The sequence below is a fragment of the Microvirga zambiensis WSM3693 genome (assembly GCF_016735695.1).
Classification (GTDB): Bacteria; Pseudomonadota; Alphaproteobacteria; order Rhizobiales; family Beijerinckiaceae; genus Microvirga; species Microvirga zambiensis.
In genome coordinates this window covers 1-55,651 of the sequence record NZ_JAERQD010000003.1, presented here as the reverse complement: position 1 = coordinate 55,651, position 55,651 = coordinate 1, and the positions used below count along the sequence as shown (strand labels likewise).

The following is a 55,651-nucleotide window of genomic DNA, read 5'->3' as shown; positions in this document are numbered from 1 at the left end:
GCCAAACGCGGGCCATTCTGAATCCAAGGCTGAACAGATAGAATTAGAAACGCAATATCATATTCTTATTGCAATGTTATCGGCCTCGCGTAAATGTGTCGCCGCGCACACCTCGCCAGCCCAGAAAATGCCACGGTATGCCTTCCTATTGGCCGCCCGGAGGGAGACGGACCATGCGCGCTACCCTGGCTCTTCTTTGCCTTTTCTTCGGCTCGCCGGATGACGTGGCCGCCGACAGCCTTGATGCGGCGCAGGAGATGAAGGTCGAGCGCTACCGCACGTTCCTTTCCTCCCTCTCGGTCCCCGAACTAGATCGGGAGATCATGACGCCCTCGGACCTGCCCGAAGACCTGAAGGGCATTATCGAAGAGTGGACGCGCCGCAGATAGCCGAGAGCACTCGACCCGTCGGCATGGAGAGCGCAGCGAGTTAATCACGCCGGTTCCATGCCATGTTGGCGCTTTGAGATTTCCGTCTGAGGCGAGATCAGAAACGTCAGCAGCGCGCGCGAATTTTCAGGCTGAGAGGATGTGCTGGCGACACCACCAGTGAAGACCGTCACGGATTGAATGTCCGGCGGCAAGGGTCCGAGGATCTCGATGCCGGGCACATGCATGAGTTCGCTCATCTGTTGAAAGCCCAGATCCGCTTCTCCCTGAGCCAAAAGCACGCCAACCGGGACACCGGGAGGCGCTTGAAGAGCCCGTTGAGAAACTGCCTCCGCTACGCCCCAGCGCTCCCATAACTGCAGCAGATGATCGCCGCTTGGTCCGGTGGAATAGCAAATCCTGCGTGCACCCAGGATCGCCCGTTTGACCGCCTCCTCGTTACGGATATCGGGCTTCGGAGCGCCCGAGCGGATGGCCATCGCGATACCCGAGCGCGCAAGACCCATTCTCGTTGTAGGAACGATGTGCCCCTCCGCCTCCAGTTTCTCCATCACGTTGGAGGCGAGCACGACGATATCGGTGGGCTCACCCGCACGAACCAGCCGAGCCGCCTCCACCCCACCCATCGGCCTAATGGCAACTTCTATTCCGGTTTGCTGCTGATAAATTGCAGAAAGGTCCGCCAGAACCTGCCGCGTCGCCATGGACGAAATGCCCGTCAGCCGATTGGTCATCCATCACCCCAACGTTCTTCTCGGCATATCCTCCATATCAAGCCGCGCATCTCAAGAGCGAATGGAGGTCAGGATATCGACGAGTCGATCCTGAGCGCGCATTTGGGTGAGACGGCGGCTTGCCGGGGCTGCGATTTGCAAGTGCAGGGGACGGAAAAGCGGAGGACAAGGCTGTGAAACGGTCTTACCGTTCCAGCTGGTCGTCACCTAGGTCCTTGAGTTATTTGGTGGGTGTGCAAGGATTCGAACCTTGGACCCGCTGATTAAGAGTCAGCTGCTCTACCAACTGAGCTACACACCCGTCGCCGAAGCGAGTTCAGCGGCGCGATGTCCGCTGAAGAGGCCGTGCGTGTAACAAACGGGATGCACCCTGTCTAGCCCCATTCTGTGAGGTTTTGCGCCTCGGGGCTAAGGTTTTACGGCACAGGGCGGCGAAGGCGCCATTTTTCTCCAGGAATCATGGCTCACGCGGACGGTGACCGGCGGCAGACGCTTCCTGCCAAGCTTGCAGGTTCGATAGGCCAGCACCAGCCCAAGGAAAAGGCCCGCAGAGCGGGCCTTTCTTTGTTTATTCCGCTGCGTGCTGGGCGTGCAGGCGGGCGCCTCGGCTCATGAGCTTGTTCAAGGCGCCGAGATAGGCCTGGGCGGAGGCGACCAGAGTGTCCGGGTCGGCAGCGCGGGAGGTCACGCTGCGGTTGTCGGCGGAGAGGCGCACCGAGACCTCGGCCTGGGCATCCGTGCCCTCGGTCACGGCATGGACCTGGTAGAGCTCAAGAACCGCCTCGTGAGGCACGAGCGCCTTGATGGCGTTGAAGGTGGCATCGACCGGGCCGTTGCCCTCCTGCTCCTCGATAACGATCTTGTCGTCGACCTGGAGCCGCATGGTAGCGCGCTGCGGCCCGCGGGTGCCGGCCACGATATGGAGCGAGACCAGCTTGATGCGGTCATGGGCCATGGCGATGTTCTGGTCGACCAGCGCCTCGATATCCTCGTCATAGACGTGCTTCTTGCGGTCGGCGAGTTCCTTGAACCGCTCGAAAGCATCCTGGAACTGGTTGTCGGAGAGGCTGTAGCCCAATTCCTCCAGTTTGTTGCGGAAGGCGGCACGTCCCGAATGCTTGCCCATGACGAGCGACGTCTTGGACACGCCGACACTTTCCGGCGTCATGATCTCATAGGTCTGCGCGTTCTTCAGCATGCCGTCCTGGTGAATGCCGCTCTCGTGGGCGAAGGCATTCCGGCCGACGATGGCCTTGTTGTACTGCACCGGGAACGAGGTGGCGGCAGAAGCCAGCTTCGAGGCGCGGGTCAGCATGGTGGCCTCGATGCCGGTCTCGTAGGGCAGCACGTCGCCGCGCGTCTTGATCGCCATGACGATCTCTTCGAGCGCCGCGTTGCCCGCCCGCTCGCCGATGCCGTTGAGGGTGCATTCGATCTGCCGGGCGCCGCCTTCCAGCGCGGCCAGGGAGTTCGCAACCGCCAGGCCCAGATCGTTGTGGCAATGGGCGGAGAAGACCGCTTTGTCGGCATTCGGCACGCGTTCGCGCACGGCACGGAACATGGCGCGATACTCGTCCGGCGTCGCATAGCCCACCGTGTCGGGCAGGTTGATGGTGGTGGCGCCGGCCTTGATGGCGGCTTCCACGCAGCGGCACAGATAATCGATGGGCGTGCGGGTGGCGTCCATGGCGGACCACTCGATATCCTCGATCAGATTGCGCGCCTGGGTCACCGTGTTGGTAATGATCTCCAGCACATCCTCTTCCGACTTGCGCATCTGGTGCGCCAGATGGATCGGCGAGGTGGACACGAAGGTGTGGATGCGGGGCCGGGCCGCATGGCGCACGGCTTCTCCTGCACGGGAGATATCGGCCGAGATAGCACGGGCGAGGCCGGCGACGGTCGCCCGCTTCACTTGCTTGGCGATGAGGGACACGGCCTCGAAATCGCCGTTCGAGGCGATGGGGAAGCCCGCCTCGATGATGTCTACCCCCATGGTGTCGAGCAGTTCCGCGACCTCGAGCTTCTCCTCAAGGGTCATGGTGGCGCCCGGGCATTGCTCGCCGTCGCGCAGGGTGGTGTCGAAGATCAGAACGCGGTCCTTAACGGCACCGGATACGGAAGCGGTCATTATTCTAGTCCTTCTCGGAGGGGGCGCCTTCTGCGCTCAAGGTTGTTCCTGGTTGTCTAGAACCCCTGAGAGCCCAGGCGACGACGCCCAGCCGACCCTCAGGGGCAGCTAAGGAGAAGGAGGCCAAGAAGACGCGCGCGATCGGCCGCCGGAGCGGGGCCTTTCATCGATGCGCTGTGGGAGCCGATGATCATCGCTGCCCAAATCCTCCTCGGCCGCGGGCATGAAGCCGCGAACAACGGCCCGTTTGTAACGGCGCTCACGTGAGAAGGCAAGCGGTTGAAACAAATGAAAAGCCGGAGGTCGACTATCGTATGGGTTATGACTCGCTGCGTGGGGAGGACTGGACTGCTCGCAAACTGCCCTAGATCGGATGAAGCTTGGCCTTTGTTCCTCACTCGTCGATCAGGAGTACTTTATGAAGACCGCGTTCCACTCTGTGTTCGTGATGGGCCTGCTGGCGCTGCCCCTGGCCGCCTGCAACCAGACTGCCTCAGCCCCTGCCCCGGCGACCACCAGCATCACGCCATCCGGTTTCCGCATGCCGGAAGGGTCCGGCTGCAAGGGCGAGATCGACCGATACCGCGCCGTGATGAGCAATGATCTTTCCATGGGGCATGTAAACCAGTCGGTCTATAACCGCGTCGACAAGGAACTCGGACAGGCCGAGGCGGCCTGCGCCGCCGGACGCGATGCCGAGGCGGTGCGCATGGTGAATGCCACCAAGGCCCGTCACGGCTATCTCTGATCGAACACCCAGCCGAAAAACGATTGCAGGAAGAGCGGCATTCGCTCGGGATCGATATCCTCTTTCCCGCGGACGATGCGCACCCCCTGCAGTTCCGGCTCGTCCTCGGCAGCGATATGGGCGCGGATCCTCGCTGCGCCCTCCTCCGCGGTCATTGGTAAGGTAACCGTCCGCAGGAAGGCGAAGGTCGGCCAGCGCTGAACGACGATCCATTCGTCGTCCAGGTGATAATCGGCTTCAGCAAGCCCGGTCTCCTCGGCCAGTTCCCGGGTAAGACTCGTCGTCAGATCGACGGTGCCCTCCGGCGTAACATCGTTGAGATCCGGGGTGCCTGCAGCGAAATAGATTCTGCCCGCATTGGCCGTGCCTTCTGCCATGACACCGCAGATATAGGCGCCGTCCGTTCCGCGCAGGGCCCCCATGGCAAAACCGTTGGCGATGGTGGTATCGGGATAGCCCTTGTCGATCCAGGCGATGAAATCCGCGTAATCGACCTCGAAATACACGTTGCGGCACAGGTCCTGCTCGAAGCTCAGATCCTGGAGCAGAAGCACCCGCCCGTTGAACATCTTCGGCTTGTCCGCAACGCGCCGCTTCCAGTTCTCCTCGACGAAAGACCGGTTCTGCTTCGGCCACACCCAATCGAACGGCCGGAAGCGTGCCTCGACGCGTGAAACGCGTCGGATCGAGATGTCACGGTTCACGCGAGAATCTCGCCGCGGCTCACCATGACCGCCTGCCCGCCGATTTCGGCCGAGACCAGCGCGCCACCCTTGATCGTCATCTGCAGGGCGATCTCGCTCGGACGGCCCATCTCGACACCCTGCTCGATGACGATGTTGTGCTCGCCGTCGCCCAAGGGCTCGCACTGCATGAGGGCGCCTGCGAAGGCCGCCGCCGCCGAGCCGGTGGCCGGGTCCTCCTTGATGCCCATCCCCAAACCGAACATGCGGGCGCGGAAACGCAGGCCGTCTGCCTGGGGGATCCGGGCGTAGACATAAGGCGCCGGATGGTCGCTGTCGCCGAACGCCTTATCGAAGGCCTCGCCCTGCGGCTTGGACCTCGCCAGGGCGTCAAGTGAAGCAACCGGCACCAGATCGTAGGCGACGCCGGCGGAATGGCGGCTCGGGACATGGCGGTCGAAGCCGATCTCCGTGGGATCGAGGCCGAGAGCCCAGGCGCAGGTGGTGGAATCCTTGCCCTCGCCCCAGACGAAGGGCAGGCGCGGCAGGCGGAAGCGGGCCGAACCGCTCGTCTCATCGGTCACATCCACCGCGCAGGGAACGATACCGACCTGTTCCTTCAGGCCGAAGGCGGCGGCGCCCGGCTGCCCGCCCTGATCGAGAATCGCGAGAAGCACCGCCGTTCCGACCGTGGGATGGCCGGCGAAGGGCAACTCGCGCGCCGGGGTAAAGATGCGGATATCCGCGCGCTGGCGCGGCTCGGATGGTGGCAGGACGAAAACCGTCTCGGAGAGATTGAACTCCTTCGCGATCCTCTGCATCGCAGGCACATCGAGCCCTTCGGCATCGAGCACGACAGCGAGAGGATTTCCGGCGAAAAGCTCGCCCGTGAAAACGTCCAGGGTGACAAAGCGGCGGGACATGTGGATCGTTCCTCTACCGGAGCCTTTGGTGATATGGAACCACCGATTCTTCGACACCGGATGAGGTACCGTCGAGCGCCCTTCTGTCAACCGAATGCCTCGTCATTGCCCCTTCACGTCATCACCTCCCCGGACTTGATCCGGGGATCGGTGCCGGTGATCTCGATTTAATGAGGCGATGCGCTTCACCTTATCGAGATGGCCGGGACAAGCCCGACCATGACGGAAAGCACCGAGTCAACAGAAGCACCGATTCCACCCAGCCTACATCGAGGCCTGCCGCACGAAGCGGTCGGTGAAGGTCGCGGCGAGGTCGATCTTGGCGTCCTTCAGTTCCGGATCGAGCTGACGCAGCATGTCGAGCACGCTCTGCATGCCGGTCATCTGGATGATGCCATCGCGCGAGTAGCTCTCGAGCGAGTTCTGCACCGCCTTCAGATAAAGCGGCTTGTCGCCGAGGTAGTACTCTTCCGGCACCGTCGCGGCGATGTCCTCGGGCTTCGCGGTCTGAAGCCATTTCAGAGTCTTCACGAAGGCATTGACGAGGCGCTGAACGGTCTGCGGATTCTGGTCGATGAAATCCTTCTTGGTGTAGAGGGTCGCCGCCGGGTTCGAGCCGCCGAAGAGCGCACGGGTGCCAGCTTCCGTGCGGGTGTCGATGAGGATCTGGATGTCGCCGTCCGCCTCGAGCTTTGCGATCACCGGATCGAGATGCGAGATCACGTCGATCTCGCCCTTCTTCATGGCGGCCACCGCACTGGCGCCCGATCCAACGCCGATAATCGGGGCATCGGACGGTTTCAGACCGGCTTTCACCATGGCGTATTGGGCAGTGAGCGCGGTGGATGAGCCCGGCGCCGTCACGCCGATCTTGAGGCCCTTGAAATCGGCCGCCGACTTGATCTGTCCGGCCTTGTCCTTCTTGACTGCGATCACAATGGCCGGGAAGCGTCCGAGTTCCGTGACGGCCACGACATCCTGTCCCTTGGCCTGCATGCGGATCGTGTGCTCGTAGGCGCCGGTCACCACATCGACGGAGCCGCCGATGAGCGCCTGCAGCGATTTCGCGCCGCCGCCGAAATCGTTGATCTCGACCTCGAGGCCCTGCTCCTTGAAGAAGCCCTTCCGCTCGGCGATGGTGAGCGGGAGATAGTACAACAACGGCTTGCCGCCGACGCCGAGCGTCACCTTCGCCTTTTCCGGCGCTCCTTGCGCAAAGGCGCTCTGGCCCATCGCTGCGGCAAGGCCGAGGGCTCCTGCGCTTTTCAGAAATGTACGGCGTTCCATGGCGTTTCTCCCTGTTTGATTGGGTCGTTCTTCATCTCAAGTCTGCGCGGCCAGAGACGCTTGCGGCCGCCAGACCAGGAACCGGTTTTCGATCATCGTCACAAGCATGTCGATGAGGATCACGAAGACGGAGAGGATCAGCATGCCGGCGAAAACGCCCGTCACGTCGAAGACGCTTTCTGCCTCGTGAATCTTGTAGCCGAGCCCGGCGGACGAGCCGAGATATTCGCCGACGACGGCACCGACGAGCGCGAAGCCCACCGATGTGTGCAGCGACGAGAACACCCAGGTCAGCGCGGAAGGCCAGTAGACATGGCGCAGCAACTGGCGTTCGTTCATGCCGAGCATGCGCGCATTGGAGAGCACCACGGGCGAGACCTCGCGGACGCCCTGGTAGACGTTGAAGAACACGATGAAGAAGACGAGGGTGAAGCCGAGCGCCACCTTCGACCAGATGCCGAGGCCGAACCAGAGCGCGAAGATCGGTGCGAGCACCACGCGCGGCAGCGCGTTCGCTGCCTTGATGTAAGGGTCGAACACGGCGGCGAGCAGTTCCTTGCGCGCGAACAGGAATCCGAAAATGATGCCGCCGCCTGCACCGAACAGAAAGGCCAAAATGGTCTCGACAAGCGTGATCCAGAGATGGCGCCAGATCTCGCCGCTGGCGAAAAGCGTCCAGCACCGTTTGAGAACGTCGAGCGGCGTCGAGAAGAAGAACTGAACCTGCTTGGGCGTTCCCGAGATCGGATAGACGGTGAGCACGTGCCACAGCATAAGGAAGATCAAGCCGACGCCGATCTGAAGCACGGTCAGTTTCAGACGCGGCATCACGTTCCCTCCCCTTGGGCATAGGCTTTCTGGACCTCCACGCGCAGGCTCGTCCAGATCTCCTTGTGGATATGGTGGAATGTCGGCTCCATGCGCACCTCCGCGATGTCGCGCGGCCGCGGCAGCGGCACCGGAAAATCGCCGATGATCCGTGCCGCCGGGCCCGCCGACAGCAGCACGACGCGGTCGGCCAATGCGATCGCCTCCTCGAGATCGTGCGTGACGAACATCACCGCCTTACGGTCCGCCGCCCACAGGCTGAGGAGCAGATTGCCCATGATCTGACGCGTCTGCGCGTCGAGCGGCCCAAAGGGCTCGTCCATCAGAAGGATTTCCGGATCGCGGATCAGCACCTGAGCCAGCGCGACGCGCTTGCGCTGGCCGCCGGAGAGCATGTGCGGATAACGGTCGACGAAGGCTTTGAGTCCGACGCGGGTGAGCCAATCCCGCGCACGCTGCAATGCCTCGCTGCGCGAAACACCCTTCGGTTCGAGTGCGACGGCCACATTGTCGAGCGCCGTCTTCCACGGCATCAGCGCTTCCTGCTGGAAGAGATAGCCTGAGCGCAGATTGAGGCCCGCAAGATCGTTGCCGAAGATCCGCACTTTGCCTTGAGAGGGCTTCAGCAAGCCCGCCGCCGCATTCAGGATCGTGGACTTGCCCGAGCCGGTCGGGCCGACGATTGCGACGAATTCGCCCGGACGGACGGAGAGATCGATTCCGCTGACGGCCGTGTAACCGCCGACTTTCGGCCCGAAGGTGATGGCAACATCGTTGAGCGCCACCGCCGCAAGGGAGGTCGCCTGATCCATTCCGATCCTCATGGTCCCTCTTTCAGGCCGGCATTCTAACCGCCCGAAGATCGACCGCAAGCGAGGCCGCCTTCTCCCTTCGGCCTATCCGCCGGCCAGGATCGTCTTAAACCTCTACGGCGTCGAAGCGATGAGAGGGCGTCACGAACTCCTCCTGCGCTGCTATGGTCAGGATCTCGCGGGAGCCTGCTTCCTCCGTGCGCTTCAAAAGGCCGTAGACGGAGGATGCCGCTTCGGCGAGGGCCGTCGGCGCCGAGCGCGTGCGGGCGTAATGCACGAAGAACAGCGCCGCGATGGCATCGCCCGCGCCGTTCACGGACAGGGAGAGTTTCGGCGTGCGCACACGCCAGATCCGTCCTTCGGAGCCCGCGACGAGATCGACGCTGTCGGCAGGCGTTTCCTTCGTCTCGACGGAGGTGACGAGCATCACCTTCGGACCCAGCCCCTGCACGATCGCAATCGCTCGCTTCACATCGTCGAGACTCTGGGTGGTCAGGCCCGACAGGTAGTCGAGTTCGAACTGGTTCGGCGTGATGATGTCGGCGGCAGGCACGGCCTGCTCGCGCATGAATTCAGGAATGCCCGGACGCACGAAGACTCCGCGCCCCACGTCGCCGATCACCGGATCGCAGCAATAGAGCGCATCCGGATTGAGCGAGCGCACCCGCGCCACGGCCGAGAGGATCGCATTGCCGATATCGGCGGAGCCCATATAGCCGGAGAGGACGCCGTCGCACCGTTCGAGCACGCCGCGCTCGGCAATGCCCTCGACCAGATCCTCGATGGCCGGACCGTCGAAGACGCGCCCCTTCCAGGAACCGTAGCCAGTGTGATTCGAGAACTGCACCGTATGGATCGGCCAGACCTCGACACCGAGTCGCTGCATCGGAAACACGGCCGAGGCATTGCCCACATGGCCGTAGGCGACATGGGACTGGATCGAGAGAACGTTCATGGTTCAGGCCCCCCTTCATCTTCCGGTTAGCGCAACAAGCGCTCCGCTTCAAATCGCGTGATGTGATCCGATCCATCACAAAGGCAGTTGGTTCTTGACGCAGAGGGCCTTATTGCCTTGGCACGCAACCGCAACAGGACAATCACGGCCCGATGGATATCGAGTTTCTGAAGACCAGCATCGTGCAATTCGTACAGACCCATCAGGCCTATGCTCCCTTGGTGGTCGGCCTCATGACCTTTGCCGAGTCGCTCGCCTTCATCTCCCTGCTCCTGCCGACCACGGCAATCCTGATCACCGTCGGTTTCGTGCTGGCTGCGGCGGAAGTTCCCTTCTGGCAGATCTGGGCGGGAGCAGCCGTCGGCGCCTTTCTCGGAAACTGGGTCTCCTACGCCATCGGCCGACGTTACAAGGAGGCCGCCTATGAAACCTGGCCCTTGTCGCGCAGCCCAAGGCTCGTCGCCCGGGGTGAGAGCTTTTTTCAGCGCTTCGGCCCCTGGGCGGTGTTCTTCGGGCGCTTCGTCGGCCCGATCCGCGCCGTCATCGCCCTCATTGCCGGCATTTTCCTGATGCCGCCGGTGCTGTTTCAGGCGGCCAATATGGCATCAGCCTCGGCCTGGGCGTTTCTCGTCCTAGGGCCGGGAGCAAGCCTCGTCCCCCACCTGCCCTGGTAGGCGCTTCGCCGCAGGAACCCGGACTCCCGGGGCTCATTAACCTCGATCCATAAAGGAGGTTACCCATGGGTAAAGGCAAGATGAGCGGCGACAATTCCGGCGAGAGCAAAAAGCATCCCGGCGATCATGTCCGTGGCTCCGGCGGCACGGTGAAAAACCGCATCGACCCCGGCAAGCAGAGCAACAACAAGGCTCAGAACACCAAGGACAATCAACAGTAAAACTTAGCGGCTCGCTGCCCCGCGAGCCGCCGTCCCCCTCCATTTCCAGAGGTGGCAAGGGCCTTCCGCAATGTTATATTTTATTATAATATTGCGGATAACTTGTTGTGACCTCTCCCTCTCCGGACTCCTACGACGAGCTCACCCCTGTCGCCTCTTCCCCGGAAGCCGCGAATCCCCTGGAAACCGGCCTCCCGGCATTCTGGTGGCCGTCGGTCGGCGCTCTCGTCTCGTTCGTCTTTTCGGTCTTCTGGATGACGGAGAGTTGGAGAGCCACTGCGCATCTGCAGGGCCCCACGAAGGTGAACCATCTGACACAGGATCTCGCGGGCCTCCTGGCGACGCTCCTCTGCTCCTATGCCACGTACCGGTTCTGGAAATACCGCTCGGAAACGCTCGGCATCGTCCTGGGCGTTCTTGTCGCCGCGGCAGCGATGATGTGGCATCGGACCTAGAGCATCGGACGGAAAAGTGGATCCGGTTCGCCGTCAAAAAATGCGTCGAAGCATAGAAGAGAGCTGATTCCGCGCCAGTGGAAAAAGCTCTAAAGCATCGGACGATCTCAGCCGATATTGAACCCTTCGAGCGCCCCCGCCTCGATACGCTCGCGCGTGTGACGGTAGCCGATCTCCACGATCGTCTCGAACTGGTCCCAGCCGCGCAGCGGCACATCGGCAAGGGGCGGATGGATGATATGCGCCGCGTGAGCCCGTGCCTTCAGCGTCTGAGCTTCACTCGAGATGGTCGCCGAGCGGTAGAGCAGGCTGACGATATCCGGCGCATCGGCCGGCACGCCGAGAAGGCGGCGAAGCAGCGTTGCCCTCCGGGCCTCGTCAGGACCCGTGAAAGCCGCATCCCGCGCCACGTCGATCCCGAGAACCGGCCCTCTCTGGAGGTCGGCCATGACATCCGCCGGCAGGTTGTTCATCATGGCGCCGTCGACGAGCACGCCTTCCGGATCGATCACGGGCGGCAGAAGACCCGGAATCGCAAGGCTCGCGCGAAGCGCGCGCCACAATGTCCCCTTCCGATGAACATGAGTCGTTCCCTTCGTCAGATTTGAAGAGACGCAGAAGAAGGGCAGCCAGAGATCCTCGATGGTCCGCTCGCCGAAATGCTCGATCAGGCGCGCATCCACCTTGAGGCCCCGCACCAGCGCAACGAGCGGCAGCGTGTAATCGTTCAGAGGCGGCCTCGTCACGAAGGCTTCCCGCATGATGGCCTTCGCTTCGTCGAGGCCGATCTGGATGGCGCAGGTCGCCGCCATGAGGGCACCGATGCTGGTGCCGCCGACCAGATCGATGGGGATGCCGTATTCCCGCAGCGCCTGGATGGCACCGAGATGGGCAAAGCCCCGGGCGCCGCCGCCGGCCAGGACCAGGCCGATCGCCTGCCCGCTCGAGGTGCGGACGAGCCGCTGCAGGTCCGGCACGCTCTTTTCCCTGACCTGGAGGCGCTGATCCACGGGAAGCCGGTCGAGGGACGGGTGCGCCGGTGCGGGACGGGCGGCATCCGCCTTCTGAAGCAGGACAAGGTCGTGCCTGCGCCAGGATGCAGCGGAAGGCGCCAGCGTCTCGGCATCGCAGGCGAGAGGTTCGCCGGGACGAGCCACGAATATGACGTGGTCCGCATGGCGGATGCACCGCCCCGTCCAGTCACCGGACGGTTCGGACGCGACGTAGACCACGCGCTCACGGCCGGCCTCGAAGCGATAGAGCCAATTCTCATCTGTCTGGGCCGGCATCGCATCGAGCAGATCGATCCCGGCTCCATGGCTGCGTCGCATCTCCCGGAGAAGAGCCTGCGCGAAATCCTTGATATCCACGTCCTTCGTCACCGGAACGACGGCAAAGGCCGTGGGCATGAAGGTGGTGGGCGCGCTATGGGTCGCCTCCCGAAGCCTGTCGGCCAGCAGTCTCGAGAGATAGAGCGTGACCGAGGGCCACCGTTCGATCAGGTGCTCGAAATCCTCCCGCGCCAGCTTGAGCAGAACGGTATCTCTGAGCGCGGTCACGGTCGCGGAGCGGGGTGCATGGGAGATGAGAGCCATCTCGCCGACCGTCTCCGGCGGCTCGATGCGGGCAATGCGCCTTTGTTCGCCATGGCCGCCCTGGACCGCCACCCCGAGCGCTCCCGACATGACCATGTAGAGAGAATCCGCCGGGTCGCCCTCCTGGAACAGGACCGCGCCGCCCGGCAGCTGGATGCGCTGGAGCTGGGACTGGAGTTCCAGGCGCGCGGCGGGGTCCAGTCCGGCCCAGATCGGAGCGGTGAAATCCGGCGGTTCGTCGATCAGGCTCTTAGCGATCATCGCAGCAAAAAAGCATCGGAGAGTTCCTCCGATGCTCTAGCCGGATTATGCCGCCGTGACAAACTTACATTCGTCTTAGAGCACCAGCATCGGAATCATCCCAAAAATGCAAGTCCACTTTTGGGTCCGATGCTTTAGCGGCTCATGTCGAAGCGGCACGGGCGGGCCGTGCCTGAAGCACATTAGTTCCGGGACTTGTCGACCAGGGCCTTTTCCTTGATCCACGGCATCATATCGCGCAGGCGGGAGCCGACGTCCTCGATGGGATGAGCGGCATTGCGGGCGCGGGTCGCCTTGAAGGAGGTCTGGTTGACCCGGTTCTCGAGCATCCAGTCGCGGGTGAACTTGCCGCTCTGGATGTCTTCCAGCACACGCTTCATCTCGGCCTTGGTCTCGGCCGTGATGATGCGCGGGCCGGTGACGTATTCGCCGTATTCGGCGGTGTTCGAGATCGAGTAGTTCATGTTGGCGATGCCGCCCTCGTAGATGAGGTCGACGATCAGCTTCACCTCGTGGAGGCACTCGAAATAGGCCATCTCGGGGGCGTAGCCCGCCTCGGTCAGGGTCTCGTAGCCGGCCTTGATCAGCTCGACGAGGCCGCCGCAGAGCACCACCTGCTCGCCGAAGAGGTCGGTCTCGCACTCTTCCTTGAAGGTGGTCTCGATGATGCCGGCGCGGCCGCCGCCGTTGGCGGAAGCGTACGAGAGCGCGATGTCATGGGCATTGCCGGTGGCGTCCTGGTGGATCGCGATCAGGGTCGGCACACCGCCGCCGCGCTGGTACTCGGAGCGCACCGTGTGGCCGGGCCCCTTCGGGGCGACCATGAGCACGTCGAGGTCCTTGCGGGGCTCGATGAGGTTGAAATGGACATTGAGGCCGTGGGCGAAGAGCAGCGCCGCGCCCTGCTTCAGGTTGTCGTGCAGGTCGGTGCGGTAGATGTCGGACTGCAGCTCGTCGGGAGTCAGCATCATGACCACGTCGGCCCATTTGGCGGCCTCGGCCACTTCCATGACCTTAAGGCCCGCCTTCTCGGCCTTGGCCACGGAGGGCGAGCCCTTGCGCAGGGCCACGACGATGTCCTTCACGCCGGAATCGCGCAGGTTCAGGGTGTGGGCATGGCCCTGGCTGCCGTAGCCGACGATGGCAACCTTCTTGCCCTTGATCAGATTGATGTCGGCGTCGCGATCGTAATAGACACGCATGGTCCTCAAGTCCCTTATCTCGAAGGGGGCTTTCCCCCGGTCAGTGTTAGCGCTACGCCGGCCTGGACCCGCGCAACATTTATTTTGTCAGGCGCCGCTTTTAGCGAATAAAACTGCGCTGACAAGCTGTTGTTTGTAGCAAAACTGCGACCCCTGACTGCGCTGGGCGCAAGGGTCGGCTCATTCCGCCGACAAACGATCTCAAGCCGGAGAGTTCAAACCTCTCTCCAATGCTCTAGATTGACGTCTCGAATCTTACACCGCGAAGGATGACGCCGCATGCAGCGCCTTACCACTCCCGACGAAGTCGTCTCTTTCTGGCGCGAGGCCGGGCCCGAGAAGTGGTTCTCGAAGGACGAAGCCTTCGACCAGATCTGCCGCGACCGTTTCCTGCCCACCTACGAGGCCGCCGCGCGGGGCGATCTCAACGAGTGGGAGCTCACCCCGGAAGGCGTGCTCGCCGTCATCCTCCTCCTCGATCAGTTCCCCCGGAACATGTTCCGGGGCAAGCGCGAAACCTACAAGACCGATCCGGTCGCCCTGATGGCCGCCGACCGCGCCATCGAACGCGGCTTCGACAAAAAGGTGGAACCCGACTTCCGCCGGTTCTTCTACCTGCCCTTCATGCACTCCGAATCCTTGGCGGATCAGGAGCGCTCGGTGACCTTGAACGAAGCCCTCGGCGAGGATTCTTCGAAGTGGGCGCGCCACCATCGCGACATCGTCGCCCGCTTCGGCCGCTTCCCCCACCGCAACGCCATCCTTGGCCGCGAGACCACGCCGGAGGAGGAAGCGTTCCTGCGCGAGAGCGAGTTCAGGGGCTAGACACTACACAATTCCTTCCGCGCCGCGCGCCATCGCGGCGACGCCGGTGCGGGAGACCTCCACCAGCCCGACTGCCGTCATCAGCTTGATGAAGCGCTCGACCTCTTCCGTCGTGCCGGTGAGCTCGTAGACGAAGGATGTGAGCGTCGCGTCCATCGTGCGGGCACCGAAGGCCGACGCGAGGCGCATTGCCTCGACGCGGTAGTCGCCCTTGCCGACCACCTTCACGAGGCAGAGTTCGCGCTCCACCGCTTCGCCGGTCAGCGTCAGATCGATCACGCGATGCACGGGCACGAGGCGCTCGAGCTGGCTCTTGATCTGCTGGATGATGCTGTTCGTGCCCGTGGTGACGATGGTGATGCGCGAGATATGCGCCTCGTGCTCCGTCTCCGTGACGGTCAGGCTTTCGATGTTGTAGCCGCGACCGGAGAACAGGCCTGCGATGCGCGCGAGCACGCCGGGCTCGTTGTCGACGATGACGGCGAGCGTATGCCGGTTGACCGGCTCGACGCGGGTCGCGTCGGGATAATGGGTTTTCATCTGAAGCATGGTCTCGTTCCCGAATTCTTCCTCAAAATTCTCAAGCCGCCTTGCGGTAGTTCGCAATGGCTTCCTCGTCCACCTCGTCGGCATCGACGATCCATTCTTCCGTCAATGCGGCCGAACGCCATTCCTGGAAGGCCGGCAGCGCGAGGATTGCATCCATGTAGGCACGGGTCGTGGCATCGACCGTGATCGAATAGGTATCGAGGCGCGTCACGAGCGGCGCATACATGGCATCCGCGGCAGAGAACGTGCCGAAGAGAAACTCTCCGCCGGCACCGAAACGTTCGCGCGCCTGGCGCACGATCTCACTGAAGCGGGCGACATCGCGAGCCACCGCCTCGCCGCGATCTCTCTGTGAAAATTTCTTGCCGAGGTTCATCGGGCATGCGGAGCGCAAGGCCGGAAAGCCGGCATGCATTTCCGCCGCAACCGAGCGTGCCATGGCACGGGCGCCACGATCCGACGGCCATACCGGAGCATAGACGTCGCCCACATATTCCATGATGCTGATGCTCTCCCACACGGTCACATCGCCGTCGATCAGGATCGGCACCTTGCCCGCCGGCGAATGCTTGAGCACCTTCGCCTTGGTGTCAGGCAGATCGAGGGGAATGGTGATCTCGTCGAAGGCGACCCCGAGCTGCTTCAGCAGCAGCCAGGGCCGCAGCGACCAGGACGAATAGCACTTGTTGGCGATGACGAGGGTTGGCATTCTTTTCGCCTTCCGCGTTAAACCAGCATCTTGCCCTTCTCGTCGATCACCGAGCCGATATCGGCTCCGGTCTCGCCGAGATAATCGTTGAGAAGCATCTCGTTATGCGCTTTTCCCGAGGGGATCATCGGGAAGCAGTTCTCGGTCTTGTCGACGATGCAGTCGAAGATGACCGGGCGGTTCACGCTGATCATCTCCATGATCTTCGCATCGAGCTCGCCCGGCTTGTCGCAGCGAATGCCGACGCCGCCATAGGCTTCTGCGAGCTTCGTGAAGTCGGGCAGCGATTCCGAATAGCTGTGCGAATAGCGCCCGCCGTGAAGCAGCTCCTGCCACTGGCGCACCATGCCCATATATTCGTTGTTGAGGATGAAGACCTTGAGCGGCAGGTTGTACTGCAGCGCCGTCGACATTTCCTGCAGCATCATCTGAATCGAGGCTTCGCCGGCGATGTCGATCACCAGCGCGTCGGGATGCGCGAGCTGCACGCCGACGGCGGCGGGCAGGCCGTAGCCCATGGTGCCGTGGCCGCCGGAGGTCATCCAGCGGTTCGGCTCCTCGAACTTGAAATACTGCGCCGCCCACATCTGGTGCTGGCCCACCTCCGTAGTGATGTAGACGTCGCGGTCCTTGGTGAGCTCGTAGAGCCGCTGCAGCGCGTATTGCGGCTTGATGGTCTCGTCGGATTTTCTGTAGGCGAGGCAGTTGCGAGCGCGCCAGCCTTCGATCTTGCCCCACCAATCCTTGAGCGCCAACTTGTCGGGGGTCTGGGCGTTCTGGCGCCACAGGCGCAGCATGTCTTCGAGCACATGCGCGCAATCGCCGACGATCGGAATGTCGACCTTCACCGTCTTGTTGATCGATGACGGGTCGATGTCCACATGAATGCGCTTCGAGAAGGGCGAGAAGGCATCGAGACGTCCCGTGATGCGATCGTCGAAGCGCGCGCCGAGATTGATCATCACGTCGCATTCATGCATCGCGAGATTGGCCTCGTAGGTGCCGTGCATGCCGAGCATGCCGAGCCATTGCTTGTCGGAAGCCGGATAGGCACCGAGCCCCATCAGGGTCGAGGTGATGGGAAAGCCTGTGAGCCGCACGAGCTCGCGCAGCAGCGTCGCGGCATGCGGGCCCGAATTGACCACGCCGCCGCCGGTATAGAACACGGGGCGCTTGGCATTGGCCATGAGCTCGATGGCGGCGCGGATATGATCCATGTCGCCCTTGACGGTCGGGCGATAGGTCTTGTGCTGGTTGCTCAAGGGCCGCGCATAGGAGCCGGTCTTGAACTGGATGTCCTTCGGCAGGTCGACCACCACCGGACCCGGGCGTCCGTTCTGCGCGACGTAGAAGGCCTCGTGCAGGACGCGCGGCAGGTCCTCGATCGATTTGACGAGATAATTGTGCTTCGTGCAATGGCGCGTGATGCCGACCGTGTCGCATTCCTGGAAGGCGTCGGAACCGATGAGATGGGTCGGCACCTGGCCGGTGATGCACACGAGCGGGATCGAATCCATCATGGCGTCGGCAAGCCCAGTGACCGCGTTGGTCGCGCCCGGTCCCGAGGTCACCAGCACCACGCCAGGCTTGCCGGAGGAGCGGGCATATCCCTCGGCCGCATGCACCGCGCCCTGCTCGTGCCGGACGAGTACGTGGCGCACCTTCTCCTGGTGGAAGAGCGCGTCGTAGATCGGAAGGACCGCGCCGCCCGGATATCCGAAAATATGCTCGACTCCCTGGTCCTGCAGGGCTCGGATCACCATTTCGGCTCCGGTCATCGTCTCGCTCATCTCACTCGCTCCCTGGGGTCTTTCGCATCACTGTCTTGGAATCTGGGCAATAAAAAAGGCCCCTGAGGGGGCCTGTGCGCCATCGCCGGACCTGCGGGTCAATCCCGCTCCGTCGATGGCGCTCGTACTACGAGAATAAGCTTGCGCATTGGGGCAGCTCTCGATTCAAAAGTTGCGCAGACGTTAAACGAGCCGTTTCATTCGGTCAAGGAGGGGCTACTTGGCTCCGCGCGGCTAAGCTTCTATCTTCTGCCCCCTATTTTAGTCGTATGACCATGACCGAGACCGTCTCTTCCACCGGCACGCCGATGCAGAACATGCGCCTTACGGCCCGCGCCCTCCTCCTCGGCGATCGCCTCGACGTGGCCGGACTCGAGCGCAGCGATGTGCTCTCCACCACCCCCCTCGCCTTCCGCGCCGGCCAGGACGGCTTCGTCGCCCTCTTCCGTTACGGCGTCGCCGTGCTCGTCGGCCTCACGCCGCTCGAGGAGGACGAGGTCATCCGCAGCCTGCGCCAGCGCATCCGGGGCGAGTTCGCCCGCCACGAGGAGGAAACGGCGCTGATCGAGATCTCCCCGGACCGGGACGACCAGATCCCGCCCGGCGGCCCTATCTTCATCAAGCGACTCTCGACCGAACGCCTGATCGTCATCGCCGACGCCCTGTCGAAGAGCGCGACGCTTGCCCGCGACGAACGGGAAGCGGCGGCCGCCTTCGAACTGGTGGAGCCCTCGGTCAGGCACCTTGCCGAGAAGGGTCGGCGCCCCCGGGATCGCCGCAGGATGCTCCAACAAGTCGGCCAGGCCCTCCTCGTCCGCCAGCGCATGTCGGGCGGCGTCGCCGTGGAGGAGAAGCCGGATGTCCTCTGGGACCGCCCGGACCTGGAGCGCCTCTATGCCCGCCTCGAGGACGAATACGAGCTGAAGGAACGCGCCACCGCGCTCCACCGCAAGCTCGAGGTCTTGGGCGATACCGCCCAGGCGCTGACCGACATCATCGACACCGAGCGGTCCTTACGCCTCGAACTGATCATCGTTCTGCTGATCGTGTTCGAGATATTCATCACTTTCTATCAGATGGCGACCGGCACCCCGAGCCATTGATCCGCGCCATGACGGCCTCGAAGCCCCTCTCCGGCTCGACCCATTGCCAGTCCGGCAATTGATGGCGGAACCAGGTGAACTGGCGCTTGGCGTAGCGGCGCGTGTCGCCCTGCCCCCGGATGATCGCCTCGTCGAGCGAGATTTCGCCGCGCAGATGGGCAAGAAGCCCCGGCACTCCATGGGCGCGCATGGCCGGCAGCATGGGGTCGAGGCTGCGCTCGCCGAGCGCCCTCACCTCGTCGAGTGCGCCCCTGTCCATCATGGCAAGGAAGCGGGAATCGATGCGCCGACGGAGCTCGTCCCGCTCCGGAGAAAGGAAGAGCTTGACGACAGGAACCTCGGCAAAAGGCCCCGGCTGGCGCGAACCATGGAAGGAAACGAGAGGTCGGCCGGTCGCGGCGAAGATTTCGAGCGCCCGCTGGACCCGCAAACGGTCGGAGGGTCTCAAGGCGCCGGCTGTCTCAGGGTCGCGTTCCGACAGGAGGCGGTGAAGCTCGGGCGTTTCCAGGCCCTCGCTCTCCCGGCGCACCTCATCGCGCACCGCATCCGGCACGGGGGGCATGTCGGACAGGCCCTCCGTCAGCGCCTTGAAATAAAGGCCCGTTCCACCGACGAAGATCGGCAGCTTTCGCCCACGGATGTCCCGCAGGACCTGGATCGCGTCAGTGACATAGCGGCCGACGGAAAAATTCACGGCGGCATCCACGTGGCCGTAGAGCCTGTGGGGAGCCTCGGCTTCTTCCTCCGGTGTCGGACGGGCGGTGATGATGCGAAGATCGCGATAGACCTGCATGGAATCGGCATTGATCACCACGCCGTCGAGCTCTTGAGCCAGCCGGATGCCCAATGCGGACTTGCCTGAAGCGGTCGGCCCTGCGATGAGAACCGCGCCGATCTTAAACTCACTCACAGCCAGGTTTCCCAATGGCGCCTTCCCAGAATTCCCTCGTCGCGACCCTGATCGCCAACCCGTCCCGACCGGTCGTCACGGAAGAGATCGTAGCGTCGGCGGCTGCGTCGCTCGGACAAGAGACGGAACGTTCGGTTCTGGCAAGGGGAATCGCAGCGGACCTGATCGTCTCCGGATCAGAGGATGCCAAGGCGGTCGAGGCGAGCCTCCGCGCCGCTCTTGCTGGCCAGCCCATCGACATCGTGGTGCAGCCCCTGGCGACGAGACGCAAGCGCCTGTTCCTGGCGGATATGGATTCCACCATGATCGGCCAGGAATGCATCGACGAGCTGGCGGATTACGTCGGACTGAAGAAGGAAGTGTCCGAAATCACCGAGCGCGCCATGCGCGGCGAGATCGCCTTCGAGCCGGCTCTCCGCGAGCGCGTGGCGCTGCTCAAGAACCTGCCGGTCAACGTGGTCGACGAGATCGTCGAGACGCGGCTTACCTTGACACCCGGCGGGAAAGCCCTCGTGCAGACCATGCGCGCCAACGGCGCCTATGCCTGCCTCGTCTCCGGTGGCTTCACCCTGTTCACCGGCCCCATCGGCGCGAAGATCGGTTTCGACGAACACCGCTCGAATCGCCTCATCCTCGATGGCGAAAAGCTCGCCGGAATTGTCGAGGAGCCGATCCTCGGCCGCGAGGCGAAGCTCGCGACCCTGATCGAGCTGCGCGAGCGCTTCGGCCTCGCCCATCACGAAACGATGGCTGTCGGCGACGGCGCCAACGACCTCGCCATGCTGGGCGAAGCGGGCCTTGGAGTTGCCTTCCGCGCCAAGCCTGCAGTCGCTGCGGCCGCCCATGCGCGGATCGATCATGCGGATCTGTCGGCGCTTCTCTATGCGCAGGGATACACGGCGGACGAGATCGTTGCGACGCCGGTCTGATTTCCGGCGCCGCAGCGTATCGGCTCAGCCCTTGATGAAGGCCAGAAGGTCGTTGTTGAACCGATCGGGCTCGAGCTGCGCCAAGCCATGCGCGCCGCCGGGATAGACCTTCAGCGTCGCGTTGGGCACGATCTTCGACGAGATCATCGCCGATGCGACGATGGGAACGATCTGGTCGTCGTCGCCGTGGATGAACAGAGTCGGAATGTCGAACTTCTTCAGGTCCTCGGTGTAGTCGACCTCGGAGAACTGCTTGATGCAGTCATAGGCCGGCTTGATGCCCGCCTGCATGCCTTGCAGCCAGAAATTCATGCGGATGCCTTCCGACACTTTCGCGCCATCGCGGTTGTAGCCGTAGAAAGGCACGCTGAGATCGTAGAAGAACTGCGAGCGGTTCTCGTAGGTGTTCTTGCGGATGTCGTCGAAGACCTCGATCGGCAGGCCTTTCGGATTGGCTTCGGTCTTGAGCATCAGCGGCGGGACCGCGCCCACGAGAACTGCCTTCGCCACACGCTTCGTCCCGTGACGGCCGATGTAATGTGCAACCTCGCCGCCGCCCGTGGAATGGCCGACGAGAACGATGTCCTTGAGATCGAGATGATCGATCACCGCAGCGAGATCGTCGGCGTAGGTGTCCATGTCGTTGCCGGTCCAGGTCTGCGACGAGCGTCCGTGACCGCGCCGGTCATGAGCGACAACGCGAAAGCCGCGCTCGCCGAAGAACATCATCTGCGCGTCCCACGCATCCGCGCTCAGCGGCCAGCCATGGGAGAAGACGATAGGCTGCCCTGAGCCCCAATCCTTGTAGAAGATCTCGGTGCCGTCCTTGGTCTTGATGGTGCTCATGGCTTCCTCTGCTCCTGATGCCCCGTTGGATTGGGTGATGCCTTCGGCTGGCTCGGCAGAGATCGCCAGCGGCCGTGGCCCCATTTGTGTGAAACAAAGCGGATGCGGGATACTGAAACTGAACGAAAAGACGCGACCGGATCGCCGGGCGAGAATCTGCTCCGACGATCCGTGATAGGACTATCCTGACAAGGTGGGTTCTTTATGACAAGGACTGGCCGTGATCAGGTTTTGTGCAGTTGGACTCTCTTCACGATCTCTGCGACCACCGCGGGATCTGCGACCGTGGACGTGTCGCCGTGGTTCTCGAAATCGCCGGCCGCGATGCGCGTGAGAATGCGGCGCAAAATCTTGCCCGAGCGGTTCTTCGGCAGTTGCGGCGCCCATTCGATCCGGTCCGGCGTCGCGATGGGGCCGATGCGGGTGCGCACGACCTGGACGAGGTCGCGCCGCAATTCGTCGCTCTCGGCGATGCCTTCCTTCAACGTGACGAAGGCGAAGATGCCCTGACCTTTGATCTCGTGCGGCATGCCGACGACGGCGGCCTCCGCCACCGATGGATGTGAGGCGAGCGCCGATTCGACCTCGACGGTACCGAGCCGGTGGCCGGAAACGTTGATCACGTCGTCGAGGCGGCCGGTGATCCAGTAATAACCGTCGGCATCGCGCCGTGCGCCGTCGCCGGTGAAGTAGTAGCCGGGGAAGGTGCTGAAATAGGTCTTCAGGAAGCGCTCGCGGTCGCCGAGGATCGTGCGCGCCTGTCCTGGCCATGAATCGGCGAAGCAGAGATTGCCCGCTCCCTCGCCTTCCACGATCGTTCCATCGCTGTTGAGCAGGGCGGGGCGAACGCCGAAGAAAGGCTTCGTCGCCGAGCCGGGCTTGAGATCCGTGGCGCCGGGGAGCGGGCACAGAAGAACCGCGCCGGTCTCCGTCTGCCAATAGGTGTCGACGATGGGGCAGCGCCCGCCGCCCACGACCTCGTGATACCAGAGCCAGGCTTCCGGATTGATCGGCTCGCCGACCGAGCCCAGGACCTTCAGCGACGACAGGTCGTGCCTGCGCACAGGCCCTTCGCCGTCGCGCATCAGCGAGCGGATGGCGGTGGGCGCGGTATAGAAGATGTTGACCTTGTATCTCTCGATGATCTGCCACCAGCGCGACACGTCCGGCCAGGTGGGCACGCCCTCGAACAGGACGATGGTGGCCCCGTTCGCGAGCGGGCCGTAGATCAGGTAGGTATGCGCCGTCACCCAGCCCACATCCGCCGTGCAGAAATGGATGTCGCCCGGGTGATAGTCGAACATCGCCCGGAAACTCGCGGCGGCGTGGACGAGATAGCCGCCGGTGGTGTGCAGCATGCCCTTGGGCTTGCCCGTGGAGCCCGAGGTGTAGAGCACGAAGAGCGGATCCTCGGCATTGACCTCGACCGGAGCACACTCGTCCGACACGTCGGCAAGCGCCTCGTCGTACCAGCGGTCGCGGCCCGCTTTCATCGGAACGTCCGCACCGGTGCGGCGCAGGACAAGCACATGCTCGACGAAAGGCAGGTTCTGGAGGGCTGCGTCCGCGTTCTTCTTGAGCGGCACATGCTTGCCCGCTCGCATGCCCTCATCGGCGGTGATCAGAACCCGCGAGCGGCAATCCTCGATCCGCCCGGCGAGAGCCTCCGCCGAGAAGCCGCTGAACACGACCGAATGCACCGCGCCGATCCGGGCGCAGGCCAGCATGGCAGCGATGGCCTCCGGCACCACGGGGAGGTAGACGCTGACGAAATCGCCCTTCTGCACCCCGAGCGACTTCAGCACGTTGGCGAGGCGGGAGACCTCGCCTTGAAGATCGCGCCATGTGACACGGCGCATCTCGCCGACCGAATCGCCCTCCCAGAGAATGGCCACTTCGTCGCCCCGGTCGCGGGCATGCCGGTCGAGGCAGTTGAAGGAGGCATTCAGCGTGCCGTCGGAAAACCATTCGATGGTCACGTCATCGGGCGAGTAATGGGTGTTCTTCACCCGCGTGAAGGGCTTCACCCAATCCAGGATCTGCGCCTGCTCGCGCCAGAACCCTTCCGGATCCTCCAGCGAATGCCGGTAGCGATCCTGATAGGCCTGCAGATCTACATGCGCTGTCGACTTCAGGGCCGCGGGAACGGGAAAGACGTGCTGGGTCATGATGCTCTGATCTCGGCGGCAGCCCCATCCGGACCTGCCGCTCGCTGAGGGAGAAGGTGCCTTTCCATTCCCTCAGATCAGGCCTTTATGTCAACCATATTGTTCTTAATAAAGAACGATCCCGTTAAACGAAAAGGGCGGCCCGAAGACCGCCCTTCCAGATCCTTTGCGGAGATCCGCCTACTCGATCGACAGAGCGACGAAGCGTACCTCGCCCTGGGCGTTGGCCACGAGCAGCAGCGCCGATTTGCGGCCCTGCGACTTCAGGTCGTCGATCTTCTTGGTCACCTCGGCCGGGTTCGTCACCGGCTCCTGATTGACCTCGACGATCACCTCGCCGGCCTGGATCCGCTTGTCGGAGGCGTTCGAGTTCGGGTCGACGCGGGTGATGACCACACCCTTCAGGTCGTCCTTCAGGCTGAATCTGCGGCGCAGTTCGTCCGTCATGCCGGACATGTTGAGGCCGAGCGCCTGGCGGGTCGCCGTCGGCGGCTCGGTCGAGGGCTGCTGCAGGCTCGCCTGCTTCTCCGTGTCCTCGAGGCGGCCGAGGGTGACCTGCTTGGTCATCTCCTGGCCCTTGCGGACAATGGCGACGTCGACGGCCTTGCCGACCGGGGTCGAGGCCACGATGCGCGGCAGATCGCGGGAATCCTTCACGTCCTTGCCGTCGAAGCGGACGATCACGTCGCCGACCTCGAGCCCGGCCGGCTTGGCGGGGCCCTTGTCGTCGATGCCGGCGATCAGAGCGCCGCGGGCCGTGCCGAGATTGAGCGCCTCGGCAGTGGCATCGTCTACGTTCTGGATGCGCACGCCGAGCCAGCCGCGGCGGGTTTCGCCGAACTGGCGCAGCTGGTCGATGATCGGAACGGCCGTGGAGGCCGGCACCGCGAAGCCGATACCCACCGAGCCGCCGGTCGGCGAGAGAATGGCGGTGTTGATGCCGATGACCTCGCCGTTCATGTTGAACAGCGGACCGCCGGAATTGCCCTTGTTGATGGAGGCGTCGGTCTGAATGTAGTTGTCGTAGGGGCCGGAATCGATGTTGCGGCCGCGGGCCGAGACGATGCCGGCCGTGACCGAACCGCCGAGGCCGAAGGGATTGCCGATCGCCATCACCCAGTCACCGGCACGAATGGTTTCGGAATCGCCGAACTTCACCGCCTTGAGGGGCTTGTCGGACTTCACCTTCAGAACGGCCAGATCGACCTTGGAATCCTTGCCGATGATCTCGGCCTTCAGGCGCGAGCCGTCCGGGAAGATCACGCTGATGTCATTGGCATCGCCGATCACATGATTGTTGGTGACGACGATTCCGGACGAATCGATGACGAATCCCGACCCGAGCGAGTTCGAGCTGCGCGGACGCGAGGGGCTGTTTTCTCCACCTCCGCCCCCGCCGCCGCCCTGGCCGCGCCGGTTGAAGAACTCCTCGAACAGGTCCTCGAAGGGGGTGCCTGGCGGAAGCTGCGGCAGGGTTCTGTTGCGGGCCTCGACCGTGGTCGAGGCCGAGATGTTGACCACGGCGGGCGTCACCTCGGCGGCAAGATCGGCAAAGGATTCAGGCGTCGACCGGGCATAGACCGGCAGAGGCATGGCCGTCGCGACAACCGTGAAGACCGCGAAGCAGGACGCTGCGAGCCGGCGCATGGGGCGCTGGGGCAGTCCCGTCTTGGAAGGCGCCAGCGCATTCGTGGCTGTGTTCATCGAAAACCCTCTCTCGGAGAATACGCATATAAATTGGTGTTTGGCCCCGTCATTCAAGCGGGCATTGCGGCGGAAGCTTGGCCGCGCCTCCAGCGTGCGATCCGGAACCGTCCCAGGCACGACATAAGATATATGCATCGTACGGATCCCAAAAGTGGCCACCGCCCTCCGGGGGTCCGATGCTTCAGCCGAACTGGCGCACCAGCCAGATGACCCCGATGCCGATCAGTGCGGAGATGATCCCGACGATCCGCATCTGATCGCTCGGGCTGTGAGCCGCCTCGTACATCGCTCTGCGCATCCCGTCGGGGAAGGCCGCAAACAAAATGCCCTCGACCGCAAGAGCGAGGCCGAGGGCTGCAATCAGGTCCAACATCAGGGTCTTATCATTGCGCTGGAGCCGGCTGGGCCGGCGCAGGTGCGGGCCGAGTGGCGGCAGCCCCACCGTTCCTCCGACCGTTCGGGTCGTTGAAATAGCGGAAGAAGTCGGAATCGGGGCTCAGGACGAGGCGTGTGTCCCCTCCCTTCAAGCCGGCTTCGTAAGCCTGCATGGAGCGGAAGAAGGAGAAGAACTCCGGATCCTGCCCGAAAGCCTCGGCCAGAATGCGAGTCCGGTTCGCATCGCCCTCGCCTCGCAGGCCCTCGGCCTTCTGATTGGCCTCGGCGCGAATGATCGTGGCTTCGCGTTCGGCGCGGGCGCGGATGGTCTGCGCCTGCTGCTGACCGTTGGCGCGCAGATCCGCTGCCTCGCGCTCGCGCTCGGTGCGCATGCGCTGATAGACGGCCTGGCTGTTGGCGGCGGGCAGATCGACGCGGGTGAGCCGGACGTCGATCATCTCGATTCCGAGGCTCGCCGCCTGCCGGTTCACGTCGGCCTGGATGCGGTTCATCAGGTCGGCGCGCTCGGTGCGCACGATGGCATCGCGAGAGGCGCTCGCGAGCGTGTTACGCATCGCCGAGTTGGTGAAGCTCTGCAGGCGCTGATTGGCGAGAGAGATGTTGCCGACGGCCTGATAGAACCGCAGCGGATCGATGATCCGGTAGCGGGTGAAGGCGTCGACTTCCAGGTTCTGCCGGTCGGCCGACAGCACGGTCTGCACCGGCAGGTCGAGATCGAGCACGCGCTTCTCGAAGAAGGTGACGGTGTCGACCAGCGGCAGCTTGAACTTCAGGCCGGGCTCCGAGATCGCCGACTGGACCGCGCCGAAGCGCAGCACCAGCGCATACTGCGTCTGCTGGACGATGAAGACCGAGCTGTAGAGAACGATAGCAACGAGAGCCAGAAGGATCAGCAGGCCCGTGCGAAGAGTCGTACCGTTCATCGCGTGGCTCCCTGCGGGTTGGCGGCATTGCCCTGCGGCTGCGGGCGCGGGTTCTGGGTGAGAGGCAGGAAGGGCACGACACCCTGACCGCTTTGGTCGACGATAATCTTTTCGATCCCGCCGAAGACGCGCTCCATGGTCTCGAGGAAGATGCGCTCGCGGCTCACGTCCGGAGCCTTGCGGTACTCTTCATAGACCTGGCGGAACCGGGCCGCCTGACCAGTCGCATCGGCAACCGCCTGTTCGCGATAGGCTTCGGCCTGCTGCACGGTCCGGGCTGCCTCGCCTCGCGCCTCCGGCACGACGCGGCTGGCGAAGGCGCCGGCCTCGTTCTGGACGCGAACGGCATCCTGCTGGGCCGCGTTCACGTCGAAGAAGGACTGCCGCACCTCGGAGGGCGGCTGAACGGCCTGGAGCTGGACCACGTTGATCAGGACGCCGGCACCATAGGCATCCAAAGCCTCCTGCATGATCTGACGAACCTCCTGAGCGACGCTGGCCTGCTCGGTGGTCAGGATGGCCTGGATGTTGCGGCGGCCGATGACCTCGCGCATGGCGCTCTCGGCCACGGACTTGATGGTGCCGTCGGGATTCTGGAGATTGAAGACGTAATCCTGCGGACGGGCCGGATTGATCTGCCAGACCGCATCGAAATCGAGATCGACGATGTTCTCGTCGGCGGTGAGCATCAGGCTCTCTTCGAGCACGTCACGGGCGCGCCCCTGCCCTGTCGGGGTCGAGCGATAGCCGACCTCGACCCGCTGCTGGGCGGTCACGTTGGGCTTCATCACCCGCCCGATCGGATAAGGGAGGTTGTAGCGCAGGCCTTCGGCGGTGGTCCCGGTGTACTTGCCGAAGATCATGTTGATGCCGACCTCGTTGGGCCGAACCGTATAGAAGCCGGTCAGGAGCCACACGGCGATGGCGCCGAGAACGAGGATGATCAGGCCCCTGCCGCCCATGGAGCCGCCGGGGATGAAGTCTTTCAGGCGATCCTGGCTGCGGCGCAGAATGTCTTCGAGATCGGGCGGGTTTCCATTTCCCTGCGGACCTGAGCCCCATGGGCTCTTGCCGCCTCCCGATCCGCCGCGCTGTCCCCAGGGACCACCGCCGCCGCTTTGGTTACTCCAAGGCATAGGACGCCTTTCCTCACTTACGAAAAGATCGGCCGTAGAGCCGATGAAAACATGAGACGGTTGTGGGTGTTGCCTCTGCCGCCTGTCAAGCCTGCGAATTGGGGACTCGAAACGCCTTCGTCAACCTTGAGAAGGCTCAACGACGCCTTTCGAGATCAATAAAGGTAAACGGATGCTCGTCGTCGCCCCCCTTCGGATGATCCTCCCGCCGCGTCTCGCGAAACTGTGACCGGTCGAAGTCCGGAAACACGGCATCACCATCGGCAGCGGTATGGACCCTGGTCAGGAATATGCTCTGAACATGCGGCAGGGCCAGTGCATAGATCTCAGCGCCCCCGGCGATTGCAACCGCATCGGCCCCCATCCGGGTCGCGACCTCCTGCCCCTTGGCCACGGCCTCGTCCCAGGTGTGGACCACGTGCACGCCCTCGGCGGCAAAGCCGGCATCCCGGGTCAGCACGATCGTCTCCCGCCCCGGCAGCGGCTTGCCGATCGACTGGAAGGTCTTTCGCCCCATGATCATCGGCTTGCCCATGGTGAGCCTGCGGAAGCGACCCAGATCGGTCTTCAGCCGCCAGAGCAGCTGGTTGTCCCGCCCGATGACGCCGTTCTCGGCTACCGCGACGACGAGGATGAGGGGAAGGGTCATAGGGCTTGCCGTGCTTCGATGTTTGCCTGGATCCACATTGCAAATTCTTCCTCGCTTATCGTGCCGGCAGCAAGTTCGATCATCGTCCGGTAAGCCTCCGGTTGAGACGCCACAAGGTTGAAGCCATTGAGCTTGAGAAAACCGACATAGGCGATAAAGGCGGCCCGTTTGTTTCCATCGATGAAGGGATGGTTCTTGCTCAGACCGAAGGCGTAAGCTGCCGCCAGGTGCGTAATGCGCTCCTCGTTGAACGGGCGCGCCAAAGCGGAATCCAGCATGCCTTCGTCACGCAGGCCCTCGGCTCCGCCGAAAAGACGCAGGGATTCGGCGTGCTTAAGCAGCAATGCCTGACGGTTGATCCATCTCGGGTCCGTCATTTGGAAAGGGCATCGAGCGTTTCGCGGTACTCGACGATAACTTCGTCCATCGTCTTCAGCTGTTCCTGCACTTCCGGATCGAGCGGCGTCAGGATGATGCCCGTCGCAGTCTCGACCACGTGCAGATGATCGCCCTTGCCGACTTTCAGCCGCTCAAGGACGGATCGGGGAAGGACGACGCCGAGCGACGAGCCGACCTGTGTGACCTTGACCTCGACTGTCATGACGGAGACCTCGTGAGGAAGAGAATTATAACAAATATAATAATAACGATATCATAAATCTAGTCTCCAGCCAGTTGCTCCAACGCCTCTCCGGTCATCCGCTGCACCGTCCATTCGTCCAGCGGGATCGCACCGATGGAACGGTACACGCGCACGGCGGGCTCGTTCCAGTCGAGCACCGACCATTCCAGCCGGGTTAGGCCCTCGTCGAGGCAGCGGCGCGCGAGATGCTTCAGCAACGCTCTTCCAATCCCCTTGGAGCGGAATGTCGGCCTGACGAAGAGATCCTCCAGATAGATCCCGTGCCGGCCGCGGAAGGTGGAGAAGTTGTAGAACCATAGGGCGAAGCCGACCGGCTCGCCCTGCCACTCAGCAATATCCGCGAAGACCCGTGGGCTGAGGCCGAAAAGAGCTTTGGCGATATCGGTCTGCGTTGCGTCGACCTCATGGGCCAAGCGCTCGTATTCGGCGAGTTCGCGGATGAAGCCGAAGATCGTCGGAGCATCGCGCTCTTCAGCCTTGCGAATGACGAGACTCATGCGGCTGTTGTCTCGCAAGCGGCCATTGCTGTCGAGCTCATTCCGCTTCCTCCCCCGAGACCCGCCTCGGCGAGCCCCAATCCTCCAGAACCCCATTCATGTCGTCGAGCACGAAGAAGCGTGCGCTCTCGGCGTCGTAGCCGTCGTCGAGAAGCTCGTCGTAATCGGTCAGGCGGTGCCGGATATAGGCCGTCAGCGACAGCCACGCGGCCGTCTCGGGATTGGCCGTGTGGAGACCCCTGCTGCCGAGGGCATGGTCCGTCACGGCTTCGAATTCATGGCGTGGAATGCGCGGCGCGAGGATGCGCACGGCGCTCTCGATGGCCTCCCGCCGTGTCATGGTACTCAGACCGCGACGGGCGCCTTGATGGCGGGATGCGGGTCGTAATCCTCGATGGCAATGTCGTCGTAGGTGAAATCGAACAGCGAGCGCACCGCCGGGTTGAGCCGCAGCTTCGGCAGCGGACGCGGATCGCGGGAAAGCTGGAGTCGCGCCTGCTCGAGATGGTTCAGGTAGAGATGCGCATCGCCGAAGGAATGGACGAAATCGCCCGGCTGCAGGCCCGTCGCCTGCGCCATCATGTGGGTGAGAAGCGCATAGGACGCGATGTTGAAGGGCACGCCGAGAAACACGTCCGCCGAGCGCTGGTAGAGTTGGCACGAGAGCCGCCCCTCCGCGACGTAGAACTGGAACAGGCAATGGCATGGTGCCAGAGCCATCTTGTCGAGCTCGGCCGGGTTCCAGGCCGAGACGATGAGGCGGCGGCTGTCGGGGTTGCGGCGGATCTCGTCGAGCACCCAGCGGATCTGGTCGACACTGCCGCCGTCGGGCTTCGCCCAGGAGCGCCATTGCTTGCCGTAGACCGGTCCGAGATCGCCGTTCTCGTCGGCCCACTCGTCCCAGATCGAAACACCGTTCTCCTTCAGATAACGGATATTGGTGTCGCCTTTCAGGAACCACAGCAATTCGTGGACGATGGAGCGCAGATGCAGCTTCTTCGTGGTGACGAGCGGAAAGCCCTCGCTGAGGTCGAAACGCATCTGATGACCGAAGACGGAAATCGTCCCGGTTCCCGTCCGGTCGTCCTTGCGGACGCCTTCATCCATGATGCGGCGGATCAGATCGAGATAGGCTTGCATGGTGTGCTCCTCGCTTAATCATAAGGCAGCGCGCGAGGGGTGCCGAGTCGCTTTTGCGCGAAGAGTGGGGACAACCGACCTTTCAAATTCCGTCCGCGCCACCTATATTGAGGCTGTCGGTCGCGAGACCGACTATGGCGATAAACGGCTATCGGAATAAACCTATCGGACCCGGGGGCGGTACCCGGCGCCTCCACCTAAACCCAGGCCACGCTTGGGTTTAGGCGGGGGCGAAATAGGATCGACGAGGGCGTAAAGGATAGGCTTTTGCTCGGCATGGTTCCGCCGTTATCGGGCCGAATCTATAGTTGCCAACGACAACTATGCTCCGGTTGCAGTGGCTGCGTAAGCGGTCCCTAAAGCCGAATCAAAGCCCTTGCGGTTAGCACCGTAAGGCGGGGTCCGGAGGCACCTGGCAACAGAAGCCTCCACTTTTGTTTCTGCAAGGGCTCGCTTATGGCCGGTGGTAAAGACCTGATCCGATACGATCTTCTGGTGCAGGACGCGCTGAAAGGCGTCGTGCGCAAGGTATTGATCGATGCCAAGGACGGTCTGCCGGGCGAGCACCATTTCTACATCTCCTTCCAGACGGATTTTCCCGGCGTTCGCCTCTCGAACCGCCTGCGCGAAAAATATCCTCAGGAGATGACCATCGTTCTCCAGCATCAGTTCTGGGATCTCAACGTCACCGAGCACACCTTCGAGGTCGGGCTGTCCTTCTCCGGCATTCCGGAGCGGCTGCTCATCCCCTTCGATGCACTCACCGGCTTCTTCGACCCTTCCGTGCAGTTCGGGTTGAAGTTCGACAGCCAGGACGAGGATGAAGAGGAAGAGATCGAGGAGGCTCCCGCCGCGCCGCAGCCGATCCGCAACGGCTCTTCCGAGCCGGTCGAGCTGAAGCAGCCGCGCAAGCCCGCCCCCGCGGCGGACAAGAAGCCGGCCGCTGAGAAAGCTCCCGCTGCGACGGCGGAGGCCGAGGGTAACGGCGAGGGCGATGAGAAATCCGACGAGGCGGATGCTGCCTCGGGCACAGCCGAGGTCGTCAGCCTCGACGCCTTTCGCAAGAAGAACTGAGCCCTTCCAATTCTCGGGTCATGCCGTCGCCGGCGCGTCTTTCCGGGCGCGTTGCGTCAGGCGCATCGGCAGGCCGCCTCTCGGCCTCAGGGTGATGCGCTGCACGGGCGCAACCTCGTGCCCCTCCACCAGATCGAGCCTGACCGAGCGGGCGATGGTCGCGAGCACGATCACCGCCTCCTGCAGCGAGAAGCTCGCACCGATGCAGACGCGCGGCCCTGCACCGAAGGGCAGATAGGCGAAGCGGTCGATCCGGCTGCGGTTCTCCGGCAGGAAGCGCTCGGGCCGGAAGGCGTCCGGCTCGTCCCAGAGCTTGCGGTGGCGGTGCAGGACATACGGAGAGATCGCCACCATCGAACCTGCGGGAATATCCAAGTCGCCGATCCGGTCGTCGTTGATGGCGGAGCGGCTCATGTAGGGGGCCGGCGGATAGAGACGCACCGCCTCGTCGATGACGGCGCGGGTATAAACGAGCCGCTCCAGGTGCTGCGGCTCGATCGGCCCCTCCCCCAGCACCTCATCGACCTCCTGCTCCACCTTGGTACGCGCCCGCTCGTCCTGGGACAGCAGGTAGAGCGACCAGGAGAGTGCGTTCGCCGTCGTCTCGTGGCCGGCACCGATGAAGGTGACGATGTTCGTCCGCACCTCGATATCGGTCAGGCCCTTGCCGGTCTCCGGATCCGCCGCCTCGAGCAGCAGGGTCAGAAGATCGCGCGGCGCCGGCTCGCCGCTGGCGAGGAGCTTCTTTCTGGCATCGATCAGCTCGTTGACCGTCTCCTCGAAGAAGCGGATGGACGGCCGCGCCCGCAGGCGGCCGATCCTGGGCACCCAGTCGGGGAAGCCGAAGATGTCGAGCGGGTCGACCATCCCTAAGCTGTTGAAATAGCGGGTGATGGCGCGGCCGAGCGCATCCGGGTCCTTCGGTACGCCATGGGTGAAAATCGTCCGCTCGAGCACGTCGAGGGTCACCCGGGTCATCTCGAGGGAGGCATCGACCACGCGACCGTTCGGGCGGCGCTGCCAGCGCCTGACCAGGCGGTCCGCCGCCTCGACCATGGCCGGGAAGAAGCTGCCCACATGGCGCGGGGTGAAGATCGGCGCGATGGTACGGCGCTGCAACCGCCATTCGTCGCCCTCGGCCGTCACGAGCCCTCGCCCCAAGCCCGGCGCCAGGATCCTGATCTGCAGATCGTCCTTCCGGTAATTGGCGGCATTGTCCACGAGGATGTGGCGGATGATGGCCGGGTCGTTGACCACGGTCATGCGCCCGAGCGCACCCTCGCCGGTGAGGACGAGATCCTCGAAATGCGCCTCCATCCAGGTGTTCAGGGGGTTTTCGCGCACGGCGCGCAGAAAAGCCACCATGCCGAGCGGCTCCGTGCGGGGCTTCGGGTGCGGCGGGCGGAACAGCGGCGCTTCCAGGGTGTCGCTCATGCGATTTTCCAAGGCCTCCAATGCGCGTTCGCAGTTGCGAGCGCCACCATTTGAGATAAGAACACGCAACTCCATCGAAAGAGGTCAGGATGTCGCCCTCAACCCGCATCGAAACCGATACCTTCGGCCCCATCGAGGTCGCCGCCGACAAGCTCTGGGGTGCGCAGACGCAGCGTTCGCTCCAGAATTTCCGTATCGGGACCGACCGGATGCCGCTGCCGCTGGTCCATGCGCTGGCCATCGTGAAGCAGGCCTCCGCCCTTGTGAACAAGGATCTCGGCAAGCTCGAACCGCGCCTCGCCGATGCGATCGCGAGCGCCGCCGCCGACGTGGTGCAGGGCAAGTACGACGACGAGTTCCCGCTGGTGGTCTACCAGACCGGCTCGGGCACCCAGTCCAACATGAACATGAACGAGGTGCTCTCGAACCTCGCCATCGAGCGCCTCGGCGGCGAGCGCGGCAGCAAGAAGCCGGTTCATCCCAACGACCACGTCAACATGGGCCAGTCGTCGAACGACTCCTTTCCCACCGCCATGCACATCGCGGTCGCCCGCGAGATCCATGACCGGCTCGTTCCCGCGCTCAAGCACCTGCTCAAGGCCCTGAACGACAAGGCCGAAGCCTACAAGGACATCGTGAAGATCGGCCGTACGCACCTGCAGGATGCGACCCCGGTCACCCTCGGCCAGGAATTCTCCGGCTATGCGGCGCAGATCCAGCTCGGCATCGCCCGCATCGAGGCGACGCTGCCCGGCATCTACGCGCTTGCCCAGGGAGGCACCGCCGTCGGCACGGGCCTCAACGCCCATCCCGAATTCGCAGACCGCTTCGCTGCGAAGGTGGTCGAGCTCACCGCCCTGCCCTTCACCTCTGCCGACAACAAGTTCGAGGCCCTCGCCTCCAACGACGCGCTCGTCTTCACCCATGGTGCGCTGGCGAGCCTCGCCGCCGGCCTGTTCAAGATCGCCAACGACATCCGCCTGATGGGCTCCGGCCCGCGCTCCGGCATCGGCGAGATCTCGCTGCCCGAGAACGAGCCCGGCTCGTCGATCATGCCCGGCAAGGTCAACCCGACCCAGGCCGAGGCCATGACGATGCTGTGCTGCCAGGTGGCCGGCAACCAGACCACGGTGACCTTCGCCGGCAGCCAGGGCCATTTCGAGCTCAACGTGTTCAAGCCGGTGATCGTGAACGCGGTGCTGCAGTCGATCCGCCTGATCGCTGACGGCGCCGTCAGCTTCACCGACAATTGCGTCGTCGGCATCGAGCCGAACCGGGAGCGCCTCAGCGAGCTGATGCAGCGCTCGCTGATGCTCGTGACGGCGCTTGCCCCGTCGATCGGCTACGACAAGGCGGCCGCCATCGCGAAGTCGGCACACAAGAACGGCACGACCCTGAAGGAAGAGGCTCTCAAGGCCGGCGTCGAGGAGGCTCACTTCCACGCGGTCGTACGTCCCGAGACGATGCTTCAGCCGGGCGAATAAGATAGAACAAGCGCCATGGCCGAGATCATCAATCTGCGCCAGGCGCGCAAGCAGAAGGCGCGGGCCGAGAAAGAGGCCCGCGCCGCCGAGAACCGCGTCAGCTTCGGCCGCACCAAGGCTGAAAAGAAACTGACGAAAGCCGAGCAGGACATGGAAAAGAGTCGGCTCGACTCGCATAAGCGCGACGACGACGAGAAGCCGTGAATGGGCTTTTCCATCGTCAAACGCTCCGTCTCCATCGCCGGCCACCGGACGAGCATTTCGCTCGAAGAGCCCTTCTGGGAAGGCCTGCGGGAGATCGCGGAACGGGACAAGATTTCCATTCAGGCCCTGATCGGGCGCATCGATGCGGATCGGGGCGAGCAGAACCTTTCCTCCGCGATCCGGGTGTTCGTGCTCAACGACCTGCGTGGTCGCCTGGGTGCGTCCGCGTTGAACGGAACCGACGCACTTTAGCAGCCAGCGTCGACACCTCTCACTTTGCTTTGCTCGCCCTGGAATGACGCCCTCTCGCGTCATGGCCGCACTTGTTGCGGCCACCCACGCCTTTTGCACCGCTGCGGTTCCCAAGACGTGGGTCCCCGGCACAAGGCCGGGGGTGACGTGCGACAAACACAGCGCCGTCATCCCGGGGCCGCGCAGCGGCGCCCGGGATCCATAACCGCTGACGGCGCAAAACGGCGCGCGATGCTGATTTTCTCTTTCTGAAACGTCGTGTTTATGGATTCCGGGCTCGCCTACGGCGCCCCGGAATGACAGTGAGAGCGTCCCTTTCCGGCCCTTCCCTCGCCGAGGATGGCACTACCGCGTCGGCGGAGCCCCAAAGACCGAGGGCGGCGGGGCGATCTGGAACGGTGGGGGCATTGGAGGGGCCGAGGTCTGTGAGGGAGCGGGTTCAGGCGCCGGCTCCGGCTGGTTCTGCTGCTCCATTTGCAGTCGCTCGGCATCGCGTCGGGCCCGCTCGGCTTCCGCACGAGCCCTCGCCTGACGTAGGGCCTCCTCCTCCGCAGCCTTGACACGCTGCCGTTCCGCCTCGCGCTGCGCATCGATCTGGCGTTGGCGCTCGGCTGCGGCGCGCTCGAAGGCCTCGATCTTTTCCAGCTCGCGCTTGAGCACGATGGCGGCAAGGCCGTTGCGGAAGGGGCCGGCATCGATCTGGCGCACCGGCGCGATCAGCGAACCCTGCCAGTTCAGGCCGACCGATGGCGGAGCGCCGACCCATTCCGGCGGCGATGTCTTGGCCGTCAGCGCCCCGCGGGCATCGAGCTGCAGGGTCTTCAGGTCGAAGGTGACGGCTCCCTGCCAGGTGGCCGCGCCGCTTTCGGCCACGAAGGGGGAGAGCCGCAAAATGCCGCCGACGAGCGCCGCCGAGGTTTTGATCGGCGCCGCGTTGAAGGGGGCGCGGCCGAGTTCCATCCCAAGGATCGCTTCCGACTTCCCCTCGACCAGCGGATCGTTCTCGGTCAGGGCCCGCTTGAGCGCGCGCTCGAAAACGCCTGGGTCGGCCGCCGGGATGCGCAAGTTCGTCACCTGCCAGTCGCCCGCCCCGCCGAGATTGGCGACGAGCTCCGCAGGGCTCGATCCCGCCGCGCCGAATTTGAGGGGGCCGGAGAGGATGGCCTCGAACGGGGTCGAGCCGGCCAGCGCCCACAGGGGTACGCTCTCCAGGGCGCCTTCACCGACGATGGTCGCGACCGTGCCCTGACGGGTGATCGTGGTGCCACCCGTGATCCGGCCGGAGCCGATGGTCGCCTCGAAATTGCGCAGCGAGATCCCGTCCGACTTCGCCTCGACGACGAAAGTCCCGCGGCTCGCCTGCAGGCCGCGCCCGAGCTCCAGAGTCCCGACCCGGAAGGTGACCTGCCCGCCGGTGACGAGGCGCCCGCTCTGGCCGAATCGGGCGTTGGACCAGATCGCAGTCGTGCCGGCGTCCCCCGGCATGTTCAGCGAGAGCGCCGCAACGAGCCAGGGCAGCGAGACCCGCTCGAGGGACACCTCGCCGCCGATCTCCGAGCGCGAGGCGGCAACGAGGCGCGCCTGCACGTTGTTGTTCGCCACCTTGCCGGTGATGTCGAGGAGGGTCGCGCCGCGCTCGCGTCCCAGGGTCACGCGGCCATTGGCAGGCACCGGCGAAGCGACGCCTGCGCCGTCTCCCAGCAATTGCAGAAAGGGGGCGACGTCGGCGGTCGAAACCTCGGCCTCGCCGCTGTCGACCACGTCGTCGCCCTCGCTCAAGGAGAAGGGCCGCCTTGTCGCGATCCGCATGCCTGCAACCTCGCCGGCTACGGTGAGGTTGAACTGGCCGGATCCGACGCGGGTGCCGCGAAGATCGATCTGGGATGGCCGGTTCAGGCCGGCCAGATTCGCGCGATTGACCCAGCGTCCGGTACTGTCGGTCGAAAGCCCGATGGTCAGGCTCTCGGTCCGACCATCCACCGAGTCGACCCGGCCCTCGAACGGCCCGCCGGCGACGCGTCCCTTCGCCGTCGTGCGCAGCCGCAATTCGGTCGAGCCCGGTGCAGGCGCGACCCGCTCGGAGGTGACATCGAGATCGAGTGCGCCCTCGCGCACGAAAAGGGGCACGAGCTTCGAGATGCCTCCGACCCACACGCTGCCGAGAAGATCGACCAGCGGATCGGCACGCTGCGCCGTCACCTTCCCCGTGATCTGGCCCGATCCGTCCGGTGCGATGCGGCCGCGGACGCGCGCATTGGCTCCGGCGAGATCGACGATGTCCAGGGTTTCGACCAGCAGCGCCGGTCCGTCGGACAAGATGCGGGCGGAAATCCGGCCTGTCGCGGGGCTCTTGCCGGCGCTGACGCCGCGCGCATCCAGGATGAAACCGACATCGACCTTCTCGGTGGCCTGGAAGACGCTGGAGAGCTGCGGCAGGTCGTCGAGGTTCAGTCTCTGGATCGCGACCTGCGCCTCGACCTTTCCGCGCTCGTTCACTTCCGGCGCGGTGTAGCGGACATTGCCGGTCAGGGTCGACTCGCCGGTCTTCAGCCGCAGACGGTTGAAGGACAGAACCGGATTGGCAAAGGCGATTTCCGAGGAGGCCTCGACAGGGCGTCCATCGAGCACCCGCAGGAGAGGCGAGTTGATGCCGATGCGGGCGAGATAGCGGGCGAGCCGGTCGGATGCGTTCGAGGCGAGAGCGACCTTGCCGTTGAGACCGCCCCGCGTGGTCAGGCCAAGCTCGCCCTCCAGGGCCACACGGGTGTCACCGGGCGCGATGAACTCGATCCGGTCGAGCCGGGCGCGGCCGGTGTCGAGTGACAGCCGCAGATTGGCGCTCGACAAATCCTCCTGGCCGAGCCCGATGCTGTCGATCTTGAGGTCGAGATCGATGGGGAAATGGATCACCGGTACGGACCATTGCTGCAGCCGGCTTTTGAAATCCTGCCCATTGCCCGAGAGAATGAAGCTGTCGGCATCGAGCCGGCGCCCCTCGAGTTTGAGGGAGATGCGCGGCTCGTTGAGTCCGATCCGGCCCTCGCCGGTCATGCGCAGGCTCGCGCCGCCCTCCCCGGCCTCCAGGCTGACGGGATTGAGCTCGACGGCGCCGGGCACGGTCTTGAACTCCGTCTCGACCGCGATGGGAATGGGAATGCCTGCGGCGGCAACCTGTGCCGGAGGGCCGAACAGGACCTTGGCCTTGCCGGAGACATTCGGCGTTCCGGCCTCGCCCGTTGCCTCGTTCAGACCGAGGCGGGCGTCGATATCGAAGCGTGGATAGATATCCCCGCCGCCGGACAGCTTGACCTGAATGGTCTTGTCCTCGGCCAGCTCACCCGTGACCAGCCGGAACGGCACGCCTGAGGTGGTGCCCTCGACGCGCCAAGGCCCGATCAGCCTCTGCCCCTCGATGGAGACGTTTTCCGCAAAGGCCTGATTCGTACGGCCCGTGCTCGCGCTCTGGGTCGTCAGGAGAAGCTGTCCGACCCGCAGATTCTCGATCGCCCAGCGGCGGGCGCGGCCGCTGCCCGAAACGATATCCGGCGGCAGGCGCCATTCGCCGTCACCCGCAACCGGGATCCGGATGTCAGCCCGTCCCACCCGGGTTTCCGTGAAGCGCACATCACCCTGCAGCAGCGGCATCAGGGCCACTTCGGCACGGACGTAATCGGCCGTGAGCAAGGGCGAATCCGGCGTCTTGCCGCCGAGACGCAGCCGACCGAGGGTCACCCTCGGTGCCGGCAGCAGGCGGATGTCGATGGAGCCTTCGGTCTTGGCCTCCGTGCCGGACGCGCGCGCAATCATGTGATCGATCGTGTCGCGATGCGCCTCCCAGGTAATGAAGGGAGGCGCTGCGACGGCAACCGCCAGGATGAGGATCACGATGGATGCGATGATCGTCAGGATATCGCGCAAGAGGCTGCCTTTTCTCCGTTCCGGTGAGACGTCCTTAGCTCATGACGACAAGGACCGGGAGCTTTGTTCCATGTGTTCCACCGTCAAAGTGTTCCACTGTCAAAGCGCGACGATCTTGCCGGGATTCATGATGTTGTCGGGATCGATGGCCTGTTTCAAGACGCGCATCATGTTCAGCGCCCCCGCCCCGTGCTCGATCTCCAGATATTTCATCTTCTTCTGGCCGACCCCGTGCTCGCCCGTGCAGGTGCCCTCCATGGCCAAGGCCCGCCGCACCAGCCGGTCCACAAAGGCTTCGCAGGCTTGGATTTCCACCGGATCGTCCGTGTTCACGAGAGGCTGGACATGGAAATTGCCGTCGCCCACATGGCCGACGATCGGCGCGACGAGACCGCTCTCCAGGATGTCCTGCTTGGTGGCGTCGACGCATTCGGCGAGGCGGGAAATCGGCACGCAGACGTCGGTCGCCACCGACTGAGCCCCCGGGCGCAGGCCCTTGGCGGCCCAATAGGCGTCGTGCCGGGCCTGCCAGAGGCGCGAGCGCTCCTCGGGCTTCGTCGCCCATTCGAACGGCCCGCCCTCGAACTCGGCCGCGATCTCGCCGAACCGCTGCGACTGCTCCTGCACGCCGGCCTCGGAGCCATGGAATTCCAAGAGCAGCAGGGGGCTCTCCGGCAGGGACAGTTTGGAGTGGAGATTGACCGCCTTGACCTGCACCTCGTCGAGCAGCTCGATGCGCGCCACCGGGATGCCGGACTGGATCGTCATGATCACCGCGTCGCAGGCCGCTTTGACCGACGGGAACGGGCAGATGCCGGCCGAGATCGCCTCCGGGATGCCGTGGAGCTTCAAAGTAATCTCGGTGATGATCCCCAGCGTTCCCTCCGAGCCGATCAGCAGGCGGGTAAGATCATAGCCGGCCGAACTTTTCTTGGCGCGGCTCGCGGTCTTCACGATCTCGCCATCGGGCAGCACGGCGGTCAGCGCCAGCACCACGTCCTTCATGGTGCCGTAGCGGACGGCATTCGTGCCTGAGGCGCGGGTGGCGGCCATGCCGCCGATGGAGGCGTCGGCGCCGGGATCGATGGGGAAGAACAGGCCCTTGTCGCGAAGATGCTCGTTGAGTTCCTTGCGCGTGACGCCCGCCTCCACCACGCAGTCAAGGTCCTCGTCATGGACCGCGATGATGCGCTTCATCTGCCTGAGATCGATGGAAACTCCGCCATAGGGCGCATTGATATGCCCTTCCAGCGATGTGCCAGTACCATAGGGAATGATCGGAACCCCGTGCACAGCGCAAAGTTTCACGACCTCCGACACCTCCTCCGTCGTCCGGGGATAGACCACCGCGTCCGGCGGCTGGTTCTTCACCCAGGTCAGCGTATGTCCATGCTGCTCGCGCACGGCGGCCGAGGTTGCGACGCGATCGCCGAAGCGCTGCGACAGATCGGCCAGAAGGGCGGCGACGGCGGCCTCGGTGGGCTTCTGACGGACGGGAGCTTGGGTGGCATTCATGGAGGCTTCAGATCCGATTGCGATGCTCATTGCCTTCCATAGCAGCCAAAACCGTTGCAAAGGCAACACTCGGGTTGAGAAAGATGCCGCACCCCTCATGCACAGACCGGATGAACGTGCTAACATTCTTTTCCTATTGTGAACGGAACGGACTTCCGGAGGATATCGAGGGACGCCATTGATCATGGAGAAGCGGACACCCGTCTTTTTCTTCGCGCCCTTCGTGTCCTCCACGATGCGGGTCGAGCCCGCTTGGATCGACTATAACGGCCATATGAACATGGCCTATTACCACGTGCTCTTCGACAGGGCGGTAGAGGAAGGCTTCAGCCTGGTCGGCCTGGGCCACGATTACCTGGAAAAGCGCAAGGCTTCGTTCTTCGCGGCCGAAGTCCACACGGTCTACAAGCGCGAGCTCAAGATGCACGACCGGGTTCGCGTGACGCTTCAGCTCGTCGATTTCGACGAGAAACGCCTCCATTACTACATGGAAATCCGCCACGCCGGCGAAGGCTGGGTCTCCGCGACCATGGAAGGCCTGTCCCTTCACGTCGACATGGAAACCCGCAAGGTCTGCCCGTTTCCGGATGATATCGCGGCCAATCTCGCCGTGATGAAGACCACCCATTCCCGCCTTGCCAAGCCGTCGGAGCTGGGGCGTTCGGTCGGCATCCCCTCGAAGGCCGAGACCGGTCTGCTGGCTTCGAGCACCCGGCACTGAGCGGGCTGCGAGACTCGCCGCCGCTTCAGGCGAGGCGCAGCTTTGCAGGCGCAAGCCGCTGCCGGACCCAGTCGGTCACGGGGCGCTCGTACCAGCGAAAAACCGCAAGCGAGGCCACGACGGCTCCGACCACGGCCAGTGCAACATAGCCCCATGGTCCGATCACCGAGGCAAGGCCGCTCCTGACTAGGACCTCCCTCCCCGCGCGGATGACGAAGGGATGGATGAGGTAGAGGGCATAGGAGGCATCGCCCAGAGCGCCGGCTGCCTGCGTAAGCCGCGTCGCGGGCCTGACGCGATCGGGGCCGAGGGCGGCTGCGGCAACGAAAAGTGACGCCGGAACACCGAAGGCGACAAACCGCGGCAGGTCGGCCTGGGCCGCACCGAGAAGCAGCATGAGACCACCGGCAACGAGAGCGGCGCGCACACTTCGCGACAGGACAAGCCCCTCCGCCTTGACGAGCGCGAGCGCCATGCCGAAGGCGAATTCCAGGACGATCGGATTGGCCCAGAAGGCGAGAGGCTGCGGCAGAGCAAGGAGACTGCCCAGCACCGCCGCCGCGGCCAAGCCTGCCGTAAGCCCGATGACGGCTCTGCGCATGGGCAGCATGATGATCAAAGCGAAGAGCAGGTAGAAATACATCTCGTAATTCAGCGTCCAGCCCAGGGAATAGAGCGGCTGAACGACACCGTCGGGGCGCGCCAGGGGAACAAACAGATAAGAGGCGATCACGAAGCCCGGCTCCAGGATCATTCGGTTCAGGACGTCGGGCGAGACCAGGGCGACGGCAAGATACAGCGTCGTCGCGGTCCAGTAGAGCGGAACGACGCGGGCGGCGCGGCGCGCGAGGAAGACCTTTCCGGCACCGGGCGCCTCGAACAGGTTTCGCGAGGCATGAACGATGATGAAGCCCGAGATGACGAAGAACACATCGACGCCGGCGGCCCATGGGATGTGCTGGAACGGCCGGAACTGCCAGCCGAGCCTGGCCGCCATGAGCCCCGCATCATACTGGGCATGCAGGACGACGATCGACAGGGCCGCGCAGGCTCGCAGCACCTGAATATATGGGAGCTTTGCCATTCCCCGCGCTCGATCCCAAGCCCTTGAGCTTCGTGCATAGCCGAGGAGGCGCGATCGCGGCAAGTCGGGACGCTGGGCGAGAAAGTCACATGGTGAAACTCAGCCTCGAGGAAATGGAGGCCGTGGCGCCCTCATCTTCTCACGTCTCGCCGTTGGACTAACACCCGATCGAACCCCTCGGGCATGTCCCTCGCCGATACGGCACGGGAGCGGGAGGCGGATTGGAGAACATGCGATCCCGCTCGATATTCTGCCGGATCCGGCTGTTCTGGCTGCGGATGTCCTGCTCGACCCCGAGGATGCGCTGATCGTCCTGGATCCGCCTGTTGATATTGTCCGTGGTCCGCTCCGCGGGGCTGGTGCGGGGCAGCCGGGTCTGCGCCTCGGCCGGCATGGCCACGGGAAGCGCGACGCTCGAGACGATGGCCAAAACCATCATGAAACGCATGGGAACATTCCTCTTCGGACCTGCCATACCTATATGGCGAAGGAGCCTTTCGCGGACAATGACGCTCAAGCCGGGAAGTTCAGCCTGCGGCAGGATCGACAGGCATTCCGGGCTCGACGCCGTTCGCCTTTTGATCCATGGTCCCGCCGATGAATCAGTCCGATCCCAGACCCGATCCGCAGGACAACCTTGCCCATGAGCCGGCGTCCGGATCCTTGAGCGCCCGCGCCCGTGCGGCGGTTGCGCCGCAATCGCCTTACCTGAACGGCCTGAACCCGGAACAGCGTGCCGCCGTGGAGGCCACCGAAGGGCCGGTCCTGGTGCTCGCCGGCGCCGGCACCGGCAAGACCCGCGTGCTCACAACCCGGATCGCCCATCTGATCGCCACCGGCAAGGCCTTTCCGTCCCAGATCCTCGCCGTCACCTTCACCAACAAGGCCGCCCGGGAGATGCGCGAGCGCATCACCTCCGTGATCGGCCCTGTGGCCGAGGGAATGCAGTGGCTCGGCACCTTCCACTCCATCGGCACCAAGATCCTACGTCGCCATGCGGAGCTGGTCGAACTGCGCTCAGACTTCACGATCCTCGGCACCGACGACCAGCTGCGCCTGATGAAGCAGGTGATCGAGGCCGAGGGCATTGACGAGAAGCGCTGGCCCGCGCGCCAGCTCGCCGGCCATATCGACGGCTGGAAGAACCGCGGCCTCGGCCCCGATCAGGTTCCCGCCGGAGAGGCCGGAGCCTTCGCCAACGGCAAGGGCGGCCGGCTCTACCGGGCCTATCAGGAGCGCCTGAAGGTTCTCAACGCCACCGATTTCGGCGACCTGCTGCTCGAATGCCTGCGCCTTTGGCGCGAGCATCCCGACATTCTGGAGCAGTATCAGAACCGGTTCCGCTACATGCTGGTGGACGAATATCAGGACACCAACGTCGCCCAGTATCTCTGGCTGAGGCTTCTCGCTCAGACGCGCAAGAACCTGTGTTGCGTCGGCGACGATGACCAGTCGATCTATGGCTGGCGCGGCGCCGAGGTCGACAACATCCTCCGCTTCGAGCACGATTTTCCCGGCGCCACCGTGATCCGTCTGGAGCGCAACTATCGTTCCACCGGCCACATCCTATCGGCTGCCTCCGGTCTCATCGCCAAGAACCAGAGCCGCCTCGGCAAGACGCTGCGCACGGAGGACGAGCCGGGCGAGAAGGTGACCATCACCGGCGCCTGGGATTCCGAGGATGAGGCGCGACTCATCGGAGAAGAGATCGAGTCGCTCCATTCCAAAAAGCACCCGCTCTCCGAGATCGCGATCCTGGTGCGCATCTCCGCCCAGATGCGTGAGATCGAAGACCGTCTCGTGACGCTCGGGGTTCCCTATCGCGTCATCGGCGGCCCGCGCTTCTACGAGCGCGCAGAGATCCGCGATGCGCTCGCCTATCTGCGCGTCGTCAACCAGCCGGCCGACGATCTCGCCTTCGAGCGCATCGTCAATACGCCGAAGCGCGGCTTGGGCGACGCCACGATCCAGGTGCTGCACAACCATGCCCGCGCCGCCCGCGTGCCGCTGATGGAGGCCGCGCGCTTCATCGTCGAGACCGACGAATTGAAGCCCAAGCCCCGCGCCACCTTGCGCGATCTGCTCATCTCCTTCGGCCGCTGGGCGAAGCTCTCCGAAACCCTATCGCAATCCGACGTCGCGCAGACGGTGCTGGAGGAATCCGGCTACACCGATATGTGGCAGAAGGACAAATCGGCAGACGCGGCCGGGCGGCTCGAAAACCTCAAGGAGCTCGTGCGCTCCATGGAGGAATTTCCGGACCTGCAGAGCTTCCTCGAGCATGTCTCTCTCGTGATGGAAGCGAACGAGAGCGACACGACTGAGCGTGTCAGCCTCATGACCTTACACGCGGCAAAGGGCCTGGAATTCGACACCGTCTTCCTGCCCGGCTGGGAGGAAGGCCTCTTTCCGAACCAGCGCGCGCTCGACGAGAGCGGCCGTGCTGGCTTGGAAGAGGAGCGCCGCCTCGCCCATGTGGGTCTGACCCGCGCCCGGCGCCGGGCCAAGATCTACTTCGCCTCAAATCGACGCATTCATGGCCTCTGGAACTCGACCGTCCCGAGCCGCTTCGTCGACGATCTGCCCGAGATGAACGTCGAGATCGTCGAGGCGCCCGCCAATTTCTCCTATGGCGGCGGCTTTGGCGGATCGCGCTTCGACCGGATGCAGCCCTTCAGCGGCTCGTCCTACCAGACGCCCGGCTGGCAGCGCGCCCAGGCGCATCGGGCCACGACCGAGGACGGCGGCTATTCCGCCCGCCGCTCCGGCGAAAGACGCGGGCCGATGCTGATCGAGGGTGAGCTTGTGGCCAAGTCCACCGGCAGCTCAGGCTTCAAGATCGGCGGGCGCGTGCTCCACACCAAGTTCGGCCCAGGCACCGTCGAGGCCATCGACGGCAACAAGCTGACGGTCGAGTTCGACAAGGCCGGGCGCAAGATGGTTCTGGACAGCTTCGTCGAGGCAATGGGCTAGACGACGCGCTCCGCTCAATGCAACATTGTTTTATGAGCGGATAAGCTACGAACTCCGTTGGAGCCTGCGCAATGCCCTGGCCTTCTCATGCAACGTCGCTACGCCTGATGAGCGTGCTTGCCGCCATTGCCGGAATGTCATTGCCGGTTCTGGCGCAGAATGCCTCCTTGGAAGGGCGCATCGACGATTTCCACTGCGGGGACAACTGCTATCTGACGATCGTCGACAAGCTGAATAAAGAACATACCGGGCTGTGCACTGCGCCAGAATGCAGGCCATGGAACAGGAAAGTGGAGATGCCCGCTCATTACATCGGCAAACGCGTCGTCGTCACACTGGATCGGGGTGTCCAAGTCGATGCCGGAGGCAATGTGATGGGGAGAATGATGGCCTTCAGAAAGATCAAATTCTTGGATTAGGCGCGGGATCTGCAGACTCTCAAAACCTGTCGAGGTTACCCCTAGCCACGCGCCCGAGACTGTGGAACGATCCCGCCCCCGTCAAAGCGATCCGAGGTGGCGATGTTTCCCCTGTCTCACATGCTCAAGTCCTTCATTCGTGCCGGCACCCTGAAGGTGATCGACGCTGAGGGCAAGGTGCATGTCTTCGGTGGTGAAAAGCCGGGGCCGAGCGTCACCATGCGGCTGACGGATCGCTCGCTCTATCACAAGCTCGTCCTGAACCCGGAACTCCACGCCGGCGAAGCTTATATGGACGGGACCATGAGCTTCGAGGATGGTTCCGGCTTGCGGGACTTCCTCAATCTCTTCTCGATCAATCGCTCGACGCTCGCCAATTATCCGCTTCAGAGCGTGCTCAAGCGTCTCTCGCGCACGGTGAAAAGATTCCAGCAGGCGAACCCTGTCGGCAAGGCGCAACAGAACGTGGCGCATCACTACGATCTCGGGAACGACTTCTACAAGCTCTTCCTCGACAAGGGCATGCAATATTCCTGCGCCTATTTCGTCAACGACGACGACACGCTCGAAGAGGCGCAGCAGAACAAGCTTCGCCTCATCGCCTCGAAGCTGCGGCTCAAGCCAGGCCTGAAGATCCTCGACATCGGCAGCGGCTGGGGCGACCTCGCGCTCTATCTCGCGGCGATGGAGGATGTTGACGTCACCGGCGTCACGCTCTCGAAGGAGCAGTACGAACTCTCCAATGAGAAGGCTCGGCGTGCAGGGCTGTCGGATCGCGTGCGGTTCGAATTGCTCGACTACCGCAAGGTGGACAGAAAGTTCGATCGCATCGTGTCTGTCGGCATGTTCGAGCATGTGGGCGTGCACCATTACGGCGAGTTCTTCAAGAAGATCAACGCGTTGCTCGACGATGACGGGCTGATGGTGCTGCACTCGATCGGAAAGATGAGCCCGCCCGGTACCGCGAGTCCGTGGCTGCGCAAATACATCTTCCCCGGCGCCTACTCCCCTGCCCTGTCGGAAGTATTTCCTGTCGTCGAGCAGAACCAGCTCTGGGTGACGGATCTCGAATTCCTGCGCCTGCATTACGCGAAGACGCTCAACCATTGGCACCGGCGCTTCGAGGCCAACCGCGAGAAGATCGCCGCGATGTATGACGAGCGCTTCTGCCGGATGTTCGAGTTCTATCTGATCAGCGCGGAGACCATGTTCACCACCGGCAGCCAGCTGGTGTTCCATATGCAGCTGGCGCGCAAGCGCGATGCCGCGCCGATCGTGCGCGACTACGTCACCGATGTGCAGCGCGAGTACCGGGCGGAGGAAGCTGAGCGCCTCAAGGTGCTCGAGCCTGCGCGGGAGCTTATGCCGGCTTGAGACCCAGACCTAGTGCCGGGAGGTCAAAAGCCGGCGACGGGGTGGTTTCCCTTTGCGGTGCAATGTTCTAAAGCGGGGTCATGCTCGAAGGTCTGCATCCCAACCGCCCCACCCACGTCTTCCGCATCACCACGGACGGGCGCTCCGCACGCGCCATGACCGACCTGATCGGCGAGATTTTCGATCCGGCCGAAACGGCTGTCGCGTCGTTCGAAACCGAGGATGACGGACCGTGGATGCTGGAGGCCTATTTCGCCAGCCAGCCCGACGAGGTGGCGATCCGCAACCTGCTGCGGCCCATCGTCGGCGAAGAAGCGGACAAGGGCGTCTTTCTGCCGCTCGAGCAGAAGGATTGGGTGAAAGCGTCGCTGGAAGGCCTCAAGCCCGTCCGCGCCGGGCGCATCTTCGTTCATGGCTCGCATGACCGGGATCAACGCCGTCAGAGCGACATCGCCATCGAGATCGAGGCCGGCCTCGCCTTCGGCACCGGCCATCACGGCACGACCTTGAGCTGCCTGCTCGCCTTCGTCGACGAGTTGAAGATGCGCACGCCCCGCCACGTGCTCGATGTCGGCACGGGAACAGGCATCCTGGCCTTTGCTGCGGCAAAGATTCTGAAGCGCCCTGTCGTTGCGGGCGATATCGATCCTGAAGCGGTCAGGGTGGCGCGGGAGAATGCGCGGCTCAACGGCATCGCGCAATGGCTGAAGCTTTATGTCGGACCCGGCACGCGCCATGCGGATGCCGACCGCACGGGCCATTTCGATCTGGTCTTCGCCAATATTCTCGCCAAGCCCCTGCGGGTGCTGGCGCCGTCTCTGGCGCGGGTGGCAAGCCGGGACGGGACGCTCATCCTATCGGGCCTTCTGGCCCGCGACGTCCCGGGTGTGCTCTCGGCTTATGCGCATCAGGGCTTTTACCTGCAGCGCCGCTACGATCTCGAAGGATGGGTGGCGCTGGTCATGAAACGGGGGAGCGTTCGTCCGCTCCCCCGCCTGTAAAGCATTTTTCGGCGAAGTGGATGCGGTTCGCCGTCAAAAAATGCGGCAAACAAAGGAGAGAGATGATTCCACGCCAATGGAATCATCTCTGAATTCTTACTCGGACAGAAGGCCCGGGTAGCGCTTGGCAAGCTCGCGACGGAGCCGGAGGGTTTCGATCCAGACTTCGCGGACGGCCTTCATGGCGGCGACGATGATCATGACGTTGTCTTTCTTTGAAAAAGGGTTTGGTTAGATCTTGAACGGCAGAGGCTCGGACTGCTCGATAAAGCGCGTCGAGTGATCCTGCCGGCGGCCCAGATCGGCCATCATCGCCTCATGGCGGCGCAGTTCACGAGCGGCGCTCTTGGCGCGGCTCTCGATCAGTGCGCTCATGAGGCGCGAGAGTTTCGAGGGGGCTTCGGCGGTGCCGAGAAGGGCGGAAGAAAAAAGGGCTGCGATCATGGGCTCATCTCCAACAGACGGTGGTGCTGAGACCCTTCAGCGTTCCTCTGTTATCGTTGACAGGAAGATATGCCCGGTCCGACTTTAGTTGAAGTCACAGGATCACATGAGCGTCATGCGCCCCTTGCAGGACAGCGTCACAAAAGATTAACCACTAGGCATCCGGCGCATGTTTCGTAAGCCGGCTGCATCATGCTGAAGCGGTGCCCGCTAGGTTTGTGGGCACCCTCGAAAGTGGTTCCCACTTCCGAGGCCATGCTCTAGCGTGTCGGCCTTCTCATTTCCGATCTCCGGTGATGCTTCCCATGGCCCAGTTCCAGTTCTTCGACGACACCACTTCCCCCGCCCAAGGGCCCCAGCACATCGCCAGGCTGCGCGCCGAAATGGCACGCCGCGGCTTCGACGGCTTCGTGGTGCCACGCGCCGATGAGCATCAGGGCGAATACGTGCCAAAGAGCGCCGAGCGCCTGGCCTGGCTGACCGGCTTCACCGGGTCCGCCGGCACGGCAATCGTGCTGCAGGGCGAGGCCGCTCTCGTGGTCGATGGGCGCTACACGGTGCAGGCGGCGGAGCAGGTGGACACCTCCGTCATCACGCCGGTCCAGCTCACCGAGTCGACGCCCGAGGACTGGATCGCCAAACACCTGCCGCCTGGCGGCGTGCTCGCCTACGACCCGTGGCTGCACACCAGCGACGGCCTGAAGAAGCTTGAAGAAGCGGTCAATCGCGCCGGCGGAAAGCTGGCCCCGGTCGATATCAACCTGGTCGACGTGATCTGGATCGACCGTCCGGCCCCGCCGCAGGCCCCGGTGCGGCCGCACCCGCTCGCCTATGCCGGCGAAGCCGCGGCTGCAAAGCTGGAGCGAATCCGCAAGAAGATGGCGGAGGCGAAGCTCGATGCCCTCGTCATCTCGGATCCGCACAACCTCGCCTGGGCCTTCAACCTGCGCGGCGGCGATGTGGGGCACACCCCCCTGCCCCTCGGTTATGCGATCCTGCCCAAGGAAGGCCGGGCGAACCTGTTCTTCGATCCGGCGAAGGTGACGAACGAGGCGGGCGACGCCGTCGGCGATCTTGCCGAGTTCACGCCGATCAGCACTTTTCAGGGCGCCCTCGACGAGCTGGGACGGACCCGCGGCAAGGTGCGCATCGATTCGGCCACCGGTGCAGTCGCCCTGATCCGCCGCATCGAAGCGGCCGGCGGTCAGGTCGATGTGGGAGCTGACCCGATCGCTCTCATGAAGGCCGTGAAGAATGCCTCCGAGATCGCAGGCTCCCATGCGGCGCATCTGCGCGACGGTGTGGCCGTCGCCCGTTTCCTCGCTTGGCTCGACCGCGAGGCCCCATTGGGTAAGCTGACGGAGATCGATGCGGTCGAGGCGCTGGAGGCTTTCCGCGTCGAGACGGGCGCCCTGAAGAACGTGTCCTTCCCGAGCATCTCAGGCGCAGGCCCGAACGCTGCCCTGCCACATTACCGGGTCACGAGTTCGAGCAACCGCCCCATCGAGGGGAACCAGATCTTCCTCATCGATTCCGGCGCGCAATACGAGGACGGCACGACGGACATCACCCGCACGATCATCGTGGGTGAGCCGACGCCCGAGATGAAGGATCGCTTCACGCGGGTCCTCAAGGGCCACATCGCCATCGCGCAAATCGTGTTTCCGAAAGGCACGACCGGTGCGCAGATCGATTCCTTCGCCCGCAGGCCCTTGTGGGAGGCAGGCCTCGATTTCGATCACGGCACCGGCCACGGAATCGGCAGCTATCTCTCGGTGCACGAGGGCCCGCAGCGCATCGCCAAGACCGGCGTCACACCGCTCGAAATCGGCATGATGCTGTCCAACGAGCCGGGCTTCTACAAGCCAGGCGCCTACGGCATCCGTATCGAGAACCTGATTCTCGTCGAGAAGCGCACGATCCCCGGCGGCGACCGCGAGATGATGGGCTTCGAGACGCTGACCTTCACGCCCATCGATCTGCGTCTGGTGGAGCCGGCGATCATGAATGCGGACGAGATCGCCTGGCTCAACGCCTATCACGCTGCCGTTCGCGAAAAGATCGGACCGAAGCTCGACGCCGAGACGCGGGCGTGGCTGGAGAACGCCACGCAGCCGATCGGCTGAAATCCTTCACTGTCATTCCGGGGCGACGCAGGCGAGCCCCGGAATGACAGTGGGAATGTTGCGTCAAATCAAATTGCGCAGCACCACGACGGCGATCACGCCGACGGCCACCGTGCCGAGCAGCGGAAGCCGGAAAGCCGCGACGGCCGTAATCCCTGCTGCGATAGCTTCCGCCCATCCGGTGGTGAGCGCGGTCGGCGCGATCACGGCCACCAGAACCGCGGGAGGGATCGCATCGAAGGCGGCCTTCGCGCGGCCGGTGAGCACGAGGCGGTCGGCCACGAACAGGCCCGCGATGCGCGTGAAATAGGTCACCACCGCCATGGCGATGATGGCGAGAAGGGTCGTCATGTCGAGGCTCATGGGCGCGCCTCCTTGGGAGCGGCAAAGTAGGCGGCGGCAATGCCGGCGAGCGCACCCGAGGCCACATGCCAGGGAGCACCGATGAAGTGGTGGACGAGGGCCGCAACGGCCGCGCTGACCGCCACCGTGACGAGCGTCACCCGGCTGCGGCCGAAGCCCGCGACGAGGCCGATGAACAGGGCCGTGAAGGCGAAATCCGCGCCGATGCGTTCGGGATCGCCGAGGAACGAACCGAGGATGGCCCCGAGGCCCGAGAACAGCGTCCAGTTCGCCCACAGCACGACGCCCATGGCGGTCCAATAGGCACCCGTCACCGGCCGCTCCAGCGCACGGCGCTCGGACAGAGCCCAGGCCTCGTCGGTGAGGAAGAAGAAGGAGAGGAACTTCTGGATCCGCGACATCCGCACCTTCGGCGACAGCGATGCTCCCATGAGCACATGGCGTGCATTGATCAGCAGCGTCGCGAAGGCCAGCGTCAGGATCGGGGCCGGATGAATCCAGGTCTCGATGGCGGCGAACTGCGCTCCGCCGGCGAAGACCAGGGCCGACATGACCGTGACTTCGAGCGGCGTCAGCCCCTTCGCAGCGGCTACGGCGCCAAAGAGCAGGCTGATCGGCACGGCCGCCACGACGATGGGCGCGATGTCGCGAAGGCCCGCCCGGACTTCGCGACGGTAATCGATGGCGAATGGGTTTGCTCGTTCCATGACGGTACTCGTTTCCCCGGCCTTATGCAGGAGGGGAAACGGATAGTCTTGGATGAAAGTGCGGTTTCAGGCGGCGCGATAGGCCCCCGGCGTCACGCCCATGCGGGCCTTGAAGACGCGGTTGAGGTGGCTCTGGTCGAAGAAGCCGCAGGCGGCGGCCACGTCGCCGGGGGCCTCGCCCTGCGCGAGGAGCCGGGTCGCGGCGCGGAAGCGCCGGTCGAGGAGATAGGCATGCGGCGTCAGCCCGGTTTCCTTGGCGAAGGCGCGGATGAAGTGGCTGCGCGACAGGCCGGCGAGATTCGCCAGATTGGCGAGGTCCGCCTCCTCGCCGATATGAACGTCCAGGTAGTCCCGAACCCGCAGGATGCTCTTCGACCCGTAGCGGACAGCCGGCAGGGCATCGAGATCCGCCCAGCGGGTGATCAGGCGGCTCAGGAAATCGATCAGCCGGGTATCCTGCTCCATCTCCGAGATCCAGCCGGCGCCCTCCGACAGGCAGGCATGGAGCCGGACCTGCGCCTGGAACAGCTCGGGATCCTCGATCACCGATCGCGGGAACCAGGGAGCACGGGGGAGCGGGCGCCCGGCCACATCCTCCGCGATCTCCTGCATCAGCTCGGCGGAGGGATAGAAGGTGCGGTATTCGAACCCGCCGCCATAGGGCTCCCCGTCATGGATCTCATCGGGGCAGACGATGGCAACCGAACCCGCGGGCACATAATGCTGCTCGCCGCGATGGAAGAAGGTCTCGCAGCCTGCAAGCACCGCCGCGATGGCGTAGGTGTCATGACTGTGGCGGGCATAGGCGTGACGACGGAAGGTCGCGCGCAGGCAGTCGAGGTCGCGATAGCGCGGCACTCGCCAGAAATGCGTCACGTCGCCCGCTCCGACCTTGTCGGGATCGAGCGAGACTTCCGGGGTGATCACCGTCATGGGGCCACCGTGCCACAGCATTGCGTCGAAGTCTTGGACATAGGTCTCCTTGGACAGAAATCTCATCCCCGCCCGACGAGGGCGAACCAGCCGTCCTCGTCCATGACCTGAAGCCCAAGCTCGGCCGCCTTGGCGAGCTTGGAACCTGCACCGGGACCGGCCACCACGATATCGGTCTTCTTCGAGACGGAGCCCGCGACCTTGGCCCCGAGCCGCTCGGCCATGGCCTTGGCCTCCTCGCGGGTCATCTGCTCGAGCGAGCCGGTGAACACCACCGTCTTGCCGGCAACCGGCGAGTTCGCGGTGGCCGGCGCCTCCATCGGCTCGGTGGTCACCTCGCCAAGCAGCGCGTCGAGCATCTCCTCGTTGTGCCCCTCCTTGAAGAACTCGACGATGGCCTCGGCCACCACCGGGCCGATGCCGCCGATGGCGGTCAGCTCCGCATGCGCTTCGGACGCCGGATCGGAGGCGGCCTTCGCAGTCTCGCGCAGATTCTCGAAGCTGCCGAAATGCCGGGCCAGAAGGCGCGCCGAGGTCTCGCCCACATGCGGGATGCCGAGAGCGAAGATGAAGCGGTTGAGTTCGATCGAGCGCCGCGCCTGAATCGCGGCGAAGAGATTTTTTGCGCTCGTCTCGCCCCACCCTTCGCGGTTCTCGAGCCGCTTGAGGCTTTTCGCATTGCGCGCTTCCAGCGTAAAAATGTCCTGCGGGCGCTGGATCAGGCCTTCCTCGTAGAACTCGTCGATGCGCTGCATGCCCAAGCCCTCGATGTCGAAGGCGTTGCGCGAGACGAAATGTTTTAAGCGCTCGCGGGCCTGCGCCGGGCAGATGAGGCCGCCGGTGCAGCGGCGCACCGCATCCTCCTTGCCCGTGCGCGGATTGACCTCGCGCACCGCGTGGCTGCCGCAGGCCGGGCACACGGTCGGAAATTCGTAGGGCTTCGCGTCGGCGGGGCGCTTTTCCAGCACCACGTCGAGCACCTTTGGAATCACGTCGCCGGCGCGGTTGATGACGACCGTATCACCGATGCGGATGTCGATACCGTTGCGGATCTTCTCGCCGTTGCCGCCGATGCCCTTGATGTAATCCTCGTTGTGCAGGGTCGCATTCGAGACGACCACGCCGCCGACGGTGACGGGCTTCAGCCGTGCGATCGGATTGAGCGAGCCGGTGCGGCCCACATTGATCTCGATGCCCTCCAACACCGTCACCGCCTTCTGGGCGGGGAACTTGTGCGCGAGCGCCCAGCGCGGCGAGCGCGAGACGAAGCCGAGGCGCTGCTGCAGGCTCAAATCGTCGACCTTGTAGACGACGCCGTCGATGTCGTAGCCGAGATTGGCGCGATCGGTCTCGATAGCATGGTAATGTTCGAGCAGCTCGGCGACGCTCGTGCAGAGGCGGGTCAGCGGATTGACCTTGAGGCCGAAGCTTTTGAAGCATTCCATCATGCCGTGCTGGGTCGTCGCCGGCATCTTGCTCACCTCGCCCCAGGCGTAGGCGAAGAAGCGTAAAGGACGCGATGCGGTGATCGATGCATCGAGCTGGCGCAGGCTGCCCGCCGCCGCATTGCGCGGATTGGCGAAGAGCGCCTTGCCGGCCGCCTCCTGGCGCGCGTTGATCGCCGCGAAATCCTCATGCGAGAGATAGACCTCGCCGCGCACCTCGAAGATCGCCGGTACGCCCGCCCCTTTGAGCCGATGCGGGATGTCGTCCACGGTGCGGGCGTTGTTCGTCACGTCCTCGCCGACAGCGCCGTCGCCGCGGGTGGCGGCGGAGACGAGCCTTCCGTTCTCGTAGCGCAGGCTTAAGGAAAGCCCGTCGATCTTCGGCTCGGCGGTGAACGCAAGCGGCGCATCGGCCTTCCATTGCAGGAAGCGGCGGATGCGCTCGACGAATTCCTCGACCTCCTCGTCCGCGAAGGCATTGCCGAGCGAGAGCATCGGCACCTTGTGCCGGATCTTGCCGAATTTCTCGGACACCTTGGAGCCGACCTTCTCGGTCAGGCTCTCCGGCGATTTCAGCTCGGGGAACTGATCCTCCAGCGCCTCGTAGCGCTGGCGCAGGGCGTCGTATTCGGCGTCCGAAACGCTCGGCGCATCCTCCTCGTAATAGCGCCGGTCATGCTCCCTGATCTCGGCGCCGAGCGCCTCGTGCTCGATCCGCGCCTCATCGGGCGTCAGGTGGTCGACAGGTGTCTCGGAGGAGGATTTGCGTGGGGGCATGATCGAATCGTGTTTGAGGTCGCTTGAACCATAGCGCTCCGCGGCGGAGTCTCCAGAGGCGAGGCGCGACGGTGCACGGAATCCACCGCGTACCGGAGATGGAATGGAGCGGAGATCCGGAATCAGGCGTCAGACCCACGACATTGTCATCCCCGCGGCGGTGGGGATCCAGACCCACGCCGTCTCAGGACGAGACGATCGGCGTCGCGCATGGTTCTGCGGCGTCGGCGGTTATGGATCCCGGGCTCGGCTGCGCCGCCCCGGGATGACAGCGCTTTATTCGGCTTGCGATCCGGGATCGGCTGCGCCGTCCGGGATGACAGCGCCACGCTCCTCCCGGGATCACGCTTCCCTCGCCGTCATCCCACCCTGCGCCGTCATCCCCGCCCCCACTGCGTCATGCCCGGGCTTGTCCCGGGCACCCACGTCTTAAGCAGCGTCGCGGCTCCCAAGGCGTGGGTGGCCGCAACAAGTGCGGCCATGACGGCGCGGGTGTTCAATCTGTCCTTGTCAAAGAGCCAGCACCTTGGGGCCCGCAGCGTGAGCTGCGAGCCTTTTGGGTGGATCGAGGGTGGCGCGAATGGC

Annotated in this window: 56 protein-coding genes, 1 tRNA gene and 1 other RNA gene (1 of these 58 cut by a window edge); 20 read left to right on the top strand and 38 right to left on the bottom strand. The window is 64.1% G+C overall.

Annotation, left to right across the window (positions count from 1 at the left end; genetic code table 11):
* Together JKL46_RS03810 and JKL46_RS03805 are read left to right on the top strand one after the other, a co-directional pair.
* Positions 1-21, top strand: partial view of a lysozyme inhibitor LprI family protein gene (locus JKL46_RS03810; protein ID WP_201830090.1) — the end only. Its footprint begins 333 nt before the window's first position; only the last 21 of its 354 coding nucleotides appear in the window; its start codon lies off the left edge, out of view; it ends in the stop codon at positions 19-21.
* 152 nt (positions 22-173) lie between these two features.
* On the top strand, positions 174-389 hold the full coding sequence (locus JKL46_RS03805) for a hypothetical protein (RefSeq protein WP_201830089.1): 216 nt from the start codon (positions 174-176) through the stop codon (positions 387-389).
* Positions 390-433: 44 nt separating this feature from the next.
* Here the strand turns inward: JKL46_RS03805 and JKL46_RS03800 are convergent, their stop codons facing one another.
* The 3 genes from JKL46_RS03800 to JKL46_RS03790 all read right to left on the bottom strand — a co-directional run bounded on the left by JKL46_RS03800 (position 434) and on the right by JKL46_RS03790 (position 3,254).
* Positions 434-1,123 (bottom strand): substrate-binding domain-containing protein, encoded by a 690-nt coding sequence (locus JKL46_RS03800; RefSeq protein ID WP_201830088.1) that lies wholly within the window; start codon positions 1,121-1,123, stop codon positions 434-436.
* A gap of 225 nt (positions 1,124-1,348) precedes the next feature.
* Positions 1,349-1,424, bottom strand: a tRNA-Lys gene (locus JKL46_RS03795).
* A gap of 267 nt (positions 1,425-1,691) precedes the next feature.
* Entirely contained in the window at positions 1,692-3,254 is a 1,563-nt protein-coding gene (locus JKL46_RS03790) for a 2-isopropylmalate synthase (protein ID WP_201830087.1), read from the bottom strand.
* Positions 3,255-3,672: 418 nt separating this feature from the next.
* Here JKL46_RS03790 and JKL46_RS03785 point away from each other — a divergent pair, with 418 nt between their 5' ends.
* The gene (locus JKL46_RS03785) at positions 3,673-4,002 is read left to right on the top strand and encodes a hypothetical protein (protein WP_201830086.1); all 330 of its coding nucleotides are present in this window, start codon (positions 3,673-3,675) and stop codon (positions 4,000-4,002) included.
* Here the strand turns inward: JKL46_RS03785 and JKL46_RS03780 are convergent.
* From JKL46_RS03780 to pdxY, 6 genes are all read right to left on the bottom strand, one after another.
* On the bottom strand, positions 3,993-4,706 hold the full coding sequence (locus tag JKL46_RS03780) for an NUDIX hydrolase (RefSeq protein WP_201830085.1): 714 nt from the start codon (positions 4,704-4,706) through the stop codon (positions 3,993-3,995). The two genes, JKL46_RS03785 and JKL46_RS03780, sit on opposite strands and share 10 nt — an antisense overlap.
* Entirely contained in the window at positions 4,703-5,608 is a 906-nt protein-coding gene (locus JKL46_RS03775) for a PhzF family phenazine biosynthesis protein (protein WP_201830084.1), read from the bottom strand. The genes JKL46_RS03780 and JKL46_RS03775 overlap by 4 nt, the downstream gene beginning before the upstream one ends.
* Positions 5,609-5,872: 264 nt before the next feature.
* Positions 5,873-6,895 carry an ABC transporter substrate-binding protein gene (locus JKL46_RS03770; protein ID WP_201830083.1) on the bottom strand — a complete coding sequence of 341 codons (1,023 nt, stop codon included), beginning with the start codon at positions 6,893-6,895 and terminating at the stop codon, positions 5,873-5,875.
* A gap of 36 nt (positions 6,896-6,931) precedes the next feature.
* Positions 6,932-7,723, bottom strand: a complete 792-nt coding sequence (locus JKL46_RS03765) for an ABC transporter permease (protein ID WP_201830082.1) — start codon at positions 7,721-7,723, stop codon at positions 6,932-6,934.
* Positions 7,723-8,535, bottom strand: coding sequence for an ABC transporter ATP-binding protein (locus tag JKL46_RS03760; protein ID WP_201830081.1), 813 nt, complete (start codon positions 8,533-8,535; stop codon positions 7,723-7,725). Before JKL46_RS03760 ends, JKL46_RS03765 begins: the two co-directional genes overlap by 1 nt.
* Positions 8,536-8,641: 106 nt before the next feature.
* A complete protein-coding gene (gene pdxY / locus JKL46_RS03755) occupies positions 8,642-9,490 on the bottom strand; it encodes a pyridoxal kinase PdxY (RefSeq protein ID WP_201830080.1) in 849 nt (282 codons plus the stop codon).
* A gap of 152 nt (positions 9,491-9,642) precedes the next feature.
* Between pdxY and JKL46_RS03750 the strand changes: the two genes are divergently transcribed.
* From JKL46_RS03750 to JKL46_RS03740, 3 genes are all read left to right on the top strand, one after another.
* On the top strand, positions 9,643-10,164 hold the full coding sequence (locus JKL46_RS03750; RefSeq protein ID WP_201830079.1) for a DedA family protein: 522 nt from the start codon (positions 9,643-9,645) through the stop codon (positions 10,162-10,164).
* A 65-nt stretch (positions 10,165-10,229) separates the two neighbouring features.
* Positions 10,230-10,385, top strand: coding sequence for a hypothetical protein (locus JKL46_RS03745; protein ID WP_201830078.1), 156 nt, complete (start codon positions 10,230-10,232; stop codon positions 10,383-10,385).
* 107 nt (positions 10,386-10,492) lie between these two features.
* Positions 10,493-10,840 carry a hypothetical protein gene (locus JKL46_RS03740; RefSeq protein ID WP_201830077.1) on the top strand — a complete coding sequence of 116 codons (348 nt, stop codon included), beginning with the start codon at positions 10,493-10,495 and terminating at the stop codon, positions 10,838-10,840.
* A gap of 107 nt (positions 10,841-10,947) precedes the next feature.
* Here JKL46_RS03740 and JKL46_RS03735 read toward each other — a convergent pair whose 3' ends face one another.
* Positions 10,948-12,696, bottom strand: coding sequence for a patatin-like phospholipase family protein (locus JKL46_RS03735; RefSeq protein WP_201830076.1), 1,749 nt, complete (start codon positions 12,694-12,696; stop codon positions 10,948-10,950).
* A gap of 182 nt (positions 12,697-12,878) precedes the next feature.
* Positions 12,879-13,898, bottom strand: a complete 1,020-nt coding sequence (gene ilvC, locus JKL46_RS03730; protein WP_201830247.1) for a ketol-acid reductoisomerase — start codon at positions 13,896-13,898, stop codon at positions 12,879-12,881.
* Between the two features lie 279 nt (positions 13,899-14,177).
* Between ilvC and JKL46_RS03725 the strand changes: the two genes are divergently transcribed.
* Positions 14,178-14,723 carry a DUF924 family protein gene (locus tag JKL46_RS03725; protein ID WP_201830075.1) on the top strand — a complete coding sequence of 182 codons (546 nt, stop codon included), beginning with the start codon at positions 14,178-14,180 and terminating at the stop codon, positions 14,721-14,723.
* Between the two features lie 3 nt (positions 14,724-14,726).
* Here JKL46_RS03725 and ilvN read toward each other — a convergent pair whose 3' ends face one another.
* From ilvN to JKL46_RS03710, 3 genes are read right to left on the bottom strand one after another with little or no spacing between them, the layout of a single operon-like run.
* Positions 14,727-15,272: an acetolactate synthase small subunit gene (gene ilvN, locus JKL46_RS03720; RefSeq protein ID WP_201830074.1), complete on the bottom strand. Its 546-nt coding sequence runs from the start codon at positions 15,270-15,272 to the stop codon at positions 14,727-14,729.
* A gap of 31 nt (positions 15,273-15,303) precedes the next feature.
* On the bottom strand, positions 15,304-15,981 hold the full coding sequence (locus tag JKL46_RS03715; protein ID WP_201830073.1) for a glutathione S-transferase family protein: 678 nt from the start codon (positions 15,979-15,981) through the stop codon (positions 15,304-15,306).
* Positions 15,982-15,998: 17 nt separating this feature from the next.
* Positions 15,999-17,771, bottom strand: a complete 1,773-nt coding sequence (locus JKL46_RS03710; protein ID WP_201830072.1) for an acetolactate synthase 3 large subunit — start codon at positions 17,769-17,771, stop codon at positions 15,999-16,001.
* A gap of 275 nt (positions 17,772-18,046) precedes the next feature.
* Between JKL46_RS03710 and JKL46_RS03705 the strand changes: the two genes are divergently transcribed.
* Positions 18,047-18,874, top strand: coding sequence for an RMD1 family protein (locus JKL46_RS03705; RefSeq protein WP_201830071.1), 828 nt, complete (start codon positions 18,047-18,049; stop codon positions 18,872-18,874).
* Here the strand turns inward: JKL46_RS03705 and miaA are convergent.
* Positions 18,834-19,784 (bottom strand): tRNA (adenosine(37)-N6)-dimethylallyltransferase MiaA, encoded by a 951-nt coding sequence (gene miaA, locus JKL46_RS03700; RefSeq protein ID WP_201830070.1) that lies wholly within the window; start codon positions 19,782-19,784, stop codon positions 18,834-18,836. The genes JKL46_RS03705 and miaA overlap by 41 nt on opposite strands.
* A gap of 14 nt (positions 19,785-19,798) precedes the next feature.
* Here miaA and serB point away from each other — a divergent pair, with 14 nt between their 5' ends.
* Positions 19,799-20,713 (top strand): phosphoserine phosphatase SerB, encoded by a 915-nt coding sequence (serB, locus tag JKL46_RS03695; RefSeq protein WP_201830069.1) that lies wholly within the window; start codon positions 19,799-19,801, stop codon positions 20,711-20,713.
* A 24-nt stretch (positions 20,714-20,737) separates the two neighbouring features.
* Here serB and JKL46_RS03690 read toward each other — a convergent pair whose 3' ends face one another.
* The 12 genes from JKL46_RS03690 to JKL46_RS03635 form a co-directional block, all read right to left on the bottom strand.
* Entirely contained in the window at positions 20,738-21,559 is an 822-nt protein-coding gene (locus tag JKL46_RS03690) for an alpha/beta fold hydrolase (RefSeq protein ID WP_201830068.1), read from the bottom strand.
* Between the two features lie 224 nt (positions 21,560-21,783).
* A complete protein-coding gene (gene acs / locus JKL46_RS03685; protein ID WP_201830067.1) occupies positions 21,784-23,727 on the bottom strand; it encodes an acetate--CoA ligase in 1,944 nt (647 codons plus the stop codon).
* A gap of 180 nt (positions 23,728-23,907) precedes the next feature.
* Positions 23,908-25,431, bottom strand: coding sequence for a DegQ family serine endoprotease (locus JKL46_RS03680; protein WP_201830066.1), 1,524 nt, complete (start codon positions 25,429-25,431; stop codon positions 23,908-23,910).
* A gap of 184 nt (positions 25,432-25,615) precedes the next feature.
* Entirely contained in the window at positions 25,616-25,807 is a 192-nt protein-coding gene (locus JKL46_RS03675; protein ID WP_099511121.1) for a DUF2065 domain-containing protein, read from the bottom strand.
* Positions 25,808-25,817: 10 nt separating this feature from the next.
* Complete coding sequence (gene hflC, locus JKL46_RS03670; protein WP_201830065.1) at positions 25,818-26,753, bottom strand: protease modulator HflC; 936 nt, start codon at positions 26,751-26,753, stop codon at positions 25,818-25,820.
* Entirely contained in the window at positions 26,750-27,889 is a 1,140-nt protein-coding gene (gene hflK, locus JKL46_RS03665) for an FtsH protease activity modulator HflK (RefSeq protein ID WP_201830064.1), read from the bottom strand. Before hflK ends, hflC begins: the two co-directional genes overlap by 4 nt.
* Before the next feature lie 136 nt (positions 27,890-28,025).
* Positions 28,026-28,538 (bottom strand): dihydrofolate reductase, encoded by a 513-nt coding sequence (locus tag JKL46_RS03660; protein WP_201830063.1) that lies wholly within the window; start codon positions 28,536-28,538, stop codon positions 28,026-28,028.
* Positions 28,535-28,915 carry a type II toxin-antitoxin system death-on-curing family toxin gene (locus JKL46_RS03655; protein ID WP_201830062.1) on the bottom strand — a complete coding sequence of 127 codons (381 nt, stop codon included), beginning with the start codon at positions 28,913-28,915 and terminating at the stop codon, positions 28,535-28,537. Before JKL46_RS03655 ends, JKL46_RS03660 begins: the two co-directional genes overlap by 4 nt.
* Positions 28,912-29,139, bottom strand: a complete 228-nt coding sequence (locus JKL46_RS03650; protein WP_201830061.1) for an AbrB/MazE/SpoVT family DNA-binding domain-containing protein — start codon at positions 29,137-29,139, stop codon at positions 28,912-28,914. Before JKL46_RS03650 ends, JKL46_RS03655 begins: the two co-directional genes overlap by 4 nt.
* A 59-nt stretch (positions 29,140-29,198) precedes the next feature.
* A complete protein-coding gene (locus JKL46_RS03645; protein WP_201830060.1) occupies positions 29,199-29,678 on the bottom strand; it encodes a GNAT family N-acetyltransferase in 480 nt (159 codons plus the stop codon).
* A 37-nt stretch (positions 29,679-29,715) separates the two neighbouring features.
* A complete protein-coding gene (locus JKL46_RS03640) occupies positions 29,716-30,018 on the bottom strand; it encodes a DUF2293 domain-containing protein (protein ID WP_201830059.1) in 303 nt (100 codons plus the stop codon).
* 5 nt (positions 30,019-30,023) lie between these two features.
* Complete coding sequence (locus JKL46_RS03635; protein ID WP_201830058.1) at positions 30,024-30,818, bottom strand: thymidylate synthase; 795 nt, start codon at positions 30,816-30,818, stop codon at positions 30,024-30,026.
* A gap of 76 nt (positions 30,819-30,894) precedes the next feature.
* Here JKL46_RS03635 and ssrA point away from each other — a divergent pair.
* Positions 30,895-31,251: a transfer-messenger RNA gene (gene ssrA, locus JKL46_RS03630) on the top strand.
* A gap of 23 nt (positions 31,252-31,274) precedes the next feature.
* The gene (locus JKL46_RS03625; protein WP_201830057.1) at positions 31,275-31,892 is read left to right on the top strand and encodes an SspB family protein; all 618 of its coding nucleotides are present in this window, start codon (positions 31,275-31,277) and stop codon (positions 31,890-31,892) included.
* An 18-nt stretch (positions 31,893-31,910) separates the two neighbouring features.
* On the opposite strand, the gene JKL46_RS03620 is transcribed toward JKL46_RS03625, so the two are convergent.
* The gene (locus JKL46_RS03620) at positions 31,911-33,326 is read right to left on the bottom strand and encodes a cytochrome P450 (RefSeq protein ID WP_201830056.1); all 1,416 of its coding nucleotides are present in this window, start codon (positions 33,324-33,326) and stop codon (positions 31,911-31,913) included.
* An 89-nt stretch (positions 33,327-33,415) separates the two neighbouring features.
* On the opposite strand from JKL46_RS03620, the gene fumC reads away from it, so the two are divergent.
* From fumC to JKL46_RS03605, 3 genes are read left to right on the top strand one after another with little or no spacing between them, the layout of a single operon-like run.
* Complete coding sequence (fumC, locus tag JKL46_RS03615; protein WP_201830055.1) at positions 33,416-34,810, top strand: class II fumarate hydratase; 1,395 nt, start codon at positions 33,416-33,418, stop codon at positions 34,808-34,810.
* 15 nt (positions 34,811-34,825) lie between these two features.
* Positions 34,826-35,014, top strand: coding sequence for a DUF4169 family protein (locus JKL46_RS03610; protein ID WP_201830054.1), 189 nt, complete (start codon positions 34,826-34,828; stop codon positions 35,012-35,014).
* A complete protein-coding gene (locus tag JKL46_RS03605; RefSeq protein ID WP_201830053.1) occupies positions 35,015-35,266 on the top strand; it encodes a ribbon-helix-helix domain-containing protein in 252 nt (83 codons plus the stop codon).
* A 345-nt stretch (positions 35,267-35,611) separates the two neighbouring features.
* On the opposite strand, the gene JKL46_RS03600 is transcribed toward JKL46_RS03605, so the two are convergent.
* Positions 35,612-39,184, bottom strand: coding sequence for an AsmA family protein (locus tag JKL46_RS03600; RefSeq protein WP_201830052.1), 3,573 nt, complete (start codon positions 39,182-39,184; stop codon positions 35,612-35,614).
* Positions 39,185-39,283: 99 nt separating this feature from the next.
* Positions 39,284-40,699, bottom strand: a complete 1,416-nt coding sequence (locus JKL46_RS03595) for an FAD-binding oxidoreductase (RefSeq protein ID WP_201830051.1) — start codon at positions 40,697-40,699, stop codon at positions 39,284-39,286.
* Positions 40,700-40,883: 184 nt separating this feature from the next.
* Here JKL46_RS03595 and JKL46_RS03590 point away from each other — a divergent pair, with 184 nt between their 5' ends.
* Positions 40,884-41,420: a thioesterase family protein gene (locus tag JKL46_RS03590; protein ID WP_201830050.1), complete on the top strand. Its 537-nt coding sequence runs from the start codon at positions 40,884-40,886 to the stop codon at positions 41,418-41,420.
* A 25-nt stretch (positions 41,421-41,445) separates the two neighbouring features.
* On the opposite strand, the gene JKL46_RS03585 is transcribed toward JKL46_RS03590, so the two are convergent.
* Complete coding sequence (locus JKL46_RS03585) at positions 41,446-42,504, bottom strand: acyltransferase family protein (protein ID WP_210381224.1); 1,059 nt, start codon at positions 42,502-42,504, stop codon at positions 41,446-41,448.
* A gap of 157 nt (positions 42,505-42,661) precedes the next feature.
* Entirely contained in the window at positions 42,662-42,952 is a 291-nt protein-coding gene (locus tag JKL46_RS03580) for a hypothetical protein (RefSeq protein ID WP_201830049.1), read from the bottom strand.
* A gap of 149 nt (positions 42,953-43,101) precedes the next feature.
* On the opposite strand from JKL46_RS03580, the gene JKL46_RS03575 reads away from it, so the two are divergent.
* The 4 genes from JKL46_RS03575 (at position 43,102) to JKL46_RS03560 (ending at position 48,271) form a co-directional block, all read left to right on the top strand.
* Positions 43,102-45,477: an ATP-dependent helicase gene (locus tag JKL46_RS03575; RefSeq protein WP_201830048.1), complete on the top strand. Its 2,376-nt coding sequence runs from the start codon at positions 43,102-43,104 to the stop codon at positions 45,475-45,477.
* 71 nt (positions 45,478-45,548) lie between these two features.
* Positions 45,549-45,896, top strand: a complete 348-nt coding sequence (locus tag JKL46_RS03570) for a hypothetical protein (RefSeq protein WP_201830047.1) — start codon at positions 45,549-45,551, stop codon at positions 45,894-45,896.
* A 102-nt stretch (positions 45,897-45,998) separates the two neighbouring features.
* Positions 45,999-47,270 (top strand): SAM-dependent methyltransferase, encoded by a 1,272-nt coding sequence (locus tag JKL46_RS03565; RefSeq protein ID WP_201830046.1) that lies wholly within the window; start codon positions 45,999-46,001, stop codon positions 47,268-47,270.
* Between the two features lie 80 nt (positions 47,271-47,350).
* Entirely contained in the window at positions 47,351-48,271 is a 921-nt protein-coding gene (locus tag JKL46_RS03560) for a 50S ribosomal protein L11 methyltransferase (protein ID WP_201830045.1), read from the top strand.
* 231 nt (positions 48,272-48,502) lie between these two features.
* On the opposite strand, the gene JKL46_RS03555 is transcribed toward JKL46_RS03560, so the two are convergent.
* A complete protein-coding gene (locus JKL46_RS03555; protein WP_201830044.1) occupies positions 48,503-48,715 on the bottom strand; it encodes a hypothetical protein in 213 nt (70 codons plus the stop codon).
* Between the two features lie 296 nt (positions 48,716-49,011).
* Here JKL46_RS03555 and JKL46_RS03550 point away from each other — a divergent pair, with 296 nt between their 5' ends.
* Complete coding sequence (locus JKL46_RS03550; RefSeq protein ID WP_201830043.1) at positions 49,012-50,841, top strand: aminopeptidase P family protein; 1,830 nt, start codon at positions 49,012-49,014, stop codon at positions 50,839-50,841.
* A 63-nt stretch (positions 50,842-50,904) separates the two neighbouring features.
* On the opposite strand, the gene JKL46_RS03545 is transcribed toward JKL46_RS03550, so the two are convergent.
* The 5 genes from JKL46_RS03545 to JKL46_RS35190 all read right to left on the bottom strand — a co-directional run.
* Positions 50,905-51,204: an AzlD family protein gene (locus JKL46_RS03545; RefSeq protein ID WP_201830042.1), complete on the bottom strand. Its 300-nt coding sequence runs from the start codon at positions 51,202-51,204 to the stop codon at positions 50,905-50,907.
* Positions 51,201-51,911 (bottom strand): AzlC family ABC transporter permease, encoded by a 711-nt coding sequence (locus tag JKL46_RS03540; RefSeq protein ID WP_201830041.1) that lies wholly within the window; start codon positions 51,909-51,911, stop codon positions 51,201-51,203. Before JKL46_RS03540 ends, JKL46_RS03545 begins: the two co-directional genes overlap by 4 nt.
* Before the next feature lie 66 nt (positions 51,912-51,977).
* Positions 51,978-52,910 carry an AraC family transcriptional regulator gene (locus tag JKL46_RS03535; protein WP_201830040.1) on the bottom strand — a complete coding sequence of 311 codons (933 nt, stop codon included), beginning with the start codon at positions 52,908-52,910 and terminating at the stop codon, positions 51,978-51,980.
* Positions 52,907-55,066, bottom strand: a complete 2,160-nt coding sequence (gene ligA / locus JKL46_RS03530) for an NAD-dependent DNA ligase LigA (RefSeq protein WP_201830039.1) — start codon at positions 55,064-55,066, stop codon at positions 52,907-52,909. The genes JKL46_RS03535 and ligA overlap by 4 nt, the downstream gene beginning before the upstream one ends.
* A gap of 377 nt (positions 55,067-55,443) precedes the next feature.
* On the bottom strand, positions 55,444-55,651 hold a 208-nt coding region (locus JKL46_RS35190), incomplete at its 5' end, for a hypothetical protein (protein ID WP_210381223.1).

Coding starts and splice junctions, on each gene's coding strand:
- JKL46_RS03805 (WP_201830089.1), top strand. CDS start 174: ATGCGCGCTACCCTGGCTCTTCTTTGCCTTTTCTTCGGCTCGCCGGAT.
- JKL46_RS03800 (WP_201830088.1), bottom strand. CDS start 1,123: ATGACCAATCGGCTGACGGGCATTTCGTCCATGGCGACGCGGCAGGTT.
- JKL46_RS03790 (WP_201830087.1), bottom strand. CDS start 3,254: ATGACCGCTTCCGTATCCGGTGCCGTTAAGGACCGCGTTCTGATCTTC.
- JKL46_RS03785 (WP_201830086.1), top strand. CDS start 3,673: ATGAAGACCGCGTTCCACTCTGTGTTCGTGATGGGCCTGCTGGCGCTG.
- JKL46_RS03775 (WP_201830084.1), bottom strand. CDS start 5,608: ATGTCCCGCCGCTTTGTCACCCTGGACGTTTTCACGGGCGAGCTTTTC.
- JKL46_RS03770 (WP_201830083.1), bottom strand. CDS start 6,895: ATGGAACGCCGTACATTTCTGAAAAGCGCAGGAGCCCTCGGCCTTGCC.
- JKL46_RS03765 (WP_201830082.1), bottom strand. CDS start 7,723: ATGCCGCGTCTGAAACTGACCGTGCTTCAGATCGGCGTCGGCTTGATC.
- JKL46_RS03760 (WP_201830081.1), bottom strand. CDS start 8,535: ATGGATCAGGCGACCTCCCTTGCGGCGGTGGCGCTCAACGATGTTGCC.
- pdxY (WP_201830080.1), bottom strand. CDS start 9,490: ATGAACGTTCTCTCGATCCAGTCCCATGTCGCCTACGGCCATGTGGGC.
- JKL46_RS03750 (WP_201830079.1), top strand. CDS start 9,643: ATGGATATCGAGTTTCTGAAGACCAGCATCGTGCAATTCGTACAGACC.
- JKL46_RS03745 (WP_201830078.1), top strand. CDS start 10,230: ATGGGTAAAGGCAAGATGAGCGGCGACAATTCCGGCGAGAGCAAAAAG.
- JKL46_RS03735 (WP_201830076.1), bottom strand. CDS start 12,696: ATGATCGCTAAGAGCCTGATCGACGAACCGCCGGATTTCACCGCTCCG.
- ilvC (WP_201830247.1), bottom strand. CDS start 13,898: ATGCGTGTCTATTACGATCGCGACGCCGACATCAATCTGATCAAGGGC.
- JKL46_RS03725 (WP_201830075.1), top strand. CDS start 14,178: ATGCAGCGCCTTACCACTCCCGACGAAGTCGTCTCTTTCTGGCGCGAG.
- ilvN (WP_201830074.1), bottom strand. CDS start 15,272: ATGCTTCAGATGAAAACCCATTATCCCGACGCGACCCGCGTCGAGCCG.
- JKL46_RS03715 (WP_201830073.1), bottom strand. CDS start 15,981: ATGCCAACCCTCGTCATCGCCAACAAGTGCTATTCGTCCTGGTCGCTG.
- JKL46_RS03710 (WP_201830072.1), bottom strand. CDS start 17,771: ATGAGCGAGACGATGACCGGAGCCGAAATGGTGATCCGAGCCCTGCAG.
- JKL46_RS03705 (WP_201830071.1), top strand. CDS start 18,047: ATGACCGAGACCGTCTCTTCCACCGGCACGCCGATGCAGAACATGCGC.
- serB (WP_201830069.1), top strand. CDS start 19,799: ATGGCGCCTTCCCAGAATTCCCTCGTCGCGACCCTGATCGCCAACCCG.
- JKL46_RS03690 (WP_201830068.1), bottom strand. CDS start 21,559: ATGAGCACCATCAAGACCAAGGACGGCACCGAGATCTTCTACAAGGAT.
- acs (WP_201830067.1), bottom strand. CDS start 23,727: ATGACCCAGCACGTCTTTCCCGTTCCCGCGGCCCTGAAGTCGACAGCG.
- JKL46_RS03680 (WP_201830066.1), bottom strand. CDS start 25,431: ATGAACACAGCCACGAATGCGCTGGCGCCTTCCAAGACGGGACTGCCC.
- JKL46_RS03675 (WP_099511121.1), bottom strand. CDS start 25,807: ATGTTGGACCTGATTGCAGCCCTCGGCCTCGCTCTTGCGGTCGAGGGC.
- hflC (WP_201830065.1), bottom strand. CDS start 26,753: ATGAACGGTACGACTCTTCGCACGGGCCTGCTGATCCTTCTGGCTCTC.
- hflK (WP_201830064.1), bottom strand. CDS start 27,889: ATGCCTTGGAGTAACCAAAGCGGCGGCGGTGGTCCCTGGGGACAGCGC.
- JKL46_RS03660 (WP_201830063.1), bottom strand. CDS start 28,538: ATGACCCTTCCCCTCATCCTCGTCGTCGCGGTAGCCGAGAACGGCGTC.
- JKL46_RS03655 (WP_201830062.1), bottom strand. CDS start 28,915: ATGACGGACCCGAGATGGATCAACCGTCAGGCATTGCTGCTTAAGCAC.
- JKL46_RS03650 (WP_201830061.1), bottom strand. CDS start 29,139: ATGACAGTCGAGGTCAAGGTCACACAGGTCGGCTCGTCGCTCGGCGTC.
- JKL46_RS03645 (WP_201830060.1), bottom strand. CDS start 29,678: ATGAGTCTCGTCATTCGCAAGGCTGAAGAGCGCGATGCTCCGACGATC.
- JKL46_RS03640 (WP_201830059.1), bottom strand. CDS start 30,018: ATGACACGGCGGGAGGCCATCGAGAGCGCCGTGCGCATCCTCGCGCCG.
- JKL46_RS03635 (WP_201830058.1), bottom strand. CDS start 30,818: ATGCAAGCCTATCTCGATCTGATCCGCCGCATCATGGATGAAGGCGTC.
- JKL46_RS03625 (WP_201830057.1), top strand. CDS start 31,275: ATGGCCGGTGGTAAAGACCTGATCCGATACGATCTTCTGGTGCAGGAC.
- JKL46_RS03620 (WP_201830056.1), bottom strand. CDS start 33,326: ATGAGCGACACCCTGGAAGCGCCGCTGTTCCGCCCGCCGCACCCGAAG.
- fumC (WP_201830055.1), top strand. CDS start 33,416: ATGTCGCCCTCAACCCGCATCGAAACCGATACCTTCGGCCCCATCGAG.
- JKL46_RS03610 (WP_201830054.1), top strand. CDS start 34,826: ATGGCCGAGATCATCAATCTGCGCCAGGCGCGCAAGCAGAAGGCGCGG.
- JKL46_RS03605 (WP_201830053.1), top strand. CDS start 35,015: ATGGGCTTTTCCATCGTCAAACGCTCCGTCTCCATCGCCGGCCACCGG.
- JKL46_RS03595 (WP_201830051.1), bottom strand. CDS start 40,699: ATGAATGCCACCCAAGCTCCCGTCCGTCAGAAGCCCACCGAGGCCGCC.
- JKL46_RS03590 (WP_201830050.1), top strand. CDS start 40,884: ATGGAGAAGCGGACACCCGTCTTTTTCTTCGCGCCCTTCGTGTCCTCC.
- JKL46_RS03585 (WP_210381224.1), bottom strand. CDS start 42,504: ATGGCAAAGCTCCCATATATTCAGGTGCTGCGAGCCTGCGCGGCCCTG.
- JKL46_RS03580 (WP_201830049.1), bottom strand. CDS start 42,952: ATGCGTTTCATGATGGTTTTGGCCATCGTCTCGAGCGTCGCGCTTCCC.
- JKL46_RS03575 (WP_201830048.1), top strand. CDS start 43,102: ATGAATCAGTCCGATCCCAGACCCGATCCGCAGGACAACCTTGCCCAT.
- JKL46_RS03570 (WP_201830047.1), top strand. CDS start 45,549: ATGCCCTGGCCTTCTCATGCAACGTCGCTACGCCTGATGAGCGTGCTT.
- JKL46_RS03565 (WP_201830046.1), top strand. CDS start 45,999: ATGTTTCCCCTGTCTCACATGCTCAAGTCCTTCATTCGTGCCGGCACC.
- JKL46_RS03560 (WP_201830045.1), top strand. CDS start 47,351: ATGCTCGAAGGTCTGCATCCCAACCGCCCCACCCACGTCTTCCGCATC.
- JKL46_RS03555 (WP_201830044.1), bottom strand. CDS start 48,715: ATGATCGCAGCCCTTTTTTCTTCCGCCCTTCTCGGCACCGCCGAAGCC.
- JKL46_RS03550 (WP_201830043.1), top strand. CDS start 49,012: ATGCTTCCCATGGCCCAGTTCCAGTTCTTCGACGACACCACTTCCCCC.
- JKL46_RS03545 (WP_201830042.1), bottom strand. CDS start 51,204: ATGAGCCTCGACATGACGACCCTTCTCGCCATCATCGCCATGGCGGTG.
- JKL46_RS03540 (WP_201830041.1), bottom strand. CDS start 51,911: ATGGAACGAGCAAACCCATTCGCCATCGATTACCGTCGCGAAGTCCGG.
- JKL46_RS03535 (WP_201830040.1), bottom strand. CDS start 52,910: ATGAGATTTCTGTCCAAGGAGACCTATGTCCAAGACTTCGACGCAATG.
- ligA (WP_201830039.1), bottom strand. CDS start 55,066: ATGCCCCCACGCAAATCCTCCTCCGAGACACCTGTCGACCACCTGACG.